Origin of the sequence: Anabaena sp. FACHB-1391, assembly GCF_014696755.1 — a bacterium.
In the GTDB taxonomy this organism is placed as follows: Bacteria; Cyanobacteriota; Cyanobacteriia; order Cyanobacteriales; family Nostocaceae; genus Dolichospermum; species Dolichospermum planctonicum.
Map to the genome: position 1 here is coordinate 1 of NZ_JACJQS010000026.1, position 57,671 is coordinate 57,671.

56 protein-coding genes, 1 tRNA gene and 1 riboswitch are annotated in these 57,671 nt (G+C 36.9%); of the genes, 32 read left to right on the top strand and 25 right to left on the bottom strand.

Annotation, left to right across the window (positions count from 1 at the left end; all coding sequences use genetic code 11):
- On the top strand, positions 1-96 hold a 96-nt coding region (locus H6F62_RS13220), incomplete at its 5' end, for a transposase (RefSeq protein ID WP_190372240.1).
- Positions 97-636: 540 nt separating this feature from the next.
- Here H6F62_RS13220 and H6F62_RS13225 read toward each other — a convergent pair.
- From H6F62_RS13225 to H6F62_RS21225, 7 genes are all read right to left on the bottom strand, one after another.
- Positions 637-710 (bottom strand) — tRNA-Arg (locus tag H6F62_RS13225).
- Positions 711-743: 33 nt separating this feature from the next.
- Complete coding sequence (locus tag H6F62_RS13230) at positions 744-1,832, bottom strand: tocopherol cyclase family protein (RefSeq protein ID WP_190372241.1); 1,089 nt, start codon at positions 1,830-1,832, stop codon at positions 744-746.
- Between the two features lie 16 nt (positions 1,833-1,848).
- Complete coding sequence (locus H6F62_RS13235; RefSeq protein ID WP_137908739.1) at positions 1,849-2,592, bottom strand: M50 family metallopeptidase; 744 nt, start codon at positions 2,590-2,592, stop codon at positions 1,849-1,851.
- Positions 2,593-2,746: 154 nt separating this feature from the next.
- Entirely contained in the window at positions 2,747-2,974 is a 228-nt protein-coding gene (locus tag H6F62_RS13240) for a hypothetical protein (protein ID WP_137908738.1), read from the bottom strand.
- 360 nt (positions 2,975-3,334) lie between these two features.
- On the bottom strand, positions 3,335-4,297 hold the full coding sequence (locus H6F62_RS13245) for a hypothetical protein (RefSeq protein ID WP_190372242.1): 963 nt from the start codon (positions 4,295-4,297) through the stop codon (positions 3,335-3,337).
- Positions 4,294-5,211: a site-specific DNA-methyltransferase gene (locus H6F62_RS13250; RefSeq protein WP_236097155.1), complete on the bottom strand. Its 918-nt coding sequence runs from the start codon at positions 5,209-5,211 to the stop codon at positions 4,294-4,296. The genes H6F62_RS13245 and H6F62_RS13250 overlap by 4 nt, the downstream gene beginning before the upstream one ends.
- Before the next feature lie 155 nt (positions 5,212-5,366).
- A complete protein-coding gene (locus H6F62_RS21225; protein WP_255501597.1) occupies positions 5,367-5,498 on the bottom strand; it encodes a hypothetical protein in 132 nt (43 codons plus the stop codon).
- 10 nt (positions 5,499-5,508) lie between these two features.
- On the opposite strand from H6F62_RS21225, the gene H6F62_RS13255 reads away from it, so the two are divergent.
- Entirely contained in the window at positions 5,509-6,756 is a 1,248-nt protein-coding gene (locus H6F62_RS13255; RefSeq protein ID WP_190372243.1) for an OFA family MFS transporter, read from the top strand.
- A gap of 166 nt (positions 6,757-6,922) precedes the next feature.
- Here the strand turns inward: H6F62_RS13255 and H6F62_RS13260 are convergent, their stop codons facing one another.
- Positions 6,923-7,840, bottom strand: coding sequence for a hypothetical protein (locus tag H6F62_RS13260; protein WP_190372244.1), 918 nt, complete (start codon positions 7,838-7,840; stop codon positions 6,923-6,925).
- 126 nt (positions 7,841-7,966) lie between these two features.
- On the opposite strand from H6F62_RS13260, the gene H6F62_RS13265 reads away from it, so the two are divergent.
- Complete coding sequence (locus H6F62_RS13265; RefSeq protein WP_137908734.1) at positions 7,967-8,197, top strand: hypothetical protein; 231 nt, start codon at positions 7,967-7,969, stop codon at positions 8,195-8,197.
- Entirely contained in the window at positions 8,187-8,534 is a 348-nt protein-coding gene (locus H6F62_RS13270; RefSeq protein ID WP_137908733.1) for a type II toxin-antitoxin system PemK/MazF family toxin, read from the top strand. The genes H6F62_RS13265 and H6F62_RS13270 overlap by 11 nt, the downstream gene beginning before the upstream one ends.
- Before the next feature lie 288 nt (positions 8,535-8,822).
- Here H6F62_RS13270 and thiC read toward each other — a convergent pair whose 3' ends face one another.
- Complete coding sequence (gene thiC / locus H6F62_RS13275) at positions 8,823-10,196, bottom strand: phosphomethylpyrimidine synthase (protein WP_137908732.1); 1,374 nt, start codon at positions 10,194-10,196, stop codon at positions 8,823-8,825.
- 7 nt (positions 10,197-10,203) lie between these two features.
- Positions 10,204-10,300: riboswitch (TPP riboswitch) on the bottom strand.
- 292 nt (positions 10,301-10,592) lie between these two features.
- On the opposite strand from thiC, the gene acsF reads away from it, so the two are divergent.
- Complete coding sequence (acsF, locus tag H6F62_RS13280) at positions 10,593-11,669, top strand: magnesium-protoporphyrin IX monomethyl ester (oxidative) cyclase (RefSeq protein WP_190372245.1); 1,077 nt, start codon at positions 10,593-10,595, stop codon at positions 11,667-11,669.
- A 201-nt stretch (positions 11,670-11,870) separates the two neighbouring features.
- Positions 11,871-13,319 (top strand): collagen-like protein, encoded by a 1,449-nt coding sequence (locus tag H6F62_RS13285; protein WP_190372246.1) that lies wholly within the window; start codon positions 11,871-11,873, stop codon positions 13,317-13,319.
- A gap of 102 nt (positions 13,320-13,421) precedes the next feature.
- Here the strand turns inward: H6F62_RS13285 and H6F62_RS13290 are convergent, their stop codons facing one another.
- Both H6F62_RS13290 and H6F62_RS13295 read right to left on the bottom strand, forming a co-directional pair.
- Positions 13,422-13,994, bottom strand: a complete 573-nt coding sequence (locus H6F62_RS13290) for a TIGR04376 family protein (RefSeq protein ID WP_028082250.1) — start codon at positions 13,992-13,994, stop codon at positions 13,422-13,424.
- 56 nt (positions 13,995-14,050) lie between these two features.
- Positions 14,051-14,887 carry a D-alanyl-D-alanine carboxypeptidase family protein gene (locus H6F62_RS13295; protein ID WP_190372247.1) on the bottom strand — a complete coding sequence of 279 codons (837 nt, stop codon included), beginning with the start codon at positions 14,885-14,887 and terminating at the stop codon, positions 14,051-14,053.
- A gap of 219 nt (positions 14,888-15,106) precedes the next feature.
- Between H6F62_RS13295 and H6F62_RS13300 the strand changes: the two genes are divergently transcribed.
- Positions 15,107-15,943: a carbohydrate ABC transporter permease gene (locus H6F62_RS13300; protein WP_137908726.1), complete on the top strand. Its 837-nt coding sequence runs from the start codon at positions 15,107-15,109 to the stop codon at positions 15,941-15,943.
- Between the two features lie 41 nt (positions 15,944-15,984).
- Positions 15,985-17,316 carry a lipid-A-disaccharide synthase-related protein gene (locus H6F62_RS13305; protein WP_190372248.1) on the top strand — a complete coding sequence of 444 codons (1,332 nt, stop codon included), beginning with the start codon at positions 15,985-15,987 and terminating at the stop codon, positions 17,314-17,316.
- Positions 17,317-17,334: 18 nt separating this feature from the next.
- Here the strand turns inward: H6F62_RS13305 and H6F62_RS13310 are convergent, their stop codons facing one another.
- On the bottom strand, positions 17,335-18,057 hold the full coding sequence (locus H6F62_RS13310) for a response regulator transcription factor (RefSeq protein WP_137908724.1): 723 nt from the start codon (positions 18,055-18,057) through the stop codon (positions 17,335-17,337).
- A 327-nt stretch (positions 18,058-18,384) separates the two neighbouring features.
- Positions 18,385-19,026, bottom strand: coding sequence for a response regulator transcription factor (locus H6F62_RS13315; RefSeq protein WP_190372249.1), 642 nt, complete (start codon positions 19,024-19,026; stop codon positions 18,385-18,387).
- A gap of 675 nt (positions 19,027-19,701) precedes the next feature.
- Here H6F62_RS13315 and H6F62_RS13320 point away from each other — a divergent pair.
- Both H6F62_RS13320 and H6F62_RS13325 read left to right on the top strand, forming a co-directional pair.
- On the top strand, positions 19,702-21,009 hold the full coding sequence (locus H6F62_RS13320; protein WP_137908722.1) for an ATP-binding protein: 1,308 nt from the start codon (positions 19,702-19,704) through the stop codon (positions 21,007-21,009).
- Positions 21,010-21,031: 22 nt separating this feature from the next.
- Positions 21,032-22,147, top strand: a complete 1,116-nt coding sequence (locus tag H6F62_RS13325; protein WP_137908721.1) for a hybrid sensor histidine kinase/response regulator — start codon at positions 21,032-21,034, stop codon at positions 22,145-22,147.
- A 74-nt stretch (positions 22,148-22,221) separates the two neighbouring features.
- Here H6F62_RS13325 and H6F62_RS13330 read toward each other — a convergent pair whose 3' ends face one another.
- Complete coding sequence (locus H6F62_RS13330; protein WP_137908720.1) at positions 22,222-22,668, bottom strand: response regulator; 447 nt, start codon at positions 22,666-22,668, stop codon at positions 22,222-22,224.
- A gap of 603 nt (positions 22,669-23,271) precedes the next feature.
- Between H6F62_RS13330 and H6F62_RS13335 the strand changes: the two genes are divergently transcribed.
- Together H6F62_RS13335 and H6F62_RS13340 are read left to right on the top strand one after the other, a co-directional pair.
- Entirely contained in the window at positions 23,272-24,474 is a 1,203-nt protein-coding gene (locus H6F62_RS13335; RefSeq protein WP_137908719.1) for an AAA family ATPase, read from the top strand.
- A gap of 84 nt (positions 24,475-24,558) precedes the next feature.
- The gene (locus tag H6F62_RS13340) at positions 24,559-25,869 is read left to right on the top strand and encodes an aromatic amino acid transport family protein (protein ID WP_137908718.1); all 1,311 of its coding nucleotides are present in this window, start codon (positions 24,559-24,561) and stop codon (positions 25,867-25,869) included.
- Between the two features lie 554 nt (positions 25,870-26,423).
- Here the strand turns inward: H6F62_RS13340 and H6F62_RS13345 are convergent.
- A complete protein-coding gene (locus H6F62_RS13345; protein WP_137908717.1) occupies positions 26,424-27,515 on the bottom strand; it encodes a glycosyltransferase family 4 protein in 1,092 nt (363 codons plus the stop codon).
- Between the two features lie 406 nt (positions 27,516-27,921).
- Positions 27,922-28,566 carry a pyridoxamine 5'-phosphate oxidase gene (gene pdxH / locus H6F62_RS13350; RefSeq protein ID WP_137908744.1) on the bottom strand — a complete coding sequence of 215 codons (645 nt, stop codon included), beginning with the start codon at positions 28,564-28,566 and terminating at the stop codon, positions 27,922-27,924.
- A 156-nt stretch (positions 28,567-28,722) separates the two neighbouring features.
- Here pdxH and H6F62_RS13355 point away from each other — a divergent pair, with 156 nt between their 5' ends.
- From H6F62_RS13355 to H6F62_RS13365, 3 genes are all read left to right on the top strand, one after another.
- A complete protein-coding gene (locus H6F62_RS13355) occupies positions 28,723-29,817 on the top strand; it encodes an AI-2E family transporter (protein ID WP_137908716.1) in 1,095 nt (364 codons plus the stop codon).
- A 282-nt stretch (positions 29,818-30,099) separates the two neighbouring features.
- Positions 30,100-30,888 (top strand): ScpA family protein, encoded by a 789-nt coding sequence (locus H6F62_RS13360; RefSeq protein WP_137908715.1) that lies wholly within the window; start codon positions 30,100-30,102, stop codon positions 30,886-30,888.
- 80 nt (positions 30,889-30,968) lie between these two features.
- A complete protein-coding gene (locus tag H6F62_RS13365) occupies positions 30,969-32,138 on the top strand; it encodes an NDP-sugar synthase (protein ID WP_137908714.1) in 1,170 nt (389 codons plus the stop codon).
- A 59-nt stretch (positions 32,139-32,197) separates the two neighbouring features.
- On the opposite strand, the gene speA is transcribed toward H6F62_RS13365, so the two are convergent.
- On the bottom strand, positions 32,198-34,213 hold the full coding sequence (speA, locus tag H6F62_RS13370) for a biosynthetic arginine decarboxylase (RefSeq protein WP_028082266.1): 2,016 nt from the start codon (positions 34,211-34,213) through the stop codon (positions 32,198-32,200).
- A 329-nt stretch (positions 34,214-34,542) separates the two neighbouring features.
- Between speA and ndk the strand changes: the two genes are divergently transcribed.
- The 9 genes from ndk (at position 34,543) to H6F62_RS13415 (ending at position 40,860) form a co-directional block, all read left to right on the top strand.
- Complete coding sequence (gene ndk / locus H6F62_RS13375) at positions 34,543-34,992, top strand: nucleoside-diphosphate kinase (RefSeq protein WP_137908743.1); 450 nt, start codon at positions 34,543-34,545, stop codon at positions 34,990-34,992.
- Positions 34,993-35,303: 311 nt separating this feature from the next.
- On the top strand, positions 35,304-35,639 hold the full coding sequence (locus H6F62_RS13380; RefSeq protein ID WP_028082268.1) for a cation:proton antiporter subunit C: 336 nt from the start codon (positions 35,304-35,306) through the stop codon (positions 35,637-35,639).
- Between the two features lie 228 nt (positions 35,640-35,867).
- Entirely contained in the window at positions 35,868-37,151 is a 1,284-nt protein-coding gene (iscB, locus tag H6F62_RS13385; protein WP_190372250.1) for an RNA-guided endonuclease IscB, read from the top strand.
- 145 nt (positions 37,152-37,296) lie between these two features.
- Positions 37,297-38,730, top strand: a complete 1,434-nt coding sequence (locus H6F62_RS13390; protein WP_137908712.1) for a cation:proton antiporter — start codon at positions 37,297-37,299, stop codon at positions 38,728-38,730.
- Positions 38,727-39,104 carry a Na+/H+ antiporter subunit E gene (locus H6F62_RS13395; protein WP_190372251.1) on the top strand — a complete coding sequence of 126 codons (378 nt, stop codon included), beginning with the start codon at positions 38,727-38,729 and terminating at the stop codon, positions 39,102-39,104. Before H6F62_RS13390 ends, H6F62_RS13395 begins: the two co-directional genes overlap by 4 nt.
- Before the next feature lie 5 nt (positions 39,105-39,109).
- The gene (locus H6F62_RS13400; protein WP_137908710.1) at positions 39,110-39,367 is read left to right on the top strand and encodes a hypothetical protein; all 258 of its coding nucleotides are present in this window, start codon (positions 39,110-39,112) and stop codon (positions 39,365-39,367) included.
- Positions 39,364-39,642 (top strand): monovalent cation/H(+) antiporter subunit G, encoded by a 279-nt coding sequence (locus H6F62_RS13405; RefSeq protein ID WP_137908709.1) that lies wholly within the window; start codon positions 39,364-39,366, stop codon positions 39,640-39,642. Before H6F62_RS13400 ends, H6F62_RS13405 begins: the two co-directional genes overlap by 4 nt.
- Positions 39,635-40,177, top strand: coding sequence for a DUF4040 domain-containing protein (locus H6F62_RS13410; protein WP_190372252.1), 543 nt, complete (start codon positions 39,635-39,637; stop codon positions 40,175-40,177). Before H6F62_RS13405 ends, H6F62_RS13410 begins: the two co-directional genes overlap by 8 nt.
- 20 nt (positions 40,178-40,197) lie before the next feature.
- Positions 40,198-40,860, top strand: a complete 663-nt coding sequence (locus H6F62_RS13415) for a Na(+)/H(+) antiporter subunit B (protein ID WP_028082275.1) — start codon at positions 40,198-40,200, stop codon at positions 40,858-40,860.
- Positions 40,861-40,928: 68 nt separating this feature from the next.
- Here H6F62_RS13415 and H6F62_RS13420 read toward each other — a convergent pair whose 3' ends face one another.
- Positions 40,929-41,651, bottom strand: a complete 723-nt coding sequence (locus H6F62_RS13420; RefSeq protein WP_137908707.1) for a TerC family protein — start codon at positions 41,649-41,651, stop codon at positions 40,929-40,931.
- A gap of 194 nt (positions 41,652-41,845) precedes the next feature.
- Between H6F62_RS13420 and H6F62_RS13425 the strand changes: the two genes are divergently transcribed.
- Positions 41,846-43,306 carry an aminotransferase class I/II-fold pyridoxal phosphate-dependent enzyme gene (locus tag H6F62_RS13425; protein ID WP_190372253.1) on the top strand — a complete coding sequence of 487 codons (1,461 nt, stop codon included), beginning with the start codon at positions 41,846-41,848 and terminating at the stop codon, positions 43,304-43,306.
- Positions 43,307-43,594: 288 nt separating this feature from the next.
- Here H6F62_RS13425 and dusB read toward each other — a convergent pair whose 3' ends face one another.
- Positions 43,595-44,644, bottom strand: a complete 1,050-nt coding sequence (dusB, locus tag H6F62_RS13430; RefSeq protein WP_137908705.1) for a tRNA dihydrouridine synthase DusB — start codon at positions 44,642-44,644, stop codon at positions 43,595-43,597.
- Positions 44,645-44,750: 106 nt separating this feature from the next.
- Here dusB and H6F62_RS13435 point away from each other — a divergent pair, with 106 nt between their 5' ends.
- Entirely contained in the window at positions 44,751-45,245 is a 495-nt protein-coding gene (locus H6F62_RS13435; RefSeq protein WP_137908704.1) for a TM2 domain-containing protein, read from the top strand.
- 138 nt (positions 45,246-45,383) lie between these two features.
- Here H6F62_RS13435 and H6F62_RS13440 read toward each other — a convergent pair whose 3' ends face one another.
- From H6F62_RS13440 to thrC, 3 genes are all read right to left on the bottom strand, one after another.
- Complete coding sequence (locus tag H6F62_RS13440) at positions 45,384-45,833, bottom strand: DUF2996 domain-containing protein (protein ID WP_028082280.1); 450 nt, start codon at positions 45,831-45,833, stop codon at positions 45,384-45,386.
- Between the two features lie 174 nt (positions 45,834-46,007).
- Positions 46,008-46,283 (bottom strand): MoaD/ThiS family protein, encoded by a 276-nt coding sequence (locus tag H6F62_RS13445; RefSeq protein ID WP_137908703.1) that lies wholly within the window; start codon positions 46,281-46,283, stop codon positions 46,008-46,010.
- 134 nt (positions 46,284-46,417) lie between these two features.
- Entirely contained in the window at positions 46,418-47,722 is a 1,305-nt protein-coding gene (gene thrC, locus H6F62_RS13450) for a threonine synthase (RefSeq protein ID WP_028082282.1), read from the bottom strand.
- A 604-nt stretch (positions 47,723-48,326) separates the two neighbouring features.
- Between thrC and H6F62_RS13455 the strand changes: the two genes are divergently transcribed.
- Entirely contained in the window at positions 48,327-48,677 is a 351-nt protein-coding gene (locus H6F62_RS13455) for a hypothetical protein (protein ID WP_190372257.1), read from the top strand.
- A gap of 55 nt (positions 48,678-48,732) precedes the next feature.
- Here H6F62_RS13455 and H6F62_RS13460 read toward each other — a convergent pair whose 3' ends face one another.
- Entirely contained in the window at positions 48,733-49,731 is a 999-nt protein-coding gene (locus H6F62_RS13460) for a cyanophycin synthetase (RefSeq protein ID WP_137909495.1), read from the bottom strand.
- Positions 49,732-50,064: 333 nt separating this feature from the next.
- Between H6F62_RS13460 and H6F62_RS13465 the strand changes: the two genes are divergently transcribed.
- Positions 50,065-50,301, top strand: coding sequence for a hypothetical protein (locus H6F62_RS13465; RefSeq protein ID WP_137909494.1), 237 nt, complete (start codon positions 50,065-50,067; stop codon positions 50,299-50,301).
- Positions 50,302-50,384: 83 nt separating this feature from the next.
- Here the strand turns inward: H6F62_RS13465 and H6F62_RS13470 are convergent, their stop codons facing one another.
- Positions 50,385-52,490 carry a M3 family metallopeptidase gene (locus H6F62_RS13470; protein WP_137909493.1) on the bottom strand — a complete coding sequence of 702 codons (2,106 nt, stop codon included), beginning with the start codon at positions 52,488-52,490 and terminating at the stop codon, positions 50,385-50,387.
- 518 nt (positions 52,491-53,008) lie between these two features.
- Between H6F62_RS13470 and H6F62_RS13475 the strand changes: the two genes are divergently transcribed.
- From H6F62_RS13475 to H6F62_RS13485, 3 genes are all read left to right on the top strand, one after another.
- Positions 53,009-53,797, top strand: a complete 789-nt coding sequence (locus tag H6F62_RS13475) for a dienelactone hydrolase family protein (protein ID WP_137909492.1) — start codon at positions 53,009-53,011, stop codon at positions 53,795-53,797.
- Between the two features lie 57 nt (positions 53,798-53,854).
- On the top strand, positions 53,855-54,232 hold the full coding sequence (locus H6F62_RS13480) for a DUF1823 family protein (RefSeq protein WP_137909491.1): 378 nt from the start codon (positions 53,855-53,857) through the stop codon (positions 54,230-54,232).
- A gap of 373 nt (positions 54,233-54,605) precedes the next feature.
- Positions 54,606-55,649: a 3-deoxy-7-phosphoheptulonate synthase gene (locus H6F62_RS13485; RefSeq protein ID WP_028091296.1), complete on the top strand. Its 1,044-nt coding sequence runs from the start codon at positions 54,606-54,608 to the stop codon at positions 55,647-55,649.
- Between the two features lie 178 nt (positions 55,650-55,827).
- On the opposite strand, the gene H6F62_RS13490 is transcribed toward H6F62_RS13485, so the two are convergent.
- Entirely contained in the window at positions 55,828-56,247 is a 420-nt protein-coding gene (locus H6F62_RS13490) for an anti-sigma regulatory factor (protein WP_137909490.1), read from the bottom strand.
- Between the two features lie 122 nt (positions 56,248-56,369).
- Here H6F62_RS13490 and H6F62_RS13495 point away from each other — a divergent pair, with 122 nt between their 5' ends.
- On the top strand, positions 56,370-57,575 hold the full coding sequence (locus tag H6F62_RS13495) for a SpoIIE family protein phosphatase (RefSeq protein ID WP_137909489.1): 1,206 nt from the start codon (positions 56,370-56,372) through the stop codon (positions 57,573-57,575).
- Positions 57,576-57,671: the final 96 nt, after the last annotated feature.

The following is a 57,671-nucleotide window of genomic DNA, read 5'->3' on the forward strand; positions in this document are numbered from 1 at the left end:
GCGTTATGGAGTCCCAGTTATTTTGCCATTTCTGTAGGAGGTGCGCCACTAGAGATATTAAAAGAGTATATTAAAAATCAAGAAAAGCCGTCCTAGAAGCGATGCACTGAGCTTGTCGAAGTGGACGGGGCTTGTATCCCATTATTTTCGGTCAAAGTATCAACTTTAACTTTAGTCAACCTTTATTAAAAGATTTTGGTTTCCTTAAAACTTAATCTTTCTGTATTATTCACGTTAATTTCCCTAAACTCCCATAAAAACAGAAACTCATTCAACTAAAGACATCAAATCAAAAAATATTTTTATGTTTTTCCGTTTTTAGAAGTAAAAAGGGGTTGACATTTGATTTTAAATCTGTTATAATTATCTGGATAAGGAAGAACTATCTTGCTACAGATGGCAGAGACTCATTCAACTAAAGACATCAAATCAAAAAATATTTTTATGTTTTTCCGTTTTTAGAAGTAGAAATGGGTTGACATTTGATTTTAAATCTGTTATAATTATCTGGATAAGGAAGAACTATCTTGCTACAGATGGCAGAACCTATAGTATAGCAGTTATAATTTAGCCTTAACAAACTGGCTTTAACACGAAAGGATTAAGCCTTATCTAAAATATTATTGTATATTAATATGGGATTGGTGCGGATCGAACGCACGGCCTAGCGCTTAGGAGGCGCTCGCTCTATCCAACTGAGCTACAACCCCAAGGATAAGACAAATAATATCATAGCAGTATTTTCATTGAGACTGCCAATAGTTATCCCAATCATCGCCACCAACTTCTAAACCGCACAGATTACTACTTGCATTCAGGATAACCTGAGATTTGCTGCCATTAACTTCTCGCAATTCTAAGTTTAGCTCTCCCTGCATGGTATCTCGACAACAGAAAATTAAACCATTGGTTGTCGGAGCGCGGAGGGGAGTACCTGGTAACTGGGTAGTTCCGGTCAGTGTAACCTCATAATTTAGGTTTTTGGCTTGCATTTGCCATCTACCCCAGGGCTGAATTTGCCATTTTACCTCTGAATTCCAGGGGACAAATTCATAAAATTTACCTTGGTAGTGAATACCAATCATAGCAACTGATTCCATCCACCATAATACACCACGTTTGCCCCCACCAGCAGTTAAAGCTAAATCGGGTTGATTAATGAAAGAATTGCAATTTAGCCAAAACCATTTTTGGGGAAAAGCACCACCCCAGTTCTTTTCTGCGTATGCTGGCGCATTTGTAAATTCATATATTTTACCATGCCAGTCTATCCAACCACTAGCTAAACCATGAGCCATTAAAATTTGCCACCCAGGTTCAAATATCTGCGAAAATGATAACCAACCCGCTGTTGATTGCTGAAAACTATTTTGATTTCCCCAACCATATATAGGTTTAATTGTATACTCCCATTGGCAATAATTACCAGTAGCAGGATCGGTAATTATGCCTTGATTTAAGGTAGCTGTGGCTTGATAGCCTTCAGAAATATGCTGTGTAAATTCACTGGGAGTGAGATATAGCGGGGAAACTTGTAAGTTAGTTTTTCCCCAATGTCCTAATCCTAATACATCCCGACTCGCCCAAAATTTATTCACATCGGGAAAAGTGCGACAGAGGTACTCATCATTTATGCCCAGAATTTGGGCTGCACCGCCACTGTAGGGCTGATTACCCCTGGGGTCTTCGATGGAGTACATGAAGGCGATAGTTTGCCTAATTTCGGGTATTGTGACCCGGTAATACCAGCCTTCAAAAAAGCGGCGATTACTACCATCCCAATGATAGCCGCTGTGGGGGGTTTGGGTGCAATTGAGGAGGTTTGTGGTCATAACTGAATAGATGCTGTTATTTTGCTGATTTTTGAGTATGGACAAGGCGGAGACTTTGGATTAAGATCATTAAAGAAGCGATCGCCATTAATAGCCCCCAAAACCAATAAGGTAAAAACAAATACTGCTGCATTTGTCCGGTATCTGATAATCCTAATGGTCCTGCGGTATAACTGAATAAATAATCAAGTTGATGATAGGTACTTACACAAGCTTGCACACCTAGAAACTGAATCGCAAACCCTTGTACCCAAAGAGGTGTTTTTAAGGCGATTCCTAAGATCATAAAACCTAATAAGGGAATTGCGACAAAACCAAACCAAGAACGCACCCAAATTAATGTAGACAGGAGTAAAAACCCGCCTAAAATTTTTAAACTCAAAGAAGTGGTTTTCAAACTACCAGAAGCGAGAATTAGACCTGCACCAGCGAGAGGTGGACCCATTGGACCAGCAGCAGCGACCAATCCGATACCAAGATATCCCCATCTATTACTTAGGGTATAATGAGCTACACCAGAACCGTTGCCAAATATCTCTAATTTTTGAAACTGTCCCCCTAAAATCAAGGCCATTAAACCGTGACCCATTTCATGAAACCAAGTTGCTAAAATAGAAAATGGGTATAAAATATAATTACCCATAGGTATTTGCCACAAAAATGCTGTGACTATACCCGCTGCAACTAACCAAGTTAACCCCATTTTTTCTACTTCTGTGGGAGTAAATAGAGGGTTGAAATTTTTACTGGGTTCTCTCATTATCGACTATCCTGCAAGTAATTACACGAATTAGCTGAGTATTCTTGAATATATCTTAATTCACTTCCAGAAAAAGTAGGAAAATGCCTCTGGCAAAAATGGTTCTCAATCTAATAAGTAATGTAAAATAATATTACTATCATGAGAATTTTCATTAAAAATACTTCTCCACTCGATGTTCTTCTAGCATTGCTTTTACCTGTTCATCGGTTGGTGCTGGTTGATTGGTTTTTAATAAACCTTTCATTTGTTTAATAATGCTAGTCCGTTCTGATTTTTGACTGGGTTGATTTTGCAATGATTCAATGATTGCACGGACCGGTTCTAAGCGATCGCTCTTTGGTATTTGAAAGGCTTGCTTTTTCAGTTCTTGTAGGGACATAGAGGTTATTTTAATAATACTTGATTATATTTTATCTCATAGCGATACTTTCAGTAAAGCGATCGCTCATTTTCTTCAAGCTATTTTTAAAATAGAGTGAATCTACACCCATGATTCCCAGAAAAAAGGCTGTAGTTGATGAATACGTCTAAAATCGCTATCAGCAGAAACGAGAGTGAGATTGTGTTGAATCACTGTTGCTGGTATCCAAATATCATGATCGCTAAATCCCAAATTTTCAATGCTAAAATTACGACGTTTGCTTTTTTATTGGGGAGCAAAATAATCAAAAAACAACGACAATTAATGTTTAAAATATTGTATTTTATTACTTAAACTCAAATGCCAAAAAAATAAATATTATTCGCTTTCCCTATTTTCACATTCCTCTATTTCAACTTCTTCTAAAGACTGTCCATGACTACTTAGCAAATTCCAAATATCACGATAAAAGAAATTATCAATAGTTTGAATATGTTGAGAAAGTAGTGTATCCCTCATCATGTTTGGGCGAATATCGCAGTAATATACACCGTCCAGTGGATTTAGTTTAATAGTGTAGGCTTTAAAGTGTCCTGGTAAAAATGTTGCATTAATCCCATAGCGATTTTGGTGCTTTGTCTTCTTTCTTTGTACATCATTTAAGAAAACTGCAATGTGAGGTAAATCAGTGCTAGTTAGCTTGTTATATAAAAACTTATCTACAAAAATTTTATCAATACGGTCTTTACTCGAAGTTTTAACTGAACCAATAATCTTGAGTTCATTGTCTTGACTAATCAATAAGTCATGTTGATAGGTTGTATTAAACAAAATTACTCCGTTATCGTCTCTAATAGGCACTTGTATTGTTCCAGAAACACAATCTATATTGAGATATGCAATCAGCAGACGAATTAGACGCTCAAAAAGATCCCCATTAACTTTACGGGCTTGGTTAGACTTTCCAGAAGGTAAAGCATCTAGTGTAGCACCAATAGTCTGCTGCAGGGTATAGATTGTACAGATTAAAACCTGCCGTAACGATTCCTCTGGTAACTGTCTATCTCTCAACTGCTCAAGAACTTGCAAAAACTGATTATAAGCAATTTCAAATATTCCAGCATCATACATTAAGTTAGTATTAATTGGACGAGTTATATTGTAATGACCATCATTTGTATATTGATAAAATTGGTAATGATTTTCATTTTGTGAAACTATTCTAGCTTGTAAGCCATTGGCTATAAATTCTAGATAGCTTCTACAAAAGGAAATGTAGTTTTGAATAGTCTGAAAATTTTCTTTGTCCACTGCGTGATTTACTAAATCTTCTAACCTCATCGAATAGACTCCCTGCGTTCTGAATTTTTGCGATCAAAGGCTATCCATTCTTCCTTTGTCATGCGATGGACATTTTCTAATCTTTGAATTGCCCAATTATTATACTCAATATTGAGATCACATCCCATCCAACGACGGTTAAGTTGTTCTGCAACTACAATAGTTGTTCCGGATCCTGAAAATGGATCAATAATCAAATCTCCTTCCTGAGATGATGCAAGGATAAATTTTCTTAATAATTCTTCTGGCTTTTGAGTTGGATGAGGTGTTGTTTCACCCATCCCGTTACAAGTAGTAGGAATTTCTATTACGTCTTTAGGTTTTGCACCTTTTGGGTTAGGTGTCCAGTTATTATTTTTTTTAGTTTTACCTTTTCCATAAGCACTGGTTTCTGCTTGGGGATGGGAAGGATACTTTAATGTATGTGCGCCATAAGGAATTCGCACATCGTCAATATTAATTTTCACTTGATCTGATTTACGAAAATGAATAATACTTTCATGCGATCGTCCCCAATCACTACCTAAATTAGCCTTGTTTTTATAGTGCCAAATTAACCAACGACAATTTTTGAAATATTTGGATACTGAATATTTTAAATCAGCTAATATTTCAGAAAAACCACAAACGTAAAGAGATCCATTAGATTTGAGAATACGCGAAGCTTGGCTAATCCATTGAATTGACCAGGCGATATATTTTTCTTGGTTCTCAAAATTATCCCATTCAGCTTTTTTAATATTATAAGGTGGGTCAGCAAACACTAGATCAACGCTTTCTGAATCAAGAGATGCCAGCCAATCTAGGGAATTACCTTGATAAATTTGTCCGTGAGGATGGGTATATTGTAGTTGGAATCCTTTTGTTAATGGTAATGGTAGTAATTTTTGTTCACTACTTTGTGCTTCTACCACTCCAAGATTTAGAGACTGTTGTATTACGTTTAATGCATTATTAGAACTGCTCAATCTCATCTATCCTCACAAGTTTAATAAACAGTGTTAAAAATTACTCAACGCATCAGCAGTTTGGGAAATTCCGTCAAACTGCCAAAAAATATTATACTATACTAACTTTCCTCACCACTCAATCTTTGTAACAACTCTTCACGGGATAAATTACCCAAAGAAAGAAGTAACTGAGTTGGTGTTAATTGAGCCAAAAAGTGAGATACTGGAAAAAAATCATTTCCCTTATTCACATAACAACAAATGGAAAAAGTACAATTGTTTGGTATGCCTGCTGAGAAAGGGCGATGGCTACTAATACCTCTAAGTATAACTATCCTGCTGTGCTTGGGTACAGTTTATTCTTGGAGTATTTTTAGAAAACCTTTAGAAAAACTTCTCAATGTGGGTGCAACTGATAGCCTGTTGCCATTTACTGTGCTGTTGGTTGTCTTCGCAATTTTAATGCCCATCACTGGCTTTTATATCAATCGTTTTGATACTCGTCTGATTACAGGTGTTGGTGGATTAATTACGGCATTAGGTTATATTCTCTCTAGTTTGGGTGGCAATATTCCCACACTAACTATTACCTATGGTGTAATTGCTGGTATGGGTGTGGGTATCACTTACGGTGTACCGTTGGCTGTGGTAGCTAAGTGGTTTCCCGATAAAAAAGGTTTGGCTGTTGGTGCTACTGTGATTGGGTTTGGTTTGTCACCTTTAATTACTGCACCTTTGGCAAAGTTTCTGATAGATGCTTTTGGAGTTCGGCAAACTTTTGTAATTTTAGGTATTGCTTTTGCAGCTATTATTACCGCTATTTCTACTATCCTCACAACTCCTCCCCAAGGTTGGCAACCAGAGGGGTGGACTCCACCTGTAGCTATTCAAGCAAATTCCCATACTACAACTTCAGGATCAATTCTTCAGACTTCCAGTTTTTATGGCTTATGGTCTTGTTATACCATTGGTTCTTTTGCCGGACTGGCAGCTATTGGTATTTCTAGTCCTCTAGCACAGGAAATTATTAAATTGGATGCAGCAACAGCCGCAAATACAGTCTCACTGTTCGCTGTCTTTAATGGTGCAGGGCGGTTATTTTTTGGGTGGTTCACGGACAAATTTACGCCAAAATTAGCGGCAATTGTTTCCTTTGTTTTCATTTTGATTGCCTCGATTATGATGCTGAGTGCTGGAAAGGGAAGTGTACTCACTTATATAGTCGCTTTTTCGCTATTTTACTTGGCTTTGGGGGGTTGGTTAGCGATCGCTCCTACTTCCACTTTAATCATATTTCAACCCCAAGACTACGCCAAAAATTACGGTATTGTCTTCACTGCTTACGGTATGGGGGCTTTGGGTGGAACTTTATTAGCTGGCAAAATTAGAGACATTTTCGGTAGTTACACTAATTTCTTTTATCCAACTGCGGGATTAGCAATTGTGGGAATTATCTTGGCTGTATTCACGCTGAAACGCACCTATACCAATGCCGATTTAGTAACATAATTTGTTCGTTTTCGACATCCCCTCTTGGCTTGTGTTTTCCACAATTTATATTGGGAAAGTACCCACTTTAACTCCCTATATCAGTTTATTACAAATAACCCATAATTAGATTTTAGATCCCCGACTTCTTCAAGAAATCGGGGGTCTTGTTGTTTCGTAAATCTCCTCAAACTTCCTCACTACTCAATCTTTGCAACAACTCCTCACGGGATAAATTACCCAAAGCAAGAAGTAACTGAGTACGTTCAGAAATAGGAATATTAGCAATCTTTTCCACCACACCAGATAACTCAGCATCCAAACTACCAAACCGCCCTTCTAGAAGAGAAGTTATTAAATAAAGTTCTGCTTCTAGCTTACCTTCTAGCTTACCTTCTTGCTTCCAATCTTCTATTTGTTGTAAATAAGCCGGTGATAAGTTCATAATTACTTCCTCCTCTTCTCTACTTAAATTATCTCTCAATTCTAAATTCTTGCGCCAGTCCGCTAGAATTTCTAACAAATTTTCTCGAAAAGGGTTATTTTCTGGTAATTCAGTTAACTCCTCTACTGCTCTTTTTTGTGTTCCTCCTTTCCCCAAAACTCTCAACCATAATGTATCCTCATTTTCTGGTAATTGATGAATCACAACTATTGCTGTTTTCAAGATATTTGGAAGAAAATAAACACCTTTAACCCAATCTTCTACAATTTCATTTGCACCTAAACCCGCAATCATCCGATCTGAAAAAGTTGGTGTTAAAATCCATAAAATCGGTAATTGTGACTCAGCAATATTTCTATTTTCGCGTTTTGCTTTCCTAACTACATCACCATGAACGGCATATAATTTAAGTAAACAACTGCGAATTTCTATTTCCGATGGTGGATTGCGAAAAGGCTCAAATAAACATTGAGTTTTAGCCATCTTCCCTAATAAACCTAAAGGTAGATTTTCCTGATTTTGATCAGAAAAGGGTTCAAACCAAACATCAATTTCTTGAATTTCACTTTTAACCTTTTCACTTTTTTTAATTGTTCCTAAAGGTGTTAATAATTCCTCTAGATATTCTTTAGTGAATTGATCATGAGATTGTCGAGTCATTTTATTTTATTAAAAATCACATTTGTTTTGTACAAAAATCACACTAAACATCAAAAATATTATATAATAATTATGTTACTACCAAAAGCATAGTTTTAAAAGTAGTTTACCCCAAAAATTAAACTAATGTTACAGTCAATCGAAGGCATTTACAAAGACGGGAAAATTGAGCTAAACGAAACGCCAACAGGCATAAATACAGCGCGAGTAATTGTAACTTTTCTCGATGCAAATACTTCTGTAGATTTGTCATCTCGCGGAATTAATGAAGAACAAGCCGCAAAATTAAGAGCTAGATTACAATGTTTTGCACAAGATTGGGATCAACCAGAAATGGAAGTTTACGATGCCTTATAATCGTGGTTCAGTAGTGCTGGTTTTGTTCCCAGACTCAAACTTAAAAACTGCTAAACGTCGTCCTGCTTTAGTTGTTCAATCTAACAATATTGGTACTGGTTTATCGCAAACTATTATAGCTATGATTACTAGTAATGTTTCCCGTGCTGGACACCCTAGCAGAGTATTTGTGAATATAGCAACACCAGAAGGAAAACAAACGGGATTAATTACTGATTCTGTGATTATGACAGATAATCTAGCAACTGTTTTAGATACAGAAATTGATAAAGTTATTGGTTTTTGGTCAGAAATGTCTTTAGTAGATGCAGTACTCAGACATACATTAGAAATTTAACTTGGTGTTTTGTCTAAAATCGCAATTTGCGTCAACTTCTGATAATTACTCTACCTGATGCTTTGGAACAATTACAGCAAGGAGAAATGATTGTGGAAATTAGTGATAGTCGGTAAATAATTATCGAACAAACGATAGAATCCAAAGCCAATTCCTACAATAGTTGACAAGTAAGGAGTATTATTAATACAGTCATAAAAATTGCCTTTCAGTTAGTTAAATTATTTTTTAATTTCTCCAATATCGTTACCAGGTTTAACCTAGTAACGATATGTAACGACAATTATCTTAACCTTGCGCTACAGGTTCTTTCGCCAAAAACTTCTCCAATTCAGTCAAAGCATCAGCATCAACCTTAGTCTGCATTGGACAGAATTTAGGTCCACACATGGAACAAAACTCAGCAGTTTTATAGATATCTGCCGGTAAAGTTTCGTCGTGATATTCCTTCGCTCTTTCCGGGTCTAAAGACAACTCAAATTGACGATTCCAGTCGAAATTATAGCGAGCTTTAGAAAGTTCATCATCCCTGTCTCTAGCACCTGGCCGATGTCTCCCAATATCCGCCGCATGAGCCGCAATTTTATACGCAATTAAGCCATTACGTACATCTTCCGCATCAGGTAAACCTAAATGTTCTTTAGGTGTCACATAACACAACATCGCCGTCCCATACCAGCCCGCCATAGCTGCCCCAATAGCTGAGGTAATATGGTCATAACCAGGAGCAATATCTGTAACCAAAGGACCAAGAACATAGAAAGGTGCTTCCGAACACTCTTCCATTTGTTTGCGGACATTGAACTCAATTTGATCCATAGGAACGTGACCCGGACCTTCTACCATCACCTGCACATCATGTTCCCAAGCTTTACGGGTGAGATTTCCCAAGGTTTTCAGTTCCGCCAACTGGGCTTCATCGGAGGCATCATGGGTACATCCTGGGCGCAGGGAGTCGCCTAAACTGAAAGAAACATCATATTTCTTAAAAATCTCAATGATGTCGTTAAAATGGGTATAGAGCGGGTTCTGTTTATGGTGATGTAACATCCACCGCGCCAAAATTCCGCCACCGCGAGAAACAATACCAGTAATTCGGTTTCTCACTAAAGGTAAATGTTCAATTAAAATCCCCGCGTGGATAGTTTGATAATCTACCCCTTGCTGGGCGTGTTTTTCAATAATGTGGAGAAAGTCATCAGCAGTCAGATTTTCAATTGTTCCGTGAACACTTTCTAAAGCTTGGTAAACTGGAACAGTCCCAATGGGAACAGGTGAAGCCTGGATAATTGCGGTACGAATTTCGTCTAAATTACCACCACCTGTGGACAAATCCATCACCGTATCAGCGCCATATTTTACCGCCAAATTAAGTTTATCAACCTCTTCCTGCAAATTGGAAGAATTGGGAGAAGCACCGATATTAGCATTAACTTTACACTTAGAAGCGATACCAATAGCCATCGGTTCTAAATTTGTGTGATTAATATTTGCAGGGATAATCATCCGCCCCCGTGCTACTTCAGCGCGGATAAGTTCAGCCGGCAGATTTTCCCGCTTGGCCACGTATTGCATTTCTTCAGTGATTACACCCTGACGAGCGTAGTGCATTTGCGATACGTTGTCTTGTCCACGTCTCTTAGCTACCCATTCTGTACGCATATCCAAATTCCTCAATAAACAGCTTCCCTCCGCTGGTATTATCCAGACTCAGGTGTTAAGGGTTTGATCTCAGCTTAGTTTCCCAAGCACCCCTAGCATGATGTAGATTGTAGCATTTTCGTGATCTTTGGGGGAGGGTGATGATAAATCGTAAGTTGGTTACACAAACCAGCTAGTTCTCTTTTTTCGCCTGTGAATAAATTAAATATTACTTCTAAACCATTTTTTGTGGATTTTTGCAACTCTTAATCATTTATCCACCCATTTTTGGGCTAGATATTGCTACACTGAATCTCATACAAAATCATAATTGTTGTCGTCTGCACCTTGTGAGAGCATAAGAATCAGCTTTCTGGTGTAATCAAAAAAAAGAAAGATAAAAGAGCAAATCAAAACATGGTAGACTCTCTCAAAAAACCAAGCTTTGACGAAATCCGTCCCGGAGTTAAATCCCCTGCGAAGGAAACCCTTTTAACACCAAGATTTTACACGACTGATTTCGATGAAATGGCGCGGATGGATATTTCTGTCAATGAAGACGAATTACAAGCTATTTTGGCAGAATTTCGCGTTGACTACAATCGTCATCACTTTGTTAGAGATGCTCAGTTTGAACAATCATGGGATCACATTGACGGTGAAACTCGTCAACTGTTCATTGAGTTTCTGGAACGTTCTTGTACAGCGGAGTTTTCTGGATTCCTGTTATATAAGGAACTCGGCCGTCGCTTAAAGGATAAAAGCCCTCTTTTGGCTGAGTGCTTTAACTTGATGTCACGGGATGAAGCCCGTCACGCTGGGTTTTTGAACAAAGCTATGTCGGACTTTAATCTTTCTCTAGATTTAGGGTTTTTGACTAAGAGCCGCAGTTATACGTTCTTTAAGCCCAAATTTATCTTCTATGCTACCTATCTTTCTGAAAAGATCGGTTATTGGCGTTATATCACCATTTATCGTCATTTAGAATCCCATCCTGAAGATCGGATCTATCCAATTTTCCGTTTCTTTGAAAACTGGTGTCAAGATGAAAACCGTCATGGGGATTTCTTTGATGCGATCATGAGAGCGCAGCCGCAAATGTTGAATGACTGGAGAGCAAAACTATGGAGTCGCTTTTTCCTGTTGTCAGTATTTGCAACTATGTATCTTAATGATATCCAACGCAAGGATTTTTATGCTTCTTTGGGCTTAGATGCGCGAGAGTATGATATTCATGTAATTAAGAAGACCAATGAAACCGCCGGTAGGGTCTTCCCTGTGATGTTGGATGTTGATAACCCAGCATTTTATGAACGTTTAGATGTTTGCGTCAAAAATAACGAAAAATTGGCGGCAATTTCTAACTCTAATACTCCTAAATTCCTGCAATTCTTCCAAAAACTTCCAATTTATGTGTCCCATGGTTGGCAGTTATTACAATTATATCTGATGAAGCCTATTGATGCGGCTTCGGCTCACGGTCAAGCTCGTTAATTTGAGATTGATTTCCTATAAATGTGGTTTTGTTTGCAACAGAGCCACATTTTTTATTTTTGATTATCTTATTAATTTTGTTTCGCGCAATCTCTTTTAGAGATCCTGCAGGGTAGACGCTAAGGAGCAAAGACGTAAAGGTAGGAGATGACAAAGTAGCACATTGAGCCGTAAATTAGGGCGTAAGAAATTATTATGATTATGCACAAAAATTTCAGATATCAATTGCCATTTTTGCTGACGTTTTGTTTATTTACTAACATATCACCGATTCCTGCTGCGGTTGTCTGTCCAAGGAATGTTAAAGAATCAAAAATAGCTGGATTGTTTGATATATTACTTAATATTGTCAATGTTGGTCGAAATGGTCAAAGTGGTCGAAATGGTGAAGATGGTTCAAGCAGTACAAGTCAAACAATATATGCTGATGGTTCACCCTTAAATCTTGACTTATCTGGTAAAGATGGCCAAGATGGAGAAAATGGTGGTTTTGGTTCTCAACCTAGCTGTGGACAATATGGATCACAAGGAGGGAATAATGATGTTTATGCACCCAGTGGTGGTAATGGTGGTCATGGTGGCAATGGTGGCAATGGTGGTCATGGTGGTGATCTCACGGTCTATTATAGCAATTTGGCGGATTTAAAAAAAATTGCCCTTAGGGCTGTTGGTGGTAAAGGTGGCCGGGGTGGACAGGGTGGACAGGGTACGTTGGGTTGTTCTTGTAGTCAACGAAGTTGGGTGAGAGAAGTCTGTGTAGGAAATCCTGGTACTCCCAATCGTCAATGTACTCAAAAAGTTTATAATTGTTATGATGGGCGTTATGGTAGCTCTGGTGTAAATGGACGTGATGGCAAACCAGGGCGATTGGGAATTTTAAGTATAGTTAATAGGAAAGCAGCTTTAGTAGATGATCAACCAACTGCGGAAATAGCAATTTCTCAATTAGTCAATCAACAATTTAGCCTTTCTAAAAATAAATGGCAAATTCGTCAAGGGGCAAAATCTTTACTGGCGACTGGTTCTATACTTGCTGATGAATATCGGGAGTTTGAACAGCGATTAGAGGGAAGTTTTAAATTAGTTTGGCAAGAGAAACAGCCGATTACCAACTTTGCTAATCCATCGGTAAAACTAACTCTAAATGATAGCAAAGAAATAGATATTTCTTTTCCTGAATATCTCTGGATTGATGGTAATAGCAAAACTACAGGAAGTTTGACGGAGTACAATGTCAATCGTGCTATTCTTCAAAAAGATGTGACTAGATTGGCTGTGGCTGAACTTGCTAATTCAAAACAAAATCTCGTTTTAAGAATAGTTGATTTAGCTGGTCACTCTGATGTGATCAATACTAAATTTATCATCAAATATCAGTTCCATGATCATGTTGATGATTATGTTAATCCTGAAACTGTATATGCTGGGGAAATTCCGCCAGAATTGGTCAGCCGCAGCTATAACAATTTTAATCTAGCTTTGGGTAAGTTAAACATCCCCAGCCTCGCTTTAAATCCAGGTATCAATGTTAATATTGAAGTTGTTGCAATTCGTTCTTTAGCCGGACGTTCTACACAGCAAAAAATTCGTTGGCAAGGGGTAATTCGTAAACGGCAAACTGGTAAAATTCGCAAGTTAATAGAAGAATAATAAACTAGGAGAAAAACAAAAATCTACTGAGTATTGAGTTAGATCCCAGTCTTATATAAGAAGTTCGAGATCTAAATCTGTGGTCTTTTTGTTAATAATTATTTATTTCCCCATTTTGCGTTTGAGTTTTTCTAATTCATCTTCGGTTTCCCAACGGCGAAATTTATCTTCTAATTCATCAAAATTACTTTGAGAATTACTAGCAGTGTTCCAACCATAATTTTCTAACTTTTGCTGGCTTTGTGCTTTGGTTCTGGCTGTTTGCATTTCTGCTGCTTTATTTTGTACCTCTTGGCGACGTTTTTGAATTTTCCCAAGTAGTTCTTGGGATTGGGTAATGCGTTCTTTTAAGCCTTGCATATGTCCCCACATTTGATTTCCTTCCCGCAATAATGCAGCTTCTCGCTGTTGGGCTGGAGTGATTAAATCTTGTCTACCCGCAGCTTGGGCTTTTTGAATACGGATATGCCATTTTTGAATTTCTTGGGCTGTGGAAAGAATTTCATCTTGCGATCGCTTCTCTTGCAATTGTAACTCAGAAATTAACTTTAATGTGTCTTCTTCCTGTTCCCGTAGTTGTTCTAACAGTGCTTCTAATTCTAAATGAGGGTTATTCCGCAAAAATTCTTCTAGACGACTTTCTAAAAAGCGACTTAAATCATCAAATAAACTCATTGTTAAAGCTCCAATTCTCAAATATATGTCTATTTTATCAGCAAATTACAAATTAGTTAAATTGGTGTAGTCCAATATTTAATTCCTTGGATGATTTTTTGTTGTAATCCGAATTTCGGTAAGTCCTCCTCTCTCCAACCTAAATATGTCCAATGGGGAAGATCATTAACTACTGTTTGAAACCAGCCATTTTCATTTAAGGTCTGTTTTTGAGACGGTGTTAATATTTGTAAATCAATTGCTAATCCCCACAAATGTTGTGATGTTCCCGGTGGTGCAACTAAACCAAGAATTTTTGTCTCTTTTCCAGCTTTTACTTGGGTTAATGTTTCTCTATTTGCGTATTTATTCCAAAATCTTAAATTAGTGGCAAAATTACGCAAACAATCCCCAGCATAACCAGATTTTAGAGGAATATTTTCTAAATCTCTGGCTTTATTTAACGCTGCTGCTGCTGGTTTTTGTAAATAACATTCTTCTGTGCCATTTACTAGTTCTATACTGATTTTATCCTGAAAAGATTGGGTTTCTATTTCATTATCTAAAATGACTTTTTCTGGTAATTTAATTCCTGATTGTTGATTAATAAATACTGTTCCATAGGAACGTAGTAAGGTATATTCAAATGTATCAATCTCAGGAACTCTGGGAATTTTATTGGCAATTGTTGTTAAAAACCGCTGTTGATCATCCAATTTCTGAGGAGGAATAAATGGGACATTTACAGCTATTTTTTGCTGCTCACAACTTCCATTAAATTTACTTACGCATTCTTTGACAATTTCAGGATTTGATGTTAACTGACTTTGGGAAATTTTGTGAGCAAAGACTAAGGCAACACTGACAAAAATAATTATAGTAACAAATGCTGCTATTTTCAGAATTATTTTCATGAAAATATTACTTTTTTTGAAAATTTCGATTTCATCATATCTTAGATCCTGGAATTATTAAAGAAGTACCGGATCTTTTAACCAGTCGGGAATCTTGTTTTTTATTTTTTGTAACTTTAGATCAAATTCTTGTGTATAATTATTAATTATGGAATTAAGTCTATTTTTTAGTTCATCAATTATAATAAACAAAATTGATACTTAATACATCTCAGTAAAATGATGAATTTAAAAGACTCCCGACTGCAAACTTTAGTTATTTATGCCATACTAGGAGCGATCGCTTTAGTCATGCTGTTTCCCATGTTATGGCTAATTAGCACATCACTGAAGTCACCAACGGAAAATATTTGGCAATCACCACCAGAATTATTACCTAGTCAACCTACCTTAGAAAACTTCTCTCAAGTCTGGCAATCTCTACCTTTTGTTACTTATTTATATAATAGTATCCTAGTATCAGTATTAACAGTCGGTTTAAATTTGTTGTTTTGTTCCTTAGCAGCTTATCCCTTAGCTAGACTATCATTTGTGGGCAGAAACGGAATTTTCATTGCTATTGTGGCCACAATTATGATTCCCTTCCAAATCGTGATGATTCCTTTATATATTCTGACAGTGCAATTAGGTTTGAGAAATAGTTATCTAGGGGTAATTTTCCCTAGTTTAGCCTCTGCTTTTGGTATATTTTTACTACGTCAAGCCCTGATAACTGTACCAAAAGAAATTGAAGAAGCTGCTCGTTTAGATGGTACTTCTGAGTTAGGATTATGGTGGTATGTAATGCTACCCGCTATCCGTCCAGCGCTAATTACTCTGGCTATTTTTGTCTTTATTGGCGCTTGGAGTGACTTTTTATGGCCTTTAATTGTGATTCAGGATGAAAGTTTATACACTTTACCTCTGGGAGTTGCTAAGTTAGCGGGGACTTTTTCTTTAGATTGGCGTTTGGTGGCTGCTGGTTCAGTAATTTCGATTACTCCAGTGCTAGTATTATTTCTGTTCTTGCAAAAATACATTGTCCCTACGGATACTGCTAGTGGTGTTAAGGGTTAATTAATATTCTAAATTAATATTAGAGGGTGTTTTTCAAGTCAATGGCCAATTCTCGTTTACAATTATTAGTTTTAAGCAATGGTCATGGAGAAGATATCATTGCTGTACGGATTATCCAGGCTTTACAAACATTATCTTCCCCACCGGATATTTTTGTTTTACCAATAGTGGGTGAAGGACGCGCTTATCAAAAAATAAACGTTCCCATAATTGGTAAGGTACAGAATATGCCTTCTGGTGGTTTTGTTTATATGGATAGTAAAGAGCTAATGCGTGATGTGGGCGGTGGTTTGATCCAGTTAACCTGGAATCAAATCAAATCTGTACGCCGTTGGGTGAGGCTACAAACAAGCTTAGGGAATCAAAATGCTATTCTAGCTGTGGGGGATATTGTCCCCCTGTTATTCGCAGCTATAAGTGGTGCTAATTACGCTTTTGTGGGGACGGCTAAATCAGAATATTATGTGCGCGATGAAGCGGGTTTATTACCAAGAAAATCAAAATCCGCAAAGTGGGAAAATTTTTCTGGTTCAATTTACCATCCTTGGGAAAGGTGGTTAATGAGTCGCAGCCGTTGTCAGGCTGTGTTTCCTAGAGATTCTCTGACGACGAAGATCTTAAAAAAGTGGTCAATTCCGGCTGTAGATGCAGGAAATCCGATGATGGATGGGTTAGAGACCAATTTTAGCAGCCGGGGGTTTGATCGTGGTAATGCTGAACACAAAGAACAAATTCGTCCTTTGATTGTCACTCTATTGCCCGGTTCTCGCGCCCCGGAGGCTTATAATAATTGGGAAATGATCATGGTTTCTGTATCTGCCTTGGTTGCTAGTTTACAACAACCAGATTCTTTATTCTGTGGCGCTGGGACAATGATTTTTTTGGGGGCGATCGCTCCTGGTTTAGATTGTGGTATTTTATCTCAAAGTTTACATATTCAAGGTTGGCGACTTTGTGATCAATCTCCTTTACAAATTCCTGACCCGGACAGCTTGACTTTTAAACAAAAAAATGCTTATTTGATTTTGACACAAGCAGCCTATAATGAGTGTTTACATTTGGGTGATTTGGCCATAGCTATGGCGGGGACTGCAACGGAACAATTCATTGGTTTAGGAAAACCGGCGATTGCTATTCCTGGTGGTGGTCCCCAATATAACGCCGCTTTTGCAGAAGCCCAAAGTCGGCTGTTAGGAATATCCCTAACCTTAGTCAATCAACCATCACAGGTGTTACCAGCCATTCAGTCTCTACTGAAAAATCCTGATCTTTTGCATGACATTGCTAAAAACGGGTTACAGCGTATGGGACTTGCGGGTGCAGCACAAAGAATTGCAGAATGTTTACAGGAAAGATTGATAATGGGTAATTGACTACTGACTACTGAGTGATTAAGCTACTAAGCCAGAACGCAAAGCCCGAACTGCTGCTTGGGTACGATCATCAGCACAGAGTTTGTTTAAAATATTGCGAACATGAGTTTTTACCGTTCCTACGGTAATATATAGTTTTTCTGCAATTTGTCCATTACTGCAACCACCCACAATCAATTCTAAAATTTCCAGTTCCCGTTGGGTGAGGGGGTAGGTTTCTAAAACTTGTTCATATTCTGTTTCTAAAGCCTCGATTTTTACAGTTTTCGGCTTATCGGATGATTGATTGTCAGCAGAGCTACCCTGACGTACTTTTCTCAATACCACATTAGCGATCGCCGGGTCAATCCAAGAGTTACCACGGAAAGTGACTTGTACCGCTTCCGTAAATTTATTAATACTTGTTTCCTTCATATAATAAGAATCTGCTCCTGCTGCGAAAGCGGCCAAGACAGCATCTTCTGTATTATCCATGGTCAAGATCAGAACTTTTGTCTGTGATTGTCCTGTTTCAGCCTGATAACGTCTAAATTTGCGTGTCAGTTCAATTCCGTCCATATCAGGTAAACCAATATCTATCACCGCCACATCTGGTTTCATCGTTTCTAAAAGTTTTAATCCAACAGTCGCATTAGCCGCCTCACCAATCACTTTAAAGCCGCTATGTGACTGCAATTCAGTTCTGAGTCCCATACGGGTTAAATCATGATCTTCAATTAATAGAATACTAATTTCATTCATTGTTACACCCATGATAATCGGATTGCTTCCCTGTAGCACCAGGAGACAGGAGGTGGAAGGTAAAAAGCTTGTTTCCTGAGATTTTGAACCTTTTTACTAAGTAACTATTTTTGCACAGAAACACTAATCAAAACTATTTCTCAGATCAAAATTTCATTTAACTTATCTCAGTCACCCAGACTTAGGATAGATGATTCTGTTACCAATGAACATCTACCAGTAGAAATAATAAATGACCGATTTTTGTAGTTAATATAACTTAATTTAGATGTAAAAATCTAGCTAAAGATATATAGTGGATTCTTTTCCTCCGTCTAGTTTATGATACTAGCCACTGTATGCACAGAGTTTGTTTAAAATATTACGAACATGAGTTTTTACCGTTCCTACGGTAATATATAGTGTTTCTGCAATTTTTCCATGACTGCAACCAGCCACAATCAATTCTAAAATTTCCAGTTCCCGTTGGCTGAGAGGATACTCGATTTTGAGAGTTTTTGACTGAACCAAGGATTGATCATCACCAGGACGAGGCCGCATTTTTCTTAATACCACATCAGCGATCGCCGGGTCAATCCAAGAGTTACCACGGAAAGTGACTTGTACCGCTTCCGTAAATTTATTAATAATTGTTTCCTTGTGATGATAAGAATCTGCTCCCGCTGCGAAGGCCGCCAAGACAGCATCTTCTGTATTATACATAGTCAAGATCAAGATTTTTGTCTGTGATTGTCCTGTTTCATCCTGATAACGTCTAAATTTGCGTGTCAGTTTAATTCCGTCCATATCAGGTAAACCAATATCTATCACGGCCACATCTGGTTTCATCGTTTCTAAAAGTTTTAATCCAACAGTCGCATTAGCCGCCTCACCAATCACTTTAAAGCCGCTATGTGAGTGCAATTCAGTTCTGAGTCCCATACGGGTTAAATCATGATCTTCAATTAATAGAATACTAATTTCATTCATTGTTACACCCATGATAATCGGATTGCTTCCCTGTATTACCAGGAGACGGGAGATAGTAAGTAACTACTATTGCACAGAAACACTAATTAAAACTATTTCTCAGATCAAAATTTGATCTTGATTTAACTTAACAGTTACCTGTGATCGGGGTAGATGATCCTGTTTTCAGTTAACATCTATCTAGAGAAGTAATAAATTGCCAATATTTGCAATTTAATCGTCGTAAAAATCTAGCTAAAGATATATAGATATTTCTGCTAAAACAAATGAAATTATTGAGACAAATCCGAAAAATTACAGTTTAAGCATGATTCCTAAATTTGCGATTGACTAGATCTAGCATTTGATCGGTAGGGGGTAATACAGTGTATACGGTAATGCGCGTTATAGCTTTTCCTGGCCTTAGCCTTAGCGGTTTCCGTCAAGGATAAATAAAACTCAGATTTGTAAAGACTTTTAACCTAAGTGCTATCAAAACCTATACAAGTTAAGGGAGTGATTTTTATTGGGACAATTGAGACATATTACTTAAATAAGTAATATTACTTAGATTTTTAGTACATAATGTTTCCATACAGTTCTCACTAATGGGTGAAGACAGTTAACTAATTGCTAATTTACAATGTTTTCAACTAGATAAAGTATTTGATTTTACTACAGTGAAAATAAAAACCGATGGAAGAAACACTAAAAATTTTAGTTGTAGAAGAGAATGAAGTAGAGCGTGTGCTATTAAATCTAGCTCTGAGGGAAACAGGTATTAGTATAGAACTTGATGAAGTCAAAGATAGCCATCACGCGCTCTCGGCTCTGATCAATAATCACTATGATTGCATATTTCTCGACTATCATTTACGAAATCAAGATTGCTTAACATTAATTCACAAAATAAATTCTTCAGCCATCAAAGTGCCTTTAGTGATTTTGATCAATTCAGGAAATGAAGCAATAGCTGGAGAGTGTATCAAAGCAGGTGCTAGTGAGTATTTGATCAAGTCTACATTATCTTCACAAACCATAGCCCAAATTTTACGAAGTGCAATTCGTATTCACCGATCCCAAATGCAGTTAGAGTTAGCAAATCAACAACTTAAAGAAAGTCGTGAAGAGCTAATTATCAAGAGTAAAGAATTAGCAGTACAACAGCAACAGATTCAGCAACAAAAACTCGCACTTTTGGAAATATCAAGGTTAAAATCATTATTTTTAGCAACGGTATCCCATGAATTGCGAACGCCAATGAATGCGATTATTGGATTTTCCCAGATTCTATTACGTCCCAAATTTGGTAATTTAACCAATCAGCAAATGGACATGGTAGAACGAATCCTCAATAATGGTAAAAAATTACTAATGTTGCTCGATGAAATCCTCGACTTTTCCCACATAGAAGCCGGTAAATTAAAACTCAAGCCAGAAATATTCGATTTATCAGAAGTTGTTAGTAATACAGTGAAAGAAATCCGTTCTTTAGCTGAAGCCAAGAATTTATCTTTGCTAGTCAAAGGAGATTTAAACAATAAATTAGTATTTAATGATGCAGTAAGATTACGGCAAATTTTAATGAATTTGCTTTCTAATGCCATTAAGTTTACAGAATCTGGAAATATTTTCGTAGAAATCAAAGAAATACATCAAAATAGAGTTACAATTGCTGTAGAAGATACAGGAATTGGTATTGCTACTCAAGATTTTCAAAATATTTTTGCAGCATTTCATCAAGTTGATCAAGGGATTAGCCGTAAATATTCTGGTGCCGGATTGGGTTTAGCTATTGTTGATTCATTAGTACGCATGATGGGAGGAAAAATATATATCGAAAGTAAATTAGGAGTCGGTTCAATGTTTAAAATAGAATTACCACGGAAAATAAATTTGATAGCCGATTTAGGTAATGTAGTTTCTCGTACTCATCAGCATCATTTTCATTCCATATATTCCCATAGGAAAGCATCAATAAATTCTCCAAATTTGAAATTGTAGATGATTAAAAGGTTGATTAATTATGACTATTCTCAAAAAAGATCGAATTTTGTCCGTTGATGATACTAAAGATAATCTGATTTTAGTGGAAGCAATTTTAGAAGATGAGGGATATCATATTGATTCAGTTGCTAATGGTGAAGCAGCTTTAAAAAACGTGGTAGAATTGCCACCAGATCTAATTATTTTAGATGTGATGATGCCAGGCATAAATGGCTATGAAGTGACGCGAAGAATCCGTAAGAATCCAGAAATAAACTATATTCCAATTTTGCTATTAACAGCTTTTGACGAATCTAGCGTTGTGGAAGGTTTAGATGCGGGTGCTGACGATTTTATTCGCAAACCCTTTGACACAGAAGAATTATTAGCAAGGGTGCGATCGCTGCTAAGATTAAAACACAGTATCGACGAACAGCGAAAAATGACACTACAGCGAGAAGATTTTGTTTCTCGTCTTACCCATGATTTACGGACTCCTTTAGTAGCTGCTGATAGAATGCTGCATTTCTTTTTGCAAGAAGTCTTTTGTACGATTTCTCCAGAAATGAAACAAGCGATTAATATGATGATTCGTAGCAATCAAAATCTCCTAGAAATGGTGAATACTCTCTTAGAAGTTTACCGTTTTGAAGCTGGGAAAAAAAGCTTAAACTATGAATCATGCGACTTAACACAAATAGCTACTGAAGTAGTGGGTGAACTCAGTCCCTTAGCAGTTGAGAAAAACTTAATTTTAAAATTAGATACCCATGAATTAAACCAAACAGGAAATAATGGAGGGATTGTTAACGGCGATCGCTTAGAATTAAGACGAGTATTCAATAATCTCATTGCTAATGCTATCAAATTTACCGATACAGGTAGCATAGAAGTCCGCATTTTTCAAACCTTATCCCCAACCAATCATCCCAGTCAAATAATCATCGAAGTTCAAGATACAGGTTATGGTATTGCAGCCGAAGATCAAGGAACAATTTTTGAGCGATTTCGCCAGGGAAGGAATAAAAGATCAGGTAGTGGTTTAGGACTGCATCTTTCACAATGTATTGTCGAAGCCCATGGAGGTAAAATAGAACTTTCTTCACAACTTGGTAAAGGTAGCACATTCACAGTCAGATTACCCAAAATCACTTGATTACTATTAATTAACAAATGCAAGGACTTTGAACCTGATTCCCTATTCCCTATTACCTATTCCCTATTCCCTTGCTATATTCTTGAAACCGAACATAGCTGAAATTTTCTACCTAGTAACCGCCGAATAGTTGTTTCTAATTCCTCAATCATATAGGGTTTACTAATGTGATCATCAAAACCAGCTTTGAGAATACTTTTTTTATCTTCAGTTCCAGTCAAAACCGTTACAGCAACTACAGGAATATGACAAGTTAATAATTCTCCCTTGAGACATTGAATAACATCTAACCCACTCATACCCGGTAAGAAAATATCCAATAAAATTAAATCAGGCTGATACTTCTTAGCCATAAACAGTGTTCTTGAACCTTCTTTTTGACAAATAGATCGACAACCTAATAATTCTAGGGTATAACTCATTAGCAGTAGACTATCATCATTATCTTCTACTGCTAAAACCAAAGGCTGTCGATGTTTTTGTCGTTTTTCATCACTCATAAATGAATGTGCTAAATACATCTCTTCTCCAGAGTAGTTAATAGGGAGTAGTCGTTTTTATGAGTAGAACAGACGAACCCGCAAATTCTCATTGGTTGTTTATCTTCAGTAATTGGAACAGGAAATAAAAATCCAGTTTTAATCCTTTTAGCAGATATATTTTGATTATATGCAAAACTGTCAATAAATTTATTTACAAAAATCAACAAATTTATAATCCTACTCTTTCGAGAAATAGGGTTTATTGTTTTTATTTTTACTAACCATGGAATTACTGTTTAATTTTTCAACCATAGGTAGGGTGAGAAATACCCACCAAAACCAGCCTAATAACGATCAAGCTGACATTGGATATGATTAAATAATTGCCAGAAATTGTCAAATACTACCATAATTACTTTTCTGATTAAGAAGTCTATTTTTAAACTTTGAAGATCATGTTATAGAAAAAATAGCAGACGTAAATCTAGTTTCTATCATCTAATATTGCTCAAACAGCTAAATTATGAGTAGAATAGTTGACACAACTGCAATTTTGGGAATATAATATATTACCAATTATTACCAATAGTGGCTGTAACAAAAAATTGTGCATCATTGTCTCAGCAGAGAATAATTTAAATTATGGATTTTGACTACTTCAGAACTAACGAAAGTAATAACACCAATAAAAACTGTCAGAACTTGTTATCCAGTGGTTGGCGGCCATTTCACAGAGATTTTGATTGGGAATATTTCGGGAAAATTTTATTCCATGATACTCAGGAATTAACCCAGAAAGGTATTAATTTAGTCAGTTATTATGCTGATGCTTTGGCCAGAAAAGAATATGCCTGGTGGGCAAATATTTTAAATTTAGCCTCAGATTATACTCGTGGTGAATTTCAGAAATTTTGGAATTATATCACACCAGATATGCTCACTCCAGAACAGCGCCATAAAGAGATTTTGAGTACAGAAACACCGCTTGTACAATTTGTGAGCCGCAATAGTATTCCTATTGATTATGTGCTGAATCTTCTGCAAGAAATTACCGTTCTCCGAGTCTTAAAATTATTAGAACGTCCTGATATTATCACTCAGTATTACTCCGAAAGAGACTTTTATTTTCCAGTAGAAAAATTTGTGAACTGGGAAAGATTAGATGTGGTAAATACAGTTTATGCTTATTGGTCAAAACATGATATTTGGTTACAAATTGAAGCCTATGAAAGGGGCAGAAGGAATTATACTTTAATGTCCCAAAATATGAAACCTTTAATTAATAAAGCCACCTATGATTTAGCAGTAATGCTGAGTGGATATCAAAGTCGCGTCGGGAAAGTTCATAGTCAATATCCCTTGCGGACATTTCCCCAAGACATCCAAAATTTTAGCGACTTAGTTCAACAAACAATTTTGCATCAAAACCAATTAGCAGTTGTAGTTCATGGCGCACCAGGTACAGGAAAAACAGCATGGACCCAGAGTATGGCTAAAGAAATTCTTGTCCCTTTAGGATATGTAATTTTCATTTTAGATCATGATGCTATTACCAACTTTGTCCCGCCAACATATTTAGAACGCATTTGTATTATCATCAACGAAGCTGATAATCTAGCTCAAGATCGGGCTTCAGAAGTGGCACAATATAATAACAAAACTGAGCATATTTTAGCCTTATTAGATGGGACATTATACCAGAGTATAATTGATGAATCTGGTATGCAAATGCAGCAAAAATTAGTAGTATTAATGACTTGTAATACCACGGAAAGATTAGATCCAGCCATGTTACGTAAAGGTAGAGTAGATTTAATGTGTGAGTTTATCAAGAAGTTCGTTTAATCACTTATTATATTCTCGACTGATCTTAGAAGTCGGGTATCTAGTATAACTATATTGAGAAGAGCAACAATTAGTTTTGAGTTTATGATTGGACAAGAAAAACAAGATCAACAAGCAGTAACAAGATTATTTTCTCACCTGGAATTTGATGGTAATAAATTTCAACATCAACCAGGCAGTGTTTTAGGAAATACAGCTTTGATTGTAGGTACTACTGTTGGGGCTGGAATTATTGGACTACCAGCAGTAACCTTACCATCTGGGATTATACCATCTACAATTGCCATTATTATTGTATGGTTTTATACTTTAATATCTGGTTTAATAATTGCGGAAGTGACTTTAAATATCATGCAAGTTGAGGGTATTCCCCATTTAGGCTTATTAGCAATAGTAGAAAAGATTCTTGGTAAAGTCGGAGCGAGAATTGCTGGAGTCGCATATTTATTTAATCACTATGCTTTGTTAGTGGCATATATGACTAAAGGTGGAGAAGTTTTAACAACCACAGTTAATCAAGTTTGGAAGTTAGAAAATATTTTACCTCATTGGGCAGGAACAGTGAGTTTTTCTCTAATATTTGGTAGTATGATTTATTGGGGAAAAAATAACTTTATTGAAAAATTAAATGAGATACTTACCATTATTTTACTCATGGCCTTTGTGGGTTTATTATTATTAGGAGGAAGCCAAATCCAAAGCTCTCAATTCTTAGTCCAAAATTGGACTGCTATTGGTGGTTCTATTGCTGTTATATATGTGGCCATGTTCTACCATTCTGTTATCCCGCTGGTTGTGACTCAATTAGAAGGAGATATTCCCAAAATTCGTCAATCTATTATTATTGGTTCTGTGATTCCACTCCTGATGTTTTTGGCTTGGAATGCGGTTATTTTAGGCTGCGTGACTCCAGATATTGTACAACTTAGTCCAGGAAATGAGAGGATATTTGACCCATTAAAAATCCTCCGCAATGGTGCTTCTGGAGAATGGTTTGCGATGTTACTATCAATTTTTTCGGAATTTGCCATTGTCACATCATTTATTGGTATTACCTACGGTTTAACGGATTTTTTTAAAGATATTTCTTTAATCACTAAAAGCGAAATTTCTCGTTTACCTCTTTATTCCTTGATATTGCTTCCACCTTTAAGTTTAGGAACATTTAATCCCACCATATTTTTCCAGGCTTTAGAATACACAGGTACGTTTAGTATTTCTATTTTAGCAGGAATTATGCCAGCATTAATGAGTTGGAAACAAAGTGAAAATCCAGAATTTTTCCATATTAACCATCAAACCCTAGTTCCCGGAGGAAAAATAACATTAATATTCATCATTATGGGCGGAATCTTTCTAATAGGTAGACAATTTTTTTCAATATATAAATTCTAAATATAAATCCTAAAAATGACTAATTTCCGGTTAATAAAATGACGCTAGAAAACCTAATCTTTTCTTTCTGGAGTTTGTTCGCTTTGGCTTATACCAACATACTTGTTTTTGGTGATCATCTACATCATCAATATTCAAAAGTGAATAAAACCCCTCTTGTCGGGTAATGACAAAAGAGGATTTGGAGCTAAAGTCCGGTAGGGTAATCGGGCTATTTAATATATAATATTTAAAGTGGTTTAATCCAGTCCCCCTTTAGATATATAAATTGCTGATCATTCTATGGAATTGGTATCATTTCAAAATTTATAAAAAAAATCCCTTGCTTGTACAATGCAAACAAAGGAATGTGCTGTTAAAGTTCGTCAGGTGATCGGAATATTTAATTATTTAGTATTTATTGGATGTATCTTGATTCCTCCATTGGGTAGATAAAAATTGGCGATATCAACATCTTATGGTCTATTTTCAGACTTACCCTGTTTATTATTCTTCTTCGCTGCTGTTACACACTTATAGATAATTTACCAGATATGCACTGGAAATAACTATTATTAATCAAGTTGTGTATAGGTTGAAAAAGTTTCCTGAAAAGCGAACTCATGATACACAGCTAATGTTTCTTGATGTACACGGGCAACATTTAACCATTCTAAGTTTTCTTGCGCCCGATTTTTCCATTCTTGAAGCATATTTGTATTACTCAATAGTTTTATTAATGCTTCAGCCAATTTATGGCTATTCTGAGCCGGAACTAATATTCCCGCTTTCCCATTATCTAACGCCTCTGGAATTCCGTCTACCTCAGTAGCCACAATAGCTACCCCAGCTTCCCTCGCTTCTGAAAGCACCAAAGGACAAGGATCACGGTGGGAAGCTAAGACAAAAATATCACAGGCTAGTAAATAACGTTGTGGTTCGGGACAAAATCCGACAAAATGAATTTGATCACTAACGTCCGTTGCTTGAGCTTGAGCTTCAAATATTTGTTTATCTGGTCCATTTCCTACTAGATATAAATTGACTGTGGGAAAATTTTGAGTAACTTCCTCAAAAGCTGCAATTAACTCAGCAATTCCCTTCCGTTTGTACATTCCCGCTACAGTAACAATCGCAGGACGGTGTAAACTTAAAGGTTGATAATCCGAGATTTTCCTAGTCCGAGGGCTACCCAAAGTTCCATTACAAATTACTCGTAGTTTCTCTTCAGAAATTCCCCGTTTTACCATCGAATTTTTAACGGCTTTACTAACAGCAATTACTCGGTCAGCTAAACCCATTAATACACTACTACGTTGAAATTCATTATGTACTGTAGCCACTAAATTATATCTATTTCCCCACCTCAATGCTCTTGCTAAAACCACACCAGTCATCATGTGAGCATGAACTATATCTGGCTGAAATTCTCCCACAATTTTCCGATAACCTACCGCCGCTTTGATCATATTTATTGGCTGGCGATTTTGGTTTATTGTATAGTGTTTAACCCCAAATTTATTTAATAATTTTTCGTATTCTCCTCCTGCTGAAATTACCGCTACATGATCACCAGCTTGGGATTGTAAACAAGCCAGATCAACAGCTACATTCACAATACCATTACCGATTTCTTGGATATGATTCAATATATGTATAATTCTCATAAATTGAAGAGATTGTATTAAAAACTATTGAAATTTTACAAAAAAACACAAATAATATAGCAATCAGTAGTCAACTTTTAATACCTTTGTCTGATCAGTATTTAAAAATTTTCCGCTGTTTTAATTACTCTGATCACTACTATATTCATAAATTTTAGTCTCTTTGATAAGTTCTGTTTATCATAGCTAATGGCATTTTCTTGTATCTGTACTTTAAGAAACAAATATCTAACATAATTTTACCAGGTAACTTCTTAGGAATTATTAATCAATAATCATCGTTTTTTTCTTAGATCAGTATCTTTTTATAGAAAAATTAAATCATTTTTGATAGCTGGCGTTATGAGGCTACACAAAAAGATTCCCGACTGCTTGGAGAAGTCGGGAATCTAAAATTAATCTAAAATTAAGGTGATAACCGCTCGATTTTCCAATTTCCATTATCTACAAGAGTATATCGCAACCGATCATGTAAGCGGCTGGATCTTCCTTGCCAAAACTCAATTTCCTGGGGAATAACTCGAAACCCCCCCCAATGAGGAGGTCGAGGCACTTCTTGATTTTGATATTGACGCTGAAACTCTATTAATTGTGTCTCTAATACATTTCTGCTGGAAATTACTTCACTTTGATTAGAAGCCCAAGCACCTAAACGGCTAAAGGGTGGACGCACTTCAAAATAGCTATCAGACTGTGCTGAGGAAATTTTCTCGACAGTCCCCACAATTCTGACTTGACGTTCTAGTTCAGCCCACCAAAAAACCAAAGCAGCATGGGGATTTACTGATATTTCTTGTCCTTTTTGACTATTGTAATTAGTGAATAATACAAAACCCCGTTCGTCAATATCCTTGAGTAGTACCATTCTCGCCGAAGGCTTACCATCAGGTGTACAGGTAGCCAAAGTCATGGCATTAGGTTCAGGTAGTTGGGCTGCTACGGACTGGTTAAACCAAATTTTAAATTGTATAAATGGATTCGGGTCAATTTCTTCTTCATTTAAATCTTCTAGGGTGTAATCCTTACGAAGATCAGCAATGCTTTTATCTATCATTTTTATTTTCTCACGATTTAGATTCAGCGTATATTAGTATTGGGGGAAACATTCTATGATCAAAATCAGTACGTTTTTTGGACAATAGGAAATAGGAATTACGCCACCCTGCCCTGCAAGCCCCTGAAGCCCCCTGTTTATACATTAAATCAGATGCGCCGTTTTGCCCCTCTGCAAACTTTGTTAATTTATGGACTCAGTGGACCAATTATTGCTCTCAATATCTGGCTGATGTCTGTATTATTTCATTTTTTTCAAAATCCTCTGACTATCCTCAGTATTTCTGCCATTCTGGCTTTTTTACTGAATTATCCAGTCAAGTTATTTGAAAATATTAGAATTAGACGCACTCAAGCAGTAATTATTGTTTTACTACTTACCTTAACTCTATTTATTGTTTTATGTGTTACTCTTGTACCAATGTTGATTGATCAAACCATTCAACTTTTGAATAAGATTCCAGATTGGTTAGCGACTAGTCAAGCCAATTTCGATCATTTAGAGATGTTAGCGAAGCAAAGACGGTTATCTATAGATTTAAAGCTGGTGACAAATCAAATTAATGCTAATATACAGAACCTAGTTCAGCAAATAGCTTCAGGGGCTGTAGGATTTGCGGGAACGCTATTATCAGGAATACTCAATGTTATATTAGTCATAGTTCTCGCTTTTTATATGTTAATATATGGCGATCGCGTCTGGACTGGACTAATCAATCTTTTACCATCAAATATCGGTATTCCCCTGAGCAAGTCATTACAATTAAATTTCCAGAACTTCTTTCTGAGTCAATTGTTACTAGGGCTATTTATGATCATAGCCCTCACGCCAATTTTCTTATTTTTGAGAGTACCATTTGCCCTCTTATTTGCTATTATTATCGGTATTTCTGGACTTATTCCTGTTGTTGGCGCAACCTTAGGCATTGGTTTAGTCACAATATTGGTATTAATTCAAAATTGGTGGTTAGCATTTCCAGTCGCTACAATGGCAATTATCATGCAACAAATTAAAGATAATCTATTAGCTCCCAAACTCATGGGTAATTTTATCGGACTCAACCCCCTGTGGATTTTTATCGCCATTTTAATGGGATTTGAAATTGCGGGTTTGCTGGGAACACTGGTGGCTGTACCAATTGCTGGAACTATCAAAGGTACTTTCGATGTGATCAAAAACAGTCAGCATAGTGATTTTGTCGCAAATTTTCGGGCTAATTACGGCTCAGAATTTGGGGAAGATGAATAAATTAGTCAGCGGTCAGTGAAACTCTTGTTCTTGAGCAAATTTTAGATTTTAGATGTTAAACGGCATCTAATATTAAACCAAGATTTAAACCAATATTTAAACCAATATTTAAAAAGGTCTGATAAACTAGGTAGTGTAGCTATATTTATACTTGCTGGATTCAGAAATAAGCTACTTGGAATAAATCTAAAATCTAAAATCTAAAATCTAAAATCTAAAATCTAAAATCTAAAATCTAAAATTGCGTGACCTCTGATTTCTGGTATATTAAATTTTGAATTGATGGATGCAGTTGAATTATTAGAAACAATTACACACCTGATTTCCCAAGCCGAAAAAGGGGAAATTGACCCTTGGGACGTGCGAGTTATTGAGGTGATTGATCATTACTTGAAATTAATGTCCCCAGAAGCAACTACCAGAGGCTATGAAAATGATTTATCTCAATCTGGACAGGCTTTTTTATCAGCATCAAAGCTTGTATTATTTAAGGCAAATACATTAATGCAACTGTCAACGGTATATAATACTCCAGAAGAAGTTATAGATGATACAATATTAGAAATTGAAGATGGATTGTCATGTCCAGCCCGTCCCTTACAATTAGAGCAACACCTGCGTCGTCGTCCAGCAGCTATGCCACCTCGAAAACGTCGAGTGACACTGCAAGAGTTAATAGACCAGTTGCAAATCATGGCCAGCCAGTTGAAACTGGTAGAAAAATCTGATAAACCTCAGCGAACTAAGCGCCAGTCTAGTGTGCAAACCATGCGGGAAGCCCTAGAGTTAGCCCACCAAGAAAATTTAACGGAGGTCGCGTTAGAGCTAGAACAGGTGTTACATCGTGCTGCTAAAGAGCGAAATTTGGAGGAACAATGTTGGAATCTAGAAGAACTGATAGATTTATGGATACAGACAAAGCAACCAGGGAAAAACGGACATAATCATCAATCAGGACATGGTAGCATGATTAGCGTTTTTTGGGCTTTACTACTGCTCTCGGCTCAATCTAAGGTGGAGTTATTCCAAAAAGAATTTTACCAGGAAATTTCAATTCGTTTACCTAATTAAAGTCCAGGAGCAGGGGGAGCATAAATTTCTATCCCCTAATGACAACTGACAACTGACCAATTACTAAGGAATAAGATTTTATGAAAGCAATGATTCTTGCAGCAGGAAAGGGTACTCGTATCCGTCCTATTACCTATACAATTCCTAAGCCCATGATTCCTATACTGCAAAAGCCAGTAATGGAATTTTTATTGGAATTATTGCGCCAACACGGATTTGATCAAATTATGGTCAATGTCAGCCATTTAGCGGAGGAAATAGAAAGTTATTTCCGTGATGGTCAGCGGTTTGGAGTGCAGATTGCCTATTCTTTTGAAGGTAAAATTGATGATGATGGTAAACTCGTGGGGGAAGCCATTGGTTCGGCTGGGGGTATGCGTCGGATTCAAGACTTCTCACCATTTTTTGATGATACCTTTGTAGTATTGTGTGGTGATGCTTTAATTGACTTAGACTTAACTGCGGCAGTAAAATGGCATAAATCCAAAGGTGCGATCGCTACCATTATCACTAAATCAGTTCCCAAGGAAGAAGTTTCTAGCTATGGTGTGGTAGTTACTGACGACGATAATCGCATTAAAGCCTTCCAAGAAAAACCCCCAATAGAAGAAGCTCTTAGCACTAATATCAATACGGGTATTTATATTTTCGAGCCAGAAGTATTTAAGTATATACCCTCTGGAGTAGAATATGACATTGGTGGCCAGTTATTTCCCCAACTTGTGGCAGATAACGCCCCTTTTTATGCTATTCCCATGGATTTTGAATGGGTAGATATTGGTAAAGTTCCCGATTACTGGCGAGCAATTCGCGGTGTTTTATCGGGGGAAATCAAAAATGTACAAATCCCCGGACATGAAGTCGCTCCCGGTATTTTTACTGGTTTGAATGTATCTGTAAATTGGGATAAAGTTGATATTACTGGACCTGTTTATATTGGTGGAATGACCAAAATTGAAGACGGAGCAAAAATTATTGGACCGGCCATGATTGGTCCAAATTGCTGGATTTGTAGTGGGGCTACTGTAGATAACAGCGTGATTTTTGAATGGTCCCGTTTAGCTCCCGGAGTCCGCCTAGTTGATAAATTAGTGTTTGGGCGTTACTGTGTAGATAAAACGGGAGCATCCATTGATGTCCAAGCTGCGGCTTTAGATTGGCTGATTACAGATGCCCGTCAAACTCGTCCCATAGAAACGCCTTTAGAACATAAAGCCATTGCTGAATTATTGGGAACAAGTTCAATTTAGTTAGTTGTCAGTTGTCAGTTGTAATTTGCTACTGACAACTGATCCCTGACTAATGACTATTAACTATTCAAGTAAGTATACCGTTGTAAACTTTGCTCGTAAGTTTGTAGAAGTCGCTGAGATTCCGCTAAGGTGATGTGCTGTTCTTCTAAAGCCCGCTCACAACGCTGGCGAATATTTTCTACCATGTCTTCAGCATCGTATTGAACGTAACTAACGACTTCACTCATGGTATCACCTTTAACAACGTGTTCAATTTGGTAGCCCTTGGGAGTTAAATTGATATGAACGGCGTTAGTATCACCAAAGAGATTATGTAAATTCCCCATAATTTCCTGGTATGCTCCATTCAGGAACATTCCCAAATAATAGGGTTTTCCTGGATGAAATTTGTGTAATTCTAACACTGATTTCACATCTCGCAAATCTATAAAGCGGTCTATTTTCCCATCACTATCACAGGTGAGGTCTGCTAAAATTCCTCTGCGGGTTGGTTCTTCATCCAGACGATGTATGGGCATAATGGGAAATAGTTGATCTATAGCCCAACAATCTGGTGCTGATTGAAACACAGAAAGATTGATGTAGTAAATGGAAGCCATGATTTTTTCTAGGTCTTCCAATTCGTCAGGTACGTATTCTTCCTGACGGATGATAGTTAAAACTTTTTGACAACAAGCCCAGTAAAGACGTTCGGCCTTAGCGCGTTCATTCAAGCGCAAAATTCCTAAATTAAAGCGACTGATAGCTTCTTCTTTGAATTGAGCAGCGTCGTGATAAAATTCTTGGTAATTTTCCTTATTGATAGATTGGTAAGTTTCCCACAGGTATTTAATAATTGGAGATTCTCCGTCTTGGGGAGGATCAGGAGGATCAAGGGGGACATCACTGGTACTGAGAACGTCAAAAATCAACACTGATTGGTGAGAGGAAATTGCCCGACCACTTTCACTCACAAGAGTAGGTACGGTAATTTGCCGTTCATCACAGGTATCTTTTAATTCGGCTACAATGTCGTTAGCATAGTTTTGCATATTGTAGTTTTTTGAGGTGTAGAAGTTCGTTTGCGAGCCGTCATAATCTACACCCAAACCACCCCCAACATCTAAGTATTTCATATCTGCCCCTAGCATCGCCAATTCTACGTAAATACGACTAGCTTCTTGAATGGCATCCTTAATGACATTGATAGCGGAGATTTGCGAACCAATGTGAAAATGTAACAGTTGTAGAGAACCGAGTAAGTCAGCTGCACCTAATTTTTCTACAGCTTCCATAATTTCGGGAATTGTTAAGCCAAATTTAGCGCGATCGCCTGTAGAAGTTCCCCAGCGACCCATACCTTGTGTGCTTAATTTGGCTCTAACTCCCAAAATTGGCTTAATTCCTAATTGACGACTAGCAGCAATGGCTAAATCCACCTCTTCAATTTGCTCTAGGACGATAATTGGTGTTTGTCCTAGTCTTTGGGCTAACATAGCGGTTTCGATGTATTCCTGGTCTTTGTAGCCATTGCAAATTAACAATGCTCCAGGGGTATCCAATAAAGCCAAAGCGATCATTAATTCTGGCTTAGAACCTGCTTCCAAACCAAATTGATGGGGTTTACCAAAACGAACTAAATCTTCAATCAGGTGACGTTGTTGATTGCACTTAACAGGAAAAACCCCACGATAGACACCAGGGTAATTATAGCGGGCGATCGCCTTAGCAAAACAAGCATTTAAGCGCTCAATCCGGTCTTCCAAAATATCGGAAAAGCGGATTAACATAGGAAGACCTAAATTACGCTGTTGTAGAGCATTGACCAACTCAAACAAGTCCAAAGACCCACCACGTTCACCCTTGGGAGAAACAGTTACATGACCAGCAGCATTAATCGAGAAATAAGGCCGACCCCAACCTTCAATCCGATAAAGGTCTTCACTATTCTCAATTTTCCAGGGAATAGATAAATTTCCCGTGCTTATGCTAGTAGGTACTAGCAGTTTCTTCTCTCTTTGGCTTTTCAATTCAGCTTTATGCCCATTAGGCGGCATTTTTACAATCTCATCAGCAGTTGACTCGACACCCATTTCTTCCTGACCTCTGTGTGTTGCCCACGAATTAACAATTTAACAAAATAGTCTGGTAAAGGATATAAGACTAGAAATAATTTCTGATTAAGAATTAGGATAATCACCCAATACTCCCTTGTGCTGAGAATGGTTAGTTACAAAAATTTGCGTTTATCTGCGTTTATCTGCGGTTAATTACCTGTTGCTATATGTAATCAGGAAAAAAATGGTAATTCAATCCGGTTATCCACCATGATCAGGGAAAATTGCTCAGACTACTAGACAAAAGACCTCAATACAACTGACAATTAACCCATCAAAATTTGATTATGTTTTTGGAGACAGACTTGGAACGCACATTTTTAGCAATTAAGCCGGACGGTGTACAGCGTGGTTTGGTGGGTGAAATTATCCGCCGTTTTGAAACTAAAGGCTTTACTTTAGTTGGGTTGAAGTTTATGAAAGTCAGTAGAGAATTAGCGGAACAACACTATGCTGTTCACCGTGAAAGACCTTTTTTTCCTGGGTTAGTGGAATTTATCATTTCTAGTCCAGTTGTAGCAATGGTTTGGGAAGGTGAGGGCGTTGTTGCAGCAGCGAGAAAGATTATTGGTGCAACCAATCCCTTAAACGCAGAACCAGGTACAATTCGTGGCGATTTTGGCGTTAATGTAGGTCGTAACCTGATTCACGGTTCTGATGCTCAAGAAACAGCCCAAACAGAAATAGCTTTATGGTTTAAGGATGAAGAATTAGTTGCTTGGCAACCCCATTCAAAACCGTGGTTAAATGAGTAATTAGGTAATAGGTAATAGGTAATGGGTAATGGGTAATGGGTAGTAAAACTCTTAGCTGTTACTTGTCACCTGTTACCTTAAATGAATATAAAAAATTTAATAGACCATAAGAGATTTTGAAAACCTCCTTTTGGAGGGTAGGAAAAAAAGATTGCAAGCCAAGATATGATACATAAGTTCCTTAATACTAAATCATTAGATATCACTATAATAATCATCAAAATATTTTAGCACTTGATATTGAGTTAGTACCAAAAATCTGTGCTTATATTAAATTATCACTTGAGCATAAAATAAAATAATTAATTACCGTGTTAGAAGCCTGTGTACTAATAACAATATTGTGCGGTTTTTTCGGGATTATCCTCAAAAAAAACCTGGTGATGAAAATTGTCTCCATGGATGTGATGAGTACAGGTGTGATTGCCTTTTATGTACTAATTGCATCACGAGAAGGCTTATTTACCCCCATTATTTCTAGTGTAAAAAATATTAATTATGCAGATCCTGTTCCCCAAGCAGTGATATTAACAGCGATAGTCATTGGTTTTTCTATTCAGGCTTTGATGCTGGTTGGTGTGATGAAATTAGCACAGGATAATCCCACCTTAGAAACCCATGAGATTGAGAAAAATAATACACCGTAAATTACCCACCACTTCCCTTAGGGTAAGTGGGGGCTTTTAAAGCCCAGAGTTTACCCGACTAAGTGTTAAATCACTACGATTTTCAGGTCATCTCACCTACAAATACGCAGCCAGTTTGTAGATCTGAGGTTAACAGTTAAACAGGCTTATTGGGTTAATCCAGTGCTGTTAGCGTAAAAAGCCTTTAAATCTTTGTCCAGGCTAACATTACCCGCAAGGAGGGACAATATGTCCAAAGTATTTGTTTTAGATACCAACTTCACGCCATTAAACCCAATTCATTCAGCGCAAGCCAGACAACTACTAAGAAGCAAAAAAGCAGCAATATTTAGACAGTTTCCGTTCACAATTATTCTCAAAAAATCCCGTCCTGACTCCCCAATATCGTCGCTAAGACTAAAGATTGACCCTGGTGCAAAATTTACGGGAATGGCATTAGTTAATGATTTAACTGGCGAGGTTGTATTTGCTGCTGAATTAAAACATAGAGGTTTTGCAATTAGAGATGCTTTAACTTCTAGAAGGCAATTAAGACGTTCTAGACGTGCAAGAAAAACTCGTTACAGACAACCAAGGTTTTTGAATAGAACCCGTCCAGAAGGATGGTTAGCACCGAGCTTACAAAGTCGGGTTGAGAATATCAAAACTTGGGTTAAGAAGTTACTCAACTTTGCACCAATTCAGGCTATTAGTCAAGAATTAGTCAGGTTTGATATGCAGTTAATGGCTAATCCTGATATTCAAGGACAGGAATATCAACAGGGAACTTTAGCTGGTTACGAAACCAGAGAATACTTACTAGAAAAGTGGGGTAGACAATGTGCTTACTGTGGAGCGAAAGACGTTCCTTTTCAAGTAGAACATATTCATCCACGAGCCAAGGGTGGTAGTAATTCAATTACGAATCTCACTTTAAGTTGTGAAAAGTGTAACACCAAAAAGGGAACGAAAGACATCAAAGATTTTCTCAAAAAAGACTTTTCAAAGTTAGAGAAAATCTTGAAGCAAGCCAAAAGACCACTGGCTGATGCAGCCGCAGTAAACACAACTCGTACTGCATTACTAAAAGTTCTAAAAGCAACTGGATTACCTGTAGAAACAGGTTCAGGAGGGTTAACAAAGTTTAATAGAAGTGAGCAAAATTTAGAGAAAACGCACTGGATTGACGCAGCTTGTGTTGGTCAGTCAACTCCAATTCTCAATATCAAAGGTGTTAAACTACTGCTAATTACAGCTAACGGTCACGGCTCTAGGCAATCTTGCCGAACCGACAAGTACGGTTTTCCGAATAGGCACGTACCGAGAGAAAAAATACATTTTGGTTTTCAAACTGGCGATATCGCTAAAGCGGTTGTCACCACTGGTAAAAAGATTGGTATTTGTGTAGGAAAAGTTGCTATTCGTTCAACTGGTAGTTTCAATATTTCTACTAAAAATGGATTGATTCAAGGAATATCACATAAGTTTTGTAAACGCATTCACGCAAAGGATGGTTATTCGTATGCAGTATAAAAGATTTGTTAATTACTCAACTGTCCTTCTCGCTATTTGTGCTAACGCACAAAATTACTCAAGGGACGTTTCACAATTAACCCTCCATTCCTCCCATCACCAAACTGAGTACAGTTTTGGTGGGGGTCTCCTGGAGGAGGTTTAGATGAATACTATTACATTGACTTGGATTGCTACCCCATTTTTTCTAGGATTCATCATTTTTATCGTTCCCAAACTCAACCGACATTTAACTCTGTGGGGAACTATTGCTTCTGCTGCTTATGGGTTGCAGTTATTTCTCAATCCATCACCAGTGACACTGAATTTACTAGACAGTTTCGGTATTAAATTAATAGCAGACGAGTTAAGCGCTTACTTTATTCTCACAAATGCTATAGTCACGGCTGCTGTTGCTCTCTACTGCTGGCGCAGTGATAAAACGGCTTTTTTCTATGCTCAGATGATTATTGTCCATGGTAGCCTCAATGCTGCCTTTGTCTGTGCAGATTTCATTAGTTTATATGTGGCTTTAGAGGTAAGTGGTATTGCGGCCTTTTTATTGATTGCTTATCCCCGTAGCGATCGCTCAATTTGGGTAGGTTTACGGTATCTATTTGTAAGTAATACTTCCATGTTGTTTTATCTAGTTGGTGCGGCGCTGGTTTATCAGACACATCATTCCTTTAGTTTTACAGGTTTAAAGGGATCACCACCGGAAGCACTAGCATTAATTTTTCTGGGATTATTAATCAAAGCTGGGATTTTTGTATCCGGTTTATGGTTACCTTTAACTCATTCTGAATCAGAAACACCAGTTTCCGCATTGATGTCAGGAATTGTTGTTAAAGCCAGTGTTTTACCTTTATTGCGTACTGCATTAGTTTCCGAAGAAATTGATATCATAGTCAGAATTTTCGGTGTAGGAACGGCTTTAATGGGTGTATCCTATGCTGTTTTGGAAAAAGATACTAAGCGAATGTTGGCCTTTCACACAATTTCCCAATTAGGCTTTATTCTCGCGGCACCAGTAGTAGGTGGATTTTATGCTCTTACCCATGGATTAGTCAAATCATCTTTATTTTTGATTGCGGGTTCTTTACCCAGTCGCAACTTTAAAGAATTGCAATATAAACCCATTCATACAACAATTTGGATAGCCTTAGTTATCGCTAGTTTATCAATTTCTGGTTTCCCTTTATTATCAGGTTTTGCTGCTAAGAGTTTAAGCATGAAAAATTTAGCATCTTGGCAATTTATAATTATGAATATTGCCGCAGTCGGTACAGCAATATCCTTTGCTAAATTTATTTTTTTACCCCACAGTCGAGAAGGAGAACAGAAAATCAAACCAGGTTTTTGGATATCAATAATATTTTTGATCACTGGTTTAATTGTTGCCAATATTGTCTATCCTCAAGCTTATAATACTGCTGATATTACAAAAGCACTTATAACCATTGCTGTGGGCTGGTTAGCCTATCATGTTATTTTCAAAAAGTTATCAATATCTTTACCTCGTGTATTTGAAGAATTTGAGCATTTGGTTGGTGTCATGAGTCTGACTTTAATTTTGCTATTTTGGATGGCTTTCCCATGATTGGACATCTCATATTAAGATTATCAATTTGGTTTTTACTCACTGCTAACGTGAGTTTAACAAATATTATCATTGGTGTCATTATTGCCTTACTTTTACCACGTGGTAAATCCTCACCAGAAAAATTAAAAGCTTGGTTAAAGGTGATAATTAAAATTATTATTACCATTCCATTGGCTTTTATGGAGGCATTTGAAATTATCCTGCGTCCCCATCATCAAGAAGAAATTATCATAGAGAAAGTCAAACTCAAAAGATCACCTTTATTGATTTTTGTGGATATATTTCTAATTACCTTCACACCCAAAACCATAGTTTTTAAATACCGTGAAGAAGGATGGTATGAGGTCCACCAAATTAAACCCGGCAGGTAACAATTATGAACTTAGAAATAGTCTTAATGGCAATGATTGTAGCTTTACTTATCCCCATTTATGAAGCTGGTAAAAGTGATGATACTTGGCAGAAAATGTTAGCTTTTGGTAGTATTTCCAGTAAAGTAGCAATCATGATTCTTGTAATTTCCGTTTTGCGAGATGATTGGATGATTGGTGTAGTCGCAGCGATTATTTTGAGTGTAGGAAATGCCGGATTAATGTTATTAGCACATATCCTAAGAAGATTGGGTGAAGTATGATCAACTTTCTGAGTTATAGCTGTATAGGTATAGGCATAGTTTTTTGGTTTTGGGGAACTTTTCATTTAGTTAGCAACAGATCAGTATTATTCAAATTACATGGACTTTCTGTTGCTGATACTTTAGGTTCAATGATTATTATCATCGGACTATTATTGAAAATACCCAGTGAATGGCCATTACTTATTCTGGGCATTATTTCCTTAGCAATTTGGAATACTATGCTGGGTTATGTATTAGCATATTGTTCAACACAAGAGGCAAAAAATGAATGATACTTATCTCTATTTGATCATTGCTTTATTACCCTTAACTGCGGGGATGTTAGTAACTCAAACTAACCCCTATCATGCTTTAGTGATTCGTGGGGTACTCGGTGCCATAGCCGCAATGGTAGATGCAGTTTTAGGAGCAGCAGATGTGGCTTTAACAGAAGCATTAATGGGAACAATGCTATCAATTACTCTCTATGCAATTGCAGTCCGTTCATCTTTAGTTTTGCGTCTTGGTGTCATTGAAAATCAGTCAATAGAAAAAAATCAGGATAGCACTTTGCAACAACTTATCAACGAATTTCGCCAGATTTTTAACAAACATTACTTACGGCTAGAAATTGTTCCCTATAGCAATAACCAAAGTTTACAACAGGCATTAATAGAAAAGGAAATTCATGCTACTTGTGTGCGTTTGGAAGAAAGTCATCAAGGAGAAGAAACCTACCAAACTGCAATTCGAGTGCAACGTATCTATAACATTATAGAAAGTGAACTTTCATTACCAAAAACAATTTTAAAATATTTCCATGTTTGACATTTAGGGGAGCAGCATTTATGAAATTAGTCTACATTTTAGCGGGAATAGCTTTATTTGTGAAAATGCTGATCATGCCTAATTATGAACCGAATTTATCAGATATTTCCATTGTGGAAACAGTAGTTAAAGAAAGTGGTGTTCCCAATGCGGTATCAGGGATTATTTTCAGAAATCGGTTATATGATACAATCTTTGAAGTAATTGTTTTTACTATCGCCATTCTCGGAGCTAATTTTTTACTAGCCAATGACAAACCATCTTGCAGTATTTATCAATTCAAAGATCAACCATCAATAATATTAGCTCGTCTAGGGGCGACAATTGCGGCGTTAGTGGGTATTGAATTAGCAATTAGGGGACATTTGAGTCCTGGAGGCGGTTTTGCAGCTGGTGTCGCTGGTGGTACAGCCATTGGACTCATAGCAATTACTTCATCATATCAGTGGATGCAGGATATTTATCACCGTTGGCACGCTGCTACTTGGGAAAAGGTTTCGGTATTGGTTTTTATTGTTTTAGCAGTGATAACTTTATCGGGGCTAGAATTACCCCACGGTGAGTTAGGGGCCTTATTTAGTGGTGGAATTTTACCGATATTAAACATCCTAGTTGCTGTTAAGGTAGCATTAGGTTCTTGGGCTGTGGTTTTGATTTTTATTCGTTATCGCGGTTTGTTATGAATTGAGGAAAGGTTCAGGAAAGGTAATTGGTAATAAAACTCTTACCTGTTACCTAGTTCCCGTCCTCATCACTTTGAGACTTCAGTTTTTTCCCTTTCTTCTGGGACTAATTCAACAACGGTACGCTTGGAAAATCCCCAAGCTAAGATCACACCAATAACAGTTACTACCAGCCATTGTGGTGGGACTAAATCATCATTGATGACTTTTAACAGCAACCGTAAACCCACAAATGCGACAGTAATATAACCCGCGTCTTCTAAATTTTCATATTCATCTAACCAGCGGATAAATAATCCAGCCATGAATCTTAGGGTGAAAATACCAATGGTTGTACCGGTGATTACTAACCATGTTTCTTGAGAAACTGCGATCGCTGTTGTGACACTATCCAAGGAAAAAGCTAAATCTGTCAAGGCAATTACGGGTATAGCTTGCCACAGTGATTTAAACCGTGGACCGTGATGATGATTGGACTCGTCTTCCTGAGAACTAAAGTGTTGAAATACTAACCATAAGAGATAACCAGCACCCAAAAGTTCAAATTGCCAAAATTTTTGTACCCAAGTCGCTGTTAACAGCAGGGTAATTCTTAAAATATAAGCGAATACTAAGCCAATGTTGAGGGCTTGACCTTCTCGTTTTTTGTCTTCTAGTCCTTGGGCGATCGCAGCGAGGGCGATCGCATTATCAGCGGATAGTACCGCTTCTAAAAATACTAAAATCAAGAGAACAATTGAGGCTTCAACGCTGAAGTGAAAGTTTAGGTAATTAAATATTTTGTCTAACATTTTTCACAAGAGGGGGACAATTAAAAATTAATAGGAGATTTTTACTGTAGAACGCACATTGACACTCTAAATTACCTCCTTGTTGTTTACGCAATATGTTTATTATATATCAGAATGTCAAAGCCGATAAAATAGTTAGTATTGCTGATAGGTTTTTATCCCTTGCTTAAAAGACCCTAGGGTACATTCAAAATATGCTAAATCAAAACCAAACCCCGCTCATAGAGGCCTTAAAAGCCTGTAAAAACCGTTATCATGCACCATTTTACACTCCAGGACATAAACGCGGCCAGGGTATTTCCCCACTTTTAAGCGATTTATTAGGTAAAGATGTCTTTCATGCTGACTTAACAGAATTGGCAGAATTAGATAATTTATTTACACCCCAAAGCGTAATTTTAGCAGCACAAGAATTAGCAGCAGAGGCTTTTGGGGCTGAGAAAACATGGTTTTTAGTTAATGGTTCTAGCTGCGGAATTGCAGCTGCAATTCTTGCTAATTGTAGAATGGGAGAAAAAATAATTCTCCCGCGCAATGTTCATTCTTCAGTTATTTCTGGATTAATTCTTTCTGGTGCAATTCCTATTTTTATAAATCCTGAATATGATGAATATTTAGATATTACATATAGTATAACACCCGAATTAGTAAAAGCAGCATTAATAGAACATCCAGATACAAAAGCAGTATTGATAGTTTATCCAACTTATAATGGTGTTTGTGGAGATTTAAAGGCGATTTCACACTTAACTAATCAATATAATATTCCTTTAATTGTAGACGAAGCCCATGGCGCACATTTTCATTTTCATCCACAATTACCCACCTCAGCTTTAACCGCAGGTGCAGATTTAACTATACAATCAATTCATAAAACATTGGGGGCAATGACACAGGCATCAATGTTACATATTCAAGGAAATAGAATTGATATTGATAGAATTAATAAAGCCTTACAATTAGTTCAATCTACCAGCCCTAGTTTTATACTTTTAGCTTCTTTAGATGCTGCACGTCATCAAATGGCAATACATGGAAAAAAATTGATGTCTCAAACTTGGGAATTAGCGCAAGAAGCAATAATTAAAATTAATCAAATTCCTGGTTTATCTACTCCTTTAATTAATAGCGGAAAATCACAAAAATTTCTAGATTTAGATCAAACTAGATTAACTGTAAATGTTAGTGAAATAGGATTTACAGGCTTTGCGGCTGAAGAAATTTTAGATAAAAAATTCGATGTTACTCCAGAATTTTCATCTTGGCAAAATCTCACATTTATTATTAGCTTAGGAAACACAAAAGCAGATATTCAAAACCTAATTCAGGGATTAAATAATCTTAGCCATGTCACCCCCTTGACATCTGAGTGTCAACCGTGTAAGAATAGAAACGATGCTATAATAGGTCATGATCTGTCCATTTCTCCTCGTGAGGCCTTTTTTGCTAATAGCGAAGTATTACCTGTAGAGGAAACCCAAGATAGAATTTGTGCAGAAATTATTTGTCCTTATCCTCCAGGAATTCCTGTATTAATGCCGGGGGAAATAATTACAAAATCAGCATTGGCATATTTACAGGAAATTCAAAATATGGGTGGTTTTATTAGTGGTTGTGCCGATGAAACTTTACAAACTCTAAAAGTTGTGAAATAATATACAGCAGTTATCCGTTTATGAAGTACAGATATTAATAATAAAACTCTTGTGGTGCGGGCATACTTCGACCAATCTCAGTACAAGTCTTGCCCGCACAAGGTGTACCTCACTCAAGCTGAACTTGCTGTAAGATAGTTTTTTTACATCATAACCCCTGCTCTCTTGCGGGGATATTATACTTTACTCAACCAAGAACCGCTATAATACAGAATTGGCTTTTAAAACATTGAACTCAGAAGGATATGTCACCCCACGTTAATGAGACCTGATCTTTATTCTTTATATTTATGCTATAGTTGCAGGTATTTCTTCCTCAATTTCATAACCATGAGTTAGATTTTCCTTAGCTCTATCAATCAAATCTAAACCTTGTTGTACAGTTTCCATTAAACTTAATTTACCCCGTAAGTCAGCAGCACCAGCAAAACCTTTAGCATACCAAGTCATGTGTTTACGCGCTTGACGGACTCCCCTATCTCCCTTGTATTCCCATAAAGCAAAAAGATGTTCTCGCGCACATTCTAAACGTTGAATGGGGTTAGGTGGTGGTAATAATTCTCCTGTTTTTAAGAAATGATCAACTTCACCAACTAAAAAGGGATAACCTAAAGTTCCACGAGAACACATTACCCCATCTGCGCCAGTTTGTTCTAAACATTTTACCGCAGCTTCCACAGAAAAAATATCTCCATTACCAATCACAGGAATTGACAGGACTTCTTTAACTTTAGCTATCCATTCCCACCGCGCATTACCATTATAACCCTGAGCGCGAGTGCGTCCATGGACAGTAATCATTTTTGCTCCCGCGTCTTCCATGCGTTTAGCAAAATCTAAAATAGTAATTTCATGATCATTCCAACCAATACGAGTTTTCACAGTTACAGGAACATCTACCGCTTTCACAACTTCCCGCACAATTGCCTCTGCAATTTCCGGTTGACGTAATAAAGAAGAACCACCACCATTTTTAGTAATTTTATTAACTGGACATCCCATGTTAATATCAACAGTATCTGCACCTTCCGCAACCGCTTTTATTGCTGCCTCCGCTAGAAAATCGGGACGACAATCAAATAATTGAATACTAATAGGTCTTTCTTGAGGATCTACCTCCATAATTTTTGGTAATTGGTTAACATAGTGTAAACCCGTTGCATTGACCATTTCTGTATACATCATAGATTCTGGTGCATAACGACGTACTAAACGACGAAAGACCAAATCCGTCACCCCCGACAATGGAGACTGTAAAACACGGCTTTTAACCGCAAATGATCCAATTTTGAGAGGTGTAGAAAGTCTAGCTTGAAGTTCAGGAGAAAGAGAAATCATGGTTAAAATTAAAAATAGAATCGTTAAGGGAATTGAGGACTAAGGAAAGGTAGTTAATCAAAGGGTAGATGATTAAACCAGTAAATCCTAATGGACATAAAATAAAATGACTATAAAAAACAATCAAAATCAAGATCGTCTTCTTGTTTCTTATCTTCTGTGTGGAGCAGGTTTTTTTGGTATAGGAGGCTTACATCGCTTATATAATGGCAAAATCGGTACTGGTTTATTATGGCTATGTACTGGTGGTTTATTTTATATTGGACAACTTGTTGATTTAGTGATCATACCGAATATGGTTGACGAATATGAGCAAAAATTGCGGTTAAAAGCAGGTGTATCATCTGCGGGTATACCCATGAATGAGCGGATATTTATATCACAAGTTCACCAACCAAATGGTAAACCACTCATTGTCAAACTCATAGAAGCAGCAGAGGCTAATGGTGGTAGTTTAACAGTAACTCAAGGTGTTAAGGCCACAGGAGCTAGTCTTATAGAAGTAGAAACCATGCTCAAAGAAATGCTACAATCAAATCATGTGAGAATAGGCAACAACCCTATTTCTGGAGTTGTGACTTATTACTTTGATGAATTGTAAAGTTGCGAACCGCTATGATTTATCATTTCCGAACTTTTGTACTTCATTAGACTAGGAAATGCTATATATTCTTCTGTTAAATTATCTAAAAATAGGTAACGACTCCATTTCTGAAGTCGTGACTTATGATTACGTTAACTAATTTCTACCTAGCCATTTTTGACCGTTCAAACGATATACTAACCGAGATACTAACAAATCTAGGGTGATTTTCCGCTCGTCAATTAAAAACGATTCTAGGGTACTCGGTTTTTTACCTTCATTACAGGAAAAACCCTTTTTACCTTGAATATTCTCTTCGGGGAAATATACATTAAACTGGCGTTGTCCCCCTTGCCAGGAACCGATAACTTGCCAACATTCTTCCGCTGAGGTAAAACCAATTATGGAATACTTCTGCTTGGCAAAAGTCAGTTTTACATCTGGCACACCTTCTTTAGTAATTGCTGCTTGCAGTGCCGGGAGATAATGTTGCTGCATAAACTCTTCAAAAGGTTTATCTTCCAAAGCTGGGGGTTTTTCCTTTTTGGCAGCTTTGGCGGCGGTTTTTTCGCTTTCTGCTGGAGTTTGTGTGGTTTCTTCTGCCATTGCTCGTTTTGGGGTAGTCAGTTATTTTTATTTTGACATACCAGAGCCATGAATTTGGGAATTTTATTCATTTACTGTTGAAGCAGAGCCTCTGGACTGCATTCCCAGTCGGAGACTGGGAACGAGATAAGGAGATATGACTAAAACTTTATACTTTAAATATTTATATATGCTTCAACCACCCGCAACAGCAGGAACAATACTCACCTCGTCACCATCCTTTAGGGTTGTTTCTGCACCTTCTAAAAAGCGAATATCTTCGCTGTTAACATAGACATTCAAAAACCGTCTGAGTTTGCCTTGATCATCACACAAACGCGATTTAATACCAGGACAGCTTACTTCTAAGGAATCTAATAAGCCAGAAATATTACTAGCACTACATTCTAATACGGACTTATTTTCTGTAAACTGTTGCAAAGCGGTGGGAACTAAAACTGTTACGGCCATTGTTTAAACGTTAATTGTGAGTGAGTAAGCTAAATAGGCGGTTATAAACCGCGACAGGTAAAAACCTGAATTTTTGTTGAGTCCACGGAGGTGGACTTTATTTGTATAACTACGGTTTCTAACCGCTAAAGCTTCTAAACTAGGACTTGTTGCCATTCTAAACGGTCAAGGGTCCGGGATCTTTCTAACGCCCGCTCAAAACTGTCTAGTTTGGCCTCAATTGTCAAAGGTTCGCCAATATAGCCTTGAATTGCTTCCTGGGTTTTCAACCCATTACCAGTGATATAAACTACTGTGGTTTCATCTGGATTGATTTTGCCGGCTTCTACTAATTTTTTCAGAACAGCAATGGTTGTACCCCCTGCGGTTTCTGTAAAGATGCCTTCGGTTTCTGCTAATAATTTAATACCTTCGATAATTTCCGCATCATTAACTGATTCAATATTACCGTTGGTTTTTTGAGCTATTTCTACAGCATATACCCCATCTGCGGGGTTGCCAATAGCGATTGATTTAGCAATTGTATTCGGTTTAACTGGTTTAATAAAGTCTTTACCTTCTTTAAAGGCTGTCGCAATGGGAGAACAACCTTCTGCTTGAGCGCCACTGAACCGGACAGCTTTATTTTCTACTAAACCAACTTCTACAAATTCTTGGAAACCTTTATAAATTTTAGTAAATAGAGAACCGGAAGCCAATGGTGCAACTATATGATCTGGTAATTCCCAACCTAGTTGTTCTGCAACTTCAAAGCCCAAGGTTTTAGAGCCTTCAGAATAGTAAGGACGGAGGTTAATATTCACAAAACCCCAACCATGGGTATTCGCAACTTCTGAACAAAGGCGATTAACTTGATCATAATTGCCTTTGACTGCCATTAGGGTAGGACTATAAATTAAACTACCGATAATTTTACCAGCCTCTAAGTCAGAAGGAATGAATACACAACAATCTAAACCGGCATGAGCGGCGATCGCTGCGGTAGAATTTGCTAAGTTACCTGTACTAGCACAAGAAACAGTTGTAAAACCTAATTCTCTCGCTCTACTGAGGGCAACGGATACCACCCGATCCTTAAAACTCAGGGTGGGCATATTCACGGCATCATTTTTAATATAAAGCTTATTTAGACCCAGGCGACGGGCAAGACGGTGAGAACGCACCAAGGGAGTCATCCCTGTACCGACATCTATATAATTATCTGTAGCAACGGGCAAAAAGTGACGGTAGCGCCAAATTGAGTTGGGACCTGCTTCAATAGTTTCTCGACTAACTAAGCTTTTAAGAACATTGTAATCATATTTGACTTCTAGTGGACCAAAACACAATTCACATACATGAGTAGCTTTAAGCTCGTATTCTGCGCCACATTCTTTACACTTCAATGCTTTGAGTATGGAAGTGTTTGCTTGGTTGAGGTTTGTAATCGCCTGAGTCATAATTTACCTTTCCCTGGATATCCGTCAACTTTGAAATCATAGTAGCACGAGACAAAATCACCGTCAAACATACCCGACAAAAATTATCGGGTTTGGTTACTCAACCGCAGCAATTACCAAAAAAATCACCAAAGTAGGGGTAATTCATGAATTACCCTTGGGAAAGAATCAGGTTTAGGGGTATGCACTTTAGTGAGATATTGTTAGTAACAGGTTATCTAGTTCCCCTGCTTGGGGTTTTATGCCAACCAACAGGTAACTTGCTGTGTGTAAACAGTTTGGACTACAGAATTTAGTATAAAATACTATCAGATAAAAGCTAGTAATGGGGGGTAAATACTGATTTATAGATTTTTGGTGAAAAAATACTAAAAATCATTTACATCCTGGAATTAATGCCATATATTATTTATCAATACAATCTAAAAACCAAATAAATCCTAGCAGTCAAAGGGCTTGAGTGCTAATGTCTGAGGTAATCTTGAAACTGATGTAGTTGGCAGAAATTCTACTTTTTCTAGATGAAGTTAGCGGACTTTTCCGCAATAGTTTTTGCCAAAAACAGAGGTTTATCGGCAATTGATAACTTTGGAGGACGAGAATGATTAAATACAGTTTCAATTTGATAGGGGTATCTCCTGTTTGGCATTTTTTTAATCACCAACAACAGAGTTTAGTAAAACCACAACATCAAGGGATAGAATATCTAGGAACTCATACTTGTACTTTAGATGCGTTCCTGGAATCTATAGAACCAATTCCTGTAAAATGGGGTTGGAATTTAGATCAAGTAGTAGATACGGTAATTGAGTTTTGGATGAATAATGCTGAGAGTATTAACTATTGGAAATCTCGTTTACAAGATGCCGGACATGATAGTTTACTCGTAGCTAGAGTAGCAGATATGAACTATTTGCCTGGGGAATTGGAATCACTACTAGAGAAAAATTTGTAACTCTTAATTACTACCAATAGAATAGCAGGAAACAGGGAACAGAGTATTTTTTTGTTTACCTGGCAACTGCTATGTCATTTTCTAATGCTTTGAGAATTTTTAAATACAATTCTTCTACTTTTTGCGCTGCTAATTTACCACTAGCAGCATAGTGATCTAACCCGGGAGAACCATTTACTTCAATTAGCGTATAATCTGTCATTGGCATAGTAATATCATGGGTAAGTATATCTATTCCTGCTAATCTTAATCCTATATCTTTAGTAATATTAATTGCTAATTTTTGAAAGTCTGGATGAATAGTTTCCGAAAAATCTACAGCCTCACCTCCACTAGATAAATTAGCATTATCTAAAAGATAAACAATCTGATCATTAGGAATCACGCTATCCCAATTAAGATTTTGCGTTTTTAATTTTTTATCAATGCGGAAATCATCAACTTTAATACCGTTTTTTCTGCCGAGGCTAATAAATTTTTCCTGCTTTTGTTGTAGCAACTCTAAAACATTAGATATACCATTACCGACAACAAATAAGGGAATCCTTTGATAGGCAACAATCACTTCATTATCTAAAACAACAATTCTATAGTCATTACCAATATAAAATTTTTCTACAATCAATCCTGATTTAATTTGGAATATTTTATCAGCTACATCATAATATTCTGTCTGATTATATACTTTAGTAACTAATATTCCCTGACTAAGATTGAGAGGTTTAACAATTACAGGAAATCCCATGGACTCTGCATAATTAAATCCATCATCAATATTTCTGAGATTTGCTAATTTAGCGCATAATTTATCATTAAAAAAAGTTTTTCCCTCTGTAACTTTATATCCAAACTGCTTCAGAAAAAAATTACTATATGCTTTATCTTTAACTAACTCAGCTGCCCCAAAACCATTAATATCTAATTTGCTATGACTAAAAACTGACTTTTTGCCGTTTTTAAATGTAATATGTCCGACTAATTCATATTCTGGTTCAACTAAAACTATAGCCCCTATTTCCAATGCTACTTTTTTGATAATTGATGTAATTGACATTTTTATTTTTCCAGACTATCTCAGATTATACGGAAAAAGTATAGCAACATTCGTAAATATTTGACAATCTAAAATCTCAAATAGTTGAAAATTGGTATAGCTTATAACCATGCAATCAATACTTATGGAAGTTTAAATACTAATTAAATCAGTATTTACTTCTTAGCAGCAAATAAAAGTAAATTTTGTTAAAAAATAAGTTGTTGCATCACGTATTGACAATTTTGAAAATATGTAATACCAAGGTGGCATCATCAATAAAAAGCGATGGTACATTCTTGGTTAAGACACAAAGTAACGCCCTTCACTCAAGTTCATACGCATAAAATAATCATGCCACAAAATACGGATTACAAAAACACCACTTCAGAACATCAAGCCATAGCTTACAGAAAAAGGCTGAATGGCTGGGCTATAGCCCGTGTCGTTACCGAACAGGAAAAAGTAATTGTTGCCAGATTCCGTAGTCGTTCAGATGCAGAAGGTTATATTCAGCACATACGCCAGTTAATTCTTGATGCTGATTTTGAGCTTTTCTTTGATTGTCAACGTGAAGAAGCTGTAATATAAATTCACTCAGTCCAGAGGTAAGAGGAACAGGTTTTCTTTTGGATTTTGAATTGTTTTGTCCTCTTATACCTTCAAGTGCCAATTTATGGGTCAGTTAGCAGCCCATTGTGTTTGAGTAAAGCCTTGGTACTGGGTTCTCGTCCCCGGAAGGTTTTAAAGACATCCATGGGATGCTGACTGCCACCTAATGCTAAAATTGTATCTCGATAGCGTCTACCAATATCATGAATTGCGGCCTCATCTTCCAAACCCGCTTCTTCAAAAGCAGCAAAAGCATCAGCACTAAGCACCTCAGCCCACTTATAGCTATAGTAACCCGCTGCATAACCACCTTCAAAAATATGACCGAAGGCACACAAAAACCCATCCTCTGGTAATGGTGGTAACACAGTTGTCAACTTAGCAATCCGATGTTGCACATCTGTGACAGTTTCTTGACCCTGGGGACAATAGCGGTGATGTAATTCCAAATCCACACTGCTGAAATATATCTGTCGCAACATAGCTGAACCACTCATGTAATTACGTGCCGCCAACAACTTTTGGTAATAATGTTCTGGTAATGGTTCACCTGTTTGATAATGTTTGGCCATACCCAATAAGGTCTGGCGGTCATAACACCAATTTTCCATAAATTGGCTTGGTAATTCTACTGCATCCCATTCAACATTATTAATACCTGCTGCCCCCAGATAATTTACCTTAGTCAGCATATGATGTAAACCATGTCCAAATTCATGAAATAATGTCTCAACTTCATCAAAAGCCATTAAACTAGGATTACCATCCACAGGGGGAGTTTGGTTACAAATCAAATAAGCGACAGGGAGACGGATAGTAGTTACAGCATTCTCTTTGATTTGTTTGCGGTGAATACAAGCATCCATCCAAGCACCACCACGTTTTTCAGCGGGACGACTGTAAGCATCTAAGTAAAAATAGGCAATGGTTTCACCATATTGATCAGCAATTTGGAAATAACGGACATCCTCATGCCATACTGGTGCTTGGCCGTCAGCAGAAGTTACCGTGACACCAAAAAGCCTTTTTACCAGCCCAAATAAACCATCTAGGACTTGAGGGAGGGGAAAATAGGGGCGTAACTCTTCAGCCGTAAAGGCAAATTTTTCCTCCTGTTGACGTTCAGCCCAAAAACTAATATCCCAGTGTTGCAAATTTTCTGCTTCTGCTGCTTTTTTATTCTTTGCAAAAGCTTTAAGTTTATCTAAATCTTTAACAGCAGCATTATAACTAGCTTGACGGAGTTCTTCTAAAAGTTTTTCTACGGAGGGAACATCCTGAGCCATTTTACTAGCCAAACTGAGTTCAGCAAAGGTTTCAAAGCCAATTAATTGAGCTAGTTCCTTTCTTAACTCTAAAATGCGGGTAATTAAGGGGTTATTATCTAATTCTCCAGAAGATGCTCGGGTAATATAAGCCTTATAGACTTTTTCCCGCAAATCCCGTCTGGTACTATGCTGCATAAAGGGGAAATAACTGGGAAAATCTAAAGTAATATGCCAAGGGCCATGTTCTGGTGTGCCATTTTCCTCTCCAGCAGCACGAGCAGCTTGGGCTGCAAGACTTAACAAGCTGCTTGGTAAGCCGTCAATGTCATCCAAGGTGGTGAGGATTAAAATAAAGCCTTTAGTGGCATCTAGGATATGATTAGCAAACCTAGTGGCTAGTTCTGCTAATTCCATCTGAATAGCATTAAAACGCTCTCTGTCTTCACCTTCTAAGCCGACACCTGACAATTCTGCATCCCGAATAGCCGCTTTGATAATTCTCTGTTGGGCTAAATCTAAAGTTTCCCAGGTATGACTATTACGAATTGCTTTGAAAGCATTATAAATAGGTTTACTTTGACCCAGGATATTTATAAACTGAACTACTTGTGGCTGTACCTTTTCATAAGCACTACGTAGTTCTGGACTATTTTTAACACCCATTAAATGATTGAGTATTCCCCAACTCCAATTTAGTCTTTCTGTCAATTTTTCTAAAGGTTCTATTAAACCAGTCCAAGTAGGCTGTATATTTGCCTCTAGGATAGTTAACTGCTTTTCAAGTTCTGCTAACAGGTAAGAAAAAGCTGGTTCGACTTGCTCCGGTTTAATATCCGCAAATGCGGGTAAACCAGAGCTTTGAAGTAAAGGATTTTGAGAAATAGTAGCAGTTGCACGCATGGTAGTGAATTAATAGCCGAGGAGTTAAATGGGGACAAAAATTGATTTTTCTTGCTTTATATGCTGACTTAGCAAGCATAAAAGTCAGCCTTTTTAGGAATAAGCCCAAATGGATACGCATGACTTTTACCGCGCTATTTTTGGCTTGAAAACATCTTCCAGGTAATCTATGTGATATAATGAACACAAGTCAAAAACGTGACGATAAACTTTCCCTTTACTAAAATTGCAAAACCAACATTGTAGCAATTTTTTTGCAAGTAATTACTTTTATTTTCTCTAATTCTGTAGTCATAATTCACCATAATCAATTTGCATCTTGAGTACATAATATGCGATATCTGAGCAAAAAAAATCTCATAAAGCTTGCTACGTATAAGAAATCAGCTATATGTTTGAATATTATCGCAAAATATTCTCTCTTTTACCTGTTAAGAGTTCCCTGTTCCCTTTTACTGAATGGTAATTTACCATAATAAGTACCGAAGAGCCATCAATTTTAACGAGTGAATAAAGTTATGAAATTTTTGCTTTCTGTTTTACTAACACCTGCAATAGTATTATTGAGTTCTAGTCATGTATTAGCAGCAATTAGAACTCAAACAATCGAATATAAGCAAGGGAATACTTTATTAGAAGGATATCTTGCTTATGATGATGTCGTTAAAGTTAAGCGTCCTGGTGTGTTAGTGGTTCATGAATGGAATGGTTTACAGTCTTACATAAAAAAACGGACTCAACAGTTAGCTAAATTAGGATATGTAGCTTTTGCAGTAGATATTTATGGTAAAGGAATTAGACCAAAAAACCCAGAAGAATCAGCTAAACAAGCAAATATTTATCGTCAAGATCGCAAATTACTCCGCGCAAGAGCAAAAGCTGGGTTACAGGTTCTACAAAAGTATCCTTTAACAGATTCTCAACGTATTGCTGCTATTGGTTATTGCTTTGGTGGTGGTACAGTATTGGAATTAGCTCGAAGTGGTGTTAATATTGCGGGTGTAGTTAGTTTTCATGGTAATCTTGACACTCCCGATATTAATGATGTTAAAAATATCAAAGCTAAAGTATTAGTATTACATGGTGCTGATGATCCTTTTGTTCCAGAACAGCAAGTACAAGCTTTTGAAAAAGAAATGCGTCTAGGTAATGTTAACTGGCAGTTAATATTCTATGGTGGTGCGCTTCATTCTTTCACTAACCCAGAAGCCCAGAATAATCCCAAAGGTGCTATTTATAATGCAATTGCAGATCAGCGTTCTTGGCAAGCAATGAAGCAGTTTTTTGTAGAAATATTTGCTAAATAGCTAAATAATATAACAATAGTCAGAAAATATTTCCCTATTCCCTATTCCCTTAAAATCATGTCTAACCTACCACCCTTGAATACAGAAACAATTTGGGCAATCATTAATGATACAATTAATGATGCTACCGTAAACCAATTAGTATGGTATTACTTAGGTTATCGCTATGATACCACAACAGAAACCTATGATCATAGTCAAGTAGAGACGACATGGAGAGACGAATATCCCCAACCACCGGATTTTATAGATTCTCGGCCAGCAATTATGAAATTAACTCGTTCTATTCCTCCTGAAAATAAACAGCTACTTAAAGAAAAATTAGGTTTTAAAGGTTACAAAATTGGTGAATTTGGTCCGCGACAAACTCGCAGAGCCACCTCCGCAAATTGGTTATTAAGTTATATGTTAATCACCAGTGGGAAAATTGAGTAAAATTACTAAACAGCGTCTACCTTGAAAACCAATTTCTTGGTAATAATCTATACATAATTATCAAGCTTATAAATGTATCTATCTTCATCTGCGTTTATCTACGTTTATCTGTGGTTAATTACTTCTGATTTCGGTTTAGGTATTGAATTATCTTTTTGCAGCTAATGTTATGGAAATAACACAGACTTATATTGTATTTTTGAAAAAAGCTGTGTATATTAATATATATCAACCCTTGCACATAATAATCCTACCTGAATTTGTGCAACTTGTTTTTTGTTAACTAACTAATTTAGACTTAAAGAGAATAAAAAACAGTGTCACATAAGTTTTAGGATTGCTAACGTATAACACAAATCAAGAGATTTCTGCTATGATCCACAAATTAATTAACACTAACATTAAGAGTTCTCATGTTTTGCTAACTCCTAATGAAGTCAAAGAAAAATTACCTTTAACTAAAACCGCTGAAAATACAATTTTAAAATTCAGACAAGAAATAGAACATATTCTAGATTTCCAAGATAGACGAAAATTCATTGTTGTTGGTCCTTGTTCAATTCATGATCCTAAAGCAGCCATAGAATATGGGGAAAAATTACTAGATTTAGCGAAAAAAGTTGAGGATAAACTGCTATTAATTATGCGAGTTTATTTTGAAAAACCGAGAACTACCGTAGGTTGGAAAGGACTAATTAATGATCCGGAAATGGATGATTCTTTCAATGTAGAAAAGGGGATATTAATTGCTAGAAGTTTATTGTTAAAGTTGACAGAGTTAGGATTACCAACTGCCACGGAAGCACTTGATCCGATTATTCCTCAATATATCAGTGAATTGGTATCTTGGTCTGCAATTGGCGCGAGAACAACTGAATCACAAACACATCGAGAAATGGCTAGTGGTTTATCTATGCCGGTGGGTTTTAAAAATGGTACTGACGGGAATATTCAAGTAGCTGTAAATGCACTCAAATCAGCAAGAACGCCCCATAATTTTCTAGGTATTAATCAAAAGGGACAAGTGAGTGTATTTCAAACTAGGGGAAATGCTCATGGCCATGTAATTTTGCGTGGTGGAACTCAGCCTAATTTTGATGCAGAGAACATTAAATTAGTGGAAGAACAATTAAAAGCTGCTAAATTATCACCAAGAATAGTTGTTGATTGTAGTCATGGTAATACTAATAAAGATTACAGGTTACAATCGATGGTGTTTGAAAATATTATTCAGCAAATATTAGATGGTAATAGTTCCATTGTGGGAATGATGCTAGAATCGAATTTGTATGAAGGTAGTCAACCGATTACAGGAAATCGTGAAGATTTAAAATATGGTGTTTCCGTAACTGATAAATGTATTAATTGGGAAGAAACAGAAAGAATTATTTTGGCTGCTCACGCCAAATTGACTTAAATCTACAGCGGTTTTCATGTATTTATACCACAGATGAATGGAATAAATCTATTACCAATAGACATCTGGTGAGTATCAAATGTGGCTAACCTGAAACTATTATAGGGATAATTCATCAATTGTCCCTAGATTTTTTCTCACGCCATGTCTAGTAGTAGTACAAAATAAATTTCATATTCTAACAATAATGTTTACTGATAAATAAACAATAACGATTGTCATCTGTTAGTTTATAAGATAGTTTGTCGGCAATGGAGGACATTATTTGCAATCCCCGTCCTCGTTCTTGATCATTATCCTCTAATGCTGAAGTTATTTGCAATTGCTTTTCTAACTCAAAAGGTTCTCCCCAAGACCATATCCGAATTTCTATATCTTCTTCGAGTCTAATAACTTCTAATTCAATCGGAGTTTCTCTGGGCAATTTTTTGTGGGCGTGTTCTACAATATTAATAAATCCTTCTACTAGTAGTGTTTGTAATTCCCACCAAATTGTTTGATTATTAAATGGGGGCTGGTTGATTTGCTCCAGCCAGGATAAAACTTCACTTGTAGCATTAATATCTGTATCGGTTTTTAGGTAGATTTTATGATTCATTGGTCAATCCATAGAATATTTGACTATGAGTGTATTTTCAAAATGTGAAAAATGTAAATCCTTAGACAAGATTTAATGTAGAGTAATTAATAAGTAATTATTCAAACTGTTTAATGGTCAAAATGTTTAAAATCCTCGTCATTGATGATGATCCTATCTTACGAATGGTTTTGAAAAAAACGCTGAAAACCCAGGGCTATGATGTTACCATAGCGGCTAATGGCGAAGAGGGAATAATAGAAGCCAAAAAATTATGTCCCGCTCTCATTATCTGTGATTGGGTAATGTCTGGGATAGATGGTTTACAAGTGTGTCGTCAGATTAAGTCAGATCCCGAATTAGCTACAACTTTTTTTATTCTTCTGACTGCAAAAGGAGCTTCTTTAGGAGAGGAAGATGATCGTGTCAGAGGATTGGACGCAGGAGCAGATGAATTTATCTCTAAACCCATTGAGATGAATGAATTAAAAGCACGGGTAAGAGCAGGATTAAGGCTACATCAATTAAGTCGAGATTTGCAGCATCAAAAGCAAATTTTAGAGCAGTTAAATCAAGATTTACAGCATCAAAAGCAAGTTTTAGAAACTGAACTAGCTGAAGCTGCTGATTATGTGCGATCGCTGTTACCATTACCACTTGTAGGATATGTTACCATAGAATCTTTATTTGTACCTTCAGCACAGTTGGGTGGGGATTGTTTTGATTACTATTGGATTGATGATGAGCATTTGGCAATTTATCTATTAGATGTCTCTGGTCATGGTGTAGGATCGGCTTTGCTATCTGTATCTGTATTGAATATCTTGCGATCACAGTCTCTACCAAATACTAATTTTTGTCAACCAGCAGAAGTTCTCAAGGCGCTCAATGAAAGTTTTCAAATGAGTAAACATGGCAATAAATACTTTACCATTTTGTACTGTGTTTTTAATCGTGTTAATCATCAGCTAGTTTATGGCAATGCTGGACACCCACCAGCTGTAGTAATATTTGGAAATGATCCCTCCAGCATTAAGGTTATAAAACTAGAATCTCTAGATTTACCCATTGGCTTTTTACAAGATATCAGTTTTGAAACTGCTATTTTGGAAGTTGCAGAAAACAGCACTTTATATATTTTTAGTGATGGTGCTTACGAACTGCTGCAACCAGGGGGACAAATTTGGGGTTTCGACTCCTTCGTTAATTTATTGCTCACCCATAATCAGACAAATAACAATCATATTAATCAACTCTTACCTGAGATTATAAATATCAGCGGCAACGAAAATTTTGATGATGATTTGTCTTTACTACGAGTTAATTTTAGTGGCTGTCAAAATCCCTAAGATGTTAACTTTTATTAAGGGTGTTTGAAAAGTTTTCGGAGATTATAAATCCCTACTACACAAACAAAGACCACCTGGGTAGACTAAGAAAAAATT

Coding starts and splice junctions, on each gene's coding strand:
- H6F62_RS13330 (WP_137908720.1), bottom strand. CDS start 22,668: ATGTATTTAGCACATTCATTTATGAGTGATGAAAAACGACAAAAACAT.
- speA (WP_028082266.1), bottom strand. CDS start 34,213: ATGGGTGTCGAGTCAACTGCTGATGAGATTGTAAAAATGCCGCCTAAT.
- H6F62_RS13335 (WP_137908719.1), top strand. CDS start 23,272: ATGGATTTTGACTACTTCAGAACTAACGAAAGTAATAACACCAATAAA.
- H6F62_RS13445 (WP_137908703.1), bottom strand. CDS start 46,283: ATGGCCGTAACAGTTTTAGTTCCCACCGCTTTGCAACAGTTTACAGAA.
- H6F62_RS13365 (WP_137908714.1), top strand. CDS start 30,969: ATGAAAGCAATGATTCTTGCAGCAGGAAAGGGTACTCGTATCCGTCCT.
- H6F62_RS13440 (WP_028082280.1), bottom strand. CDS start 45,833: ATGGCAGAAGAAACCACACAAACTCCAGCAGAAAGCGAAAAAACCGCC.
- H6F62_RS13475 (WP_137909492.1), top strand. CDS start 53,009: ATGAAATTTTTGCTTTCTGTTTTACTAACACCTGCAATAGTATTATTG.
- H6F62_RS13420 (WP_137908707.1), bottom strand. CDS start 41,651: ATGTTAGACAAAATATTTAATTACCTAAACTTTCACTTCAGCGTTGAA.
- H6F62_RS13315 (WP_190372249.1), bottom strand. CDS start 19,026: ATGAATGAAATTAGTATTCTATTAATTGAAGATCATGATTTAACCCGT.
- H6F62_RS13295 (WP_190372247.1), bottom strand. CDS start 14,887: ATGAAAATAATTCTGAAAATAGCAGCATTTGTTACTATAATTATTTTT.
- H6F62_RS13260 (WP_190372244.1), bottom strand. CDS start 7,840: ATGACTCGACAATCTCATGATCAATTCACTAAAGAATATCTAGAGGAA.
- H6F62_RS13395 (WP_190372251.1), top strand. CDS start 38,727: ATGATTGGACATCTCATATTAAGATTATCAATTTGGTTTTTACTCACT.
- H6F62_RS13435 (WP_137908704.1), top strand. CDS start 44,751: ATGACTATAAAAAACAATCAAAATCAAGATCGTCTTCTTGTTTCTTAT.
- thiC (WP_137908732.1), bottom strand. CDS start 10,196: ATGCGTACAGAATGGGTAGCTAAGAGACGTGGACAAGACAACGTATCG.
- H6F62_RS13270 (WP_137908733.1), top strand. CDS start 8,187: ATGCCTTATAATCGTGGTTCAGTAGTGCTGGTTTTGTTCCCAGACTCA.
- H6F62_RS13410 (WP_190372252.1), top strand. CDS start 39,635: ATGAATGATACTTATCTCTATTTGATCATTGCTTTATTACCCTTAACT.
- H6F62_RS13485 (WP_028091296.1), top strand. CDS start 54,606: ATGATCCACAAATTAATTAACACTAACATTAAGAGTTCTCATGTTTTG.
- H6F62_RS13265 (WP_137908734.1), top strand. CDS start 7,967: ATGTTACAGTCAATCGAAGGCATTTACAAAGACGGGAAAATTGAGCTA.
- H6F62_RS13480 (WP_137909491.1), top strand. CDS start 53,855: ATGTCTAACCTACCACCCTTGAATACAGAAACAATTTGGGCAATCATT.
- H6F62_RS13345 (WP_137908717.1), bottom strand. CDS start 27,515: ATGAGAATTATACATATATTGAATCATATCCAAGAAATCGGTAATGGT.
- H6F62_RS13465 (WP_137909494.1), top strand. CDS start 50,065: ATGCCACAAAATACGGATTACAAAAACACCACTTCAGAACATCAAGCC.
- H6F62_RS13490 (WP_137909490.1), bottom strand. CDS start 56,247: ATGAATCATAAAATCTACCTAAAAACCGATACAGATATTAATGCTACA.
- thrC (WP_028082282.1), bottom strand. CDS start 47,722: ATGACTCAGGCGATTACAAACCTCAACCAAGCAAACACTTCCATACTC.
- H6F62_RS13425 (WP_190372253.1), top strand. CDS start 41,846: ATGCTAAATCAAAACCAAACCCCGCTCATAGAGGCCTTAAAAGCCTGT.
- H6F62_RS13245 (WP_190372242.1), bottom strand. CDS start 4,297: ATGAGGTTAGAAGATTTAGTAAATCACGCAGTGGACAAAGAAAATTTT.
- H6F62_RS13360 (WP_137908715.1), top strand. CDS start 30,100: ATGGATGCAGTTGAATTATTAGAAACAATTACACACCTGATTTCCCAA.
- dusB (WP_137908705.1), bottom strand. CDS start 44,644: ATGATTTCTCTTTCTCCTGAACTTCAAGCTAGACTTTCTACACCTCTC.
- H6F62_RS13285 (WP_190372246.1), top strand. CDS start 11,871: ATGCACAAAAATTTCAGATATCAATTGCCATTTTTGCTGACGTTTTGT.
- H6F62_RS13405 (WP_137908709.1), top strand. CDS start 39,364: ATGATCAACTTTCTGAGTTATAGCTGTATAGGTATAGGCATAGTTTTT.
- H6F62_RS13355 (WP_137908716.1), top strand. CDS start 28,723: ATGCGCCGTTTTGCCCCTCTGCAAACTTTGTTAATTTATGGACTCAGT.
- H6F62_RS13255 (WP_190372243.1), top strand. CDS start 5,509: ATGGAAAAAGTACAATTGTTTGGTATGCCTGCTGAGAAAGGGCGATGG.
- H6F62_RS13235 (WP_137908739.1), bottom strand. CDS start 2,592: ATGAGAGAACCCAGTAAAAATTTCAACCCTCTATTTACTCCCACAGAA.
- H6F62_RS13305 (WP_190372248.1), top strand. CDS start 15,985: ATGGCCAATTCTCGTTTACAATTATTAGTTTTAAGCAATGGTCATGGA.
- H6F62_RS13390 (WP_137908712.1), top strand. CDS start 37,297: ATGAATACTATTACATTGACTTGGATTGCTACCCCATTTTTTCTAGGA.
- H6F62_RS13495 (WP_137909489.1), top strand. CDS start 56,370: ATGTTTAAAATCCTCGTCATTGATGATGATCCTATCTTACGAATGGTT.
- acsF (WP_190372245.1), top strand. CDS start 10,593: ATGGTAGACTCTCTCAAAAAACCAAGCTTTGACGAAATCCGTCCCGGA.
- H6F62_RS13340 (WP_137908718.1), top strand. CDS start 24,559: ATGATTGGACAAGAAAAACAAGATCAACAAGCAGTAACAAGATTATTT.
- H6F62_RS13230 (WP_190372241.1), bottom strand. CDS start 1,832: ATGACCACAAACCTCCTCAATTGCACCCAAACCCCCCACAGCGGCTAT.
- H6F62_RS13310 (WP_137908724.1), bottom strand. CDS start 18,057: ATGAATGAAATTAGTATTCTATTAATTGAAGATCATGATTTAACCCGT.
- H6F62_RS13460 (WP_137909495.1), bottom strand. CDS start 49,731: ATGTCAATTACATCAATTATCAAAAAAGTAGCATTGGAAATAGGGGCT.
- H6F62_RS13470 (WP_137909493.1), bottom strand. CDS start 52,490: ATGCGTGCAACTGCTACTATTTCTCAAAATCCTTTACTTCAAAGCTCT.
- H6F62_RS13290 (WP_028082250.1), bottom strand. CDS start 13,994: ATGAGTTTATTTGATGATTTAAGTCGCTTTTTAGAAAGTCGTCTAGAA.
- H6F62_RS13415 (WP_028082275.1), top strand. CDS start 40,198: ATGAAATTAGTCTACATTTTAGCGGGAATAGCTTTATTTGTGAAAATG.
- H6F62_RS13240 (WP_137908738.1), bottom strand. CDS start 2,974: ATGTCCCTACAAGAACTGAAAAAGCAAGCCTTTCAAATACCAAAGAGC.
- iscB (WP_190372250.1), top strand. CDS start 35,868: ATGTCCAAAGTATTTGTTTTAGATACCAACTTCACGCCATTAAACCCA.
- H6F62_RS13320 (WP_137908722.1), top strand. CDS start 19,702: ATGGAAGAAACACTAAAAATTTTAGTTGTAGAAGAGAATGAAGTAGAG.
- H6F62_RS13400 (WP_137908710.1), top strand. CDS start 39,110: ATGAACTTAGAAATAGTCTTAATGGCAATGATTGTAGCTTTACTTATC.
- H6F62_RS13300 (WP_137908726.1), top strand. CDS start 15,107: ATGATGAATTTAAAAGACTCCCGACTGCAAACTTTAGTTATTTATGCC.
- H6F62_RS13325 (WP_137908721.1), top strand. CDS start 21,032: ATGACTATTCTCAAAAAAGATCGAATTTTGTCCGTTGATGATACTAAA.